General features: G+C 61.7%; 48 protein-coding genes and 2 pseudogenes (2 of these 50 running past the window's edge). 31 read left to right on the top strand and 19 right to left on the bottom strand.

The annotated features are described in order from the left end of the window. Nucleotides 1–3,021: the 3' portion of an efflux RND transporter permease subunit gene (locus J0663_RS06400; protein WP_207243622.1), read on the top strand. The gene continues 126 nt to the left of window position 1, outside the view; only the last 3,021 of its 3,147 coding nucleotides appear in the window; the start codon falls outside the window, past its left edge; the stop codon is at nt 3,019–3,021. Between the two features lie 191 nt (nt 3,022–3,212). Further along, nucleotides 3,213–5,117: a beta-N-acetylhexosaminidase gene (locus J0663_RS06395; RefSeq protein WP_207243621.1), complete on the top strand. Its 1,905-nt coding sequence runs from the start codon at nt 3,213–3,215 to the stop codon at nt 5,115–5,117. Between the two features lie 48 nt (nt 5,118–5,165). Here the strand turns inward: J0663_RS06395 and J0663_RS06390 are convergent, their stop codons facing one another. Continuing rightward, nucleotides 5,166–6,077: an ROK family protein gene (locus J0663_RS06390; protein WP_207243620.1), complete on the bottom strand. Its 912-nt coding sequence runs from the start codon at nt 6,075–6,077 to the stop codon at nt 5,166–5,168. A 200-nt stretch (nt 6,078–6,277) separates the two neighbouring features. Between J0663_RS06390 and J0663_RS06385 the strand changes: the two genes are divergently transcribed. The 9 genes from J0663_RS06385 to J0663_RS06345 all read left to right on the top strand — a co-directional run bounded on the left by J0663_RS06385 (nt 6,278) and on the right by J0663_RS06345 (nt 16,320). After that, a complete protein-coding gene (locus J0663_RS06385; RefSeq protein ID WP_207243619.1) occupies nt 6,278–6,937 on the top strand; it encodes an exopolysaccharide biosynthesis protein in 660 nt (219 codons plus the stop codon). Nucleotides 6,938–7,124: 187 nt separating this feature from the next. Continuing rightward, complete coding sequence (locus J0663_RS06380) at nt 7,125–8,078, top strand: sugar-binding transcriptional regulator (protein WP_207243618.1); 954 nt, start codon at nt 7,125–7,127, stop codon at nt 8,076–8,078. 146 nt (nt 8,079–8,224) lie between these two features. Continuing rightward, nucleotides 8,225–9,535 carry an ABC transporter substrate-binding protein gene (locus J0663_RS06375; protein ID WP_207243617.1) on the top strand — a complete coding sequence of 437 codons (1,311 nt, stop codon included), beginning with the start codon at nt 8,225–8,227 and terminating at the stop codon, nt 9,533–9,535. A 138-nt stretch (nt 9,536–9,673) separates the two neighbouring features. Then, nucleotides 9,674–10,546: a carbohydrate ABC transporter permease gene (locus J0663_RS06370; protein ID WP_207243616.1), complete on the top strand. Its 873-nt coding sequence runs from the start codon at nt 9,674–9,676 to the stop codon at nt 10,544–10,546. 1 nt (nt 10,547) lies between these two features. Further along, nucleotides 10,548–11,378, top strand: coding sequence for a carbohydrate ABC transporter permease (locus J0663_RS06365; protein WP_207243615.1), 831 nt, complete (start codon nt 10,548–10,550; stop codon nt 11,376–11,378). 17 nt (nt 11,379–11,395) lie between these two features. After that, nucleotides 11,396–12,394 (top strand): ABC transporter ATP-binding protein, encoded by a 999-nt coding sequence (locus tag J0663_RS06360; protein WP_207243614.1) that lies wholly within the window; start codon nt 11,396–11,398, stop codon nt 12,392–12,394. Nucleotides 12,395–12,478: 84 nt separating this feature from the next. Beyond that, nucleotides 12,479–13,960, top strand: a complete 1,482-nt coding sequence (locus J0663_RS06355) for a mannitol dehydrogenase family protein (RefSeq protein WP_207243613.1) — start codon at nt 12,479–12,481, stop codon at nt 13,958–13,960. Between the two features lie 87 nt (nt 13,961–14,047). After that, the gene (locus tag J0663_RS06350; RefSeq protein ID WP_207243612.1) at nt 14,048–14,737 is read left to right on the top strand and encodes an HAD family hydrolase; all 690 of its coding nucleotides are present in this window, start codon (nt 14,048–14,050) and stop codon (nt 14,735–14,737) included. Further along, nucleotides 14,737–16,320 carry an FGGY-family carbohydrate kinase gene (locus J0663_RS06345; RefSeq protein WP_207243611.1) on the top strand — a complete coding sequence of 528 codons (1,584 nt, stop codon included), beginning with the start codon at nt 14,737–14,739 and terminating at the stop codon, nt 16,318–16,320. Before J0663_RS06350 ends, J0663_RS06345 begins: the two co-directional genes overlap by 1 nt. Before the next feature lie 81 nt (nt 16,321–16,401). Here the strand turns inward: J0663_RS06345 and J0663_RS06340 are convergent, their stop codons facing one another. Continuing rightward, the gene (locus J0663_RS06340; RefSeq protein ID WP_207243610.1) at nt 16,402–17,256 is read right to left on the bottom strand and encodes a MurR/RpiR family transcriptional regulator; all 855 of its coding nucleotides are present in this window, start codon (nt 17,254–17,256) and stop codon (nt 16,402–16,404) included. Between the two features lie 230 nt (nt 17,257–17,486). Here J0663_RS06340 and J0663_RS06335 point away from each other — a divergent pair, with 230 nt between their 5' ends. Then, nucleotides 17,487–18,200, top strand: coding sequence for a sulfate transporter family protein (locus tag J0663_RS06335; RefSeq protein WP_207243609.1), 714 nt, complete (start codon nt 17,487–17,489; stop codon nt 18,198–18,200). A gap of 3 nt (nt 18,201–18,203) precedes the next feature. On the opposite strand, the gene J0663_RS06330 is transcribed toward J0663_RS06335, so the two are convergent. Further along, the gene (locus J0663_RS06330) at nt 18,204–18,629 is read right to left on the bottom strand and encodes a VOC family protein (RefSeq protein WP_207243608.1); all 426 of its coding nucleotides are present in this window, start codon (nt 18,627–18,629) and stop codon (nt 18,204–18,206) included. A 79-nt stretch (nt 18,630–18,708) separates the two neighbouring features. On the opposite strand from J0663_RS06330, the gene J0663_RS06325 reads away from it, so the two are divergent. Beyond that, nucleotides 18,709–19,287 (top strand): TetR family transcriptional regulator, encoded by a 579-nt coding sequence (locus J0663_RS06325; RefSeq protein WP_207243607.1) that lies wholly within the window; start codon nt 18,709–18,711, stop codon nt 19,285–19,287. Here the strand turns inward: J0663_RS06325 and nth are convergent. After that, the gene (gene nth / locus J0663_RS06320; RefSeq protein WP_207243606.1) at nt 19,252–20,058 is read right to left on the bottom strand and encodes an endonuclease III; all 807 of its coding nucleotides are present in this window, start codon (nt 20,056–20,058) and stop codon (nt 19,252–19,254) included. The two genes, J0663_RS06325 and nth, sit on opposite strands and share 36 nt — an antisense overlap. Between nth and J0663_RS06315 the strand changes: the two genes are divergently transcribed. After that, nucleotides 20,057–20,554 carry a DUF2244 domain-containing protein gene (locus tag J0663_RS06315; protein ID WP_207244449.1) on the top strand — a complete coding sequence of 166 codons (498 nt, stop codon included), beginning with the start codon at nt 20,057–20,059 and terminating at the stop codon, nt 20,552–20,554. The two genes, nth and J0663_RS06315, sit on opposite strands and share 2 nt — an antisense overlap. A 78-nt stretch (nt 20,555–20,632) precedes the next feature. Then, nucleotides 20,633–21,505, top strand: coding sequence for a methylated-DNA--[protein]-cysteine S-methyltransferase (locus J0663_RS06310; RefSeq protein ID WP_207243605.1), 873 nt, complete (start codon nt 20,633–20,635; stop codon nt 21,503–21,505). 14 nt (nt 21,506–21,519) lie between these two features. Here J0663_RS06310 and J0663_RS06305 read toward each other — a convergent pair whose 3' ends face one another. Beyond that, nucleotides 21,520–22,515 (bottom strand): sugar-binding transcriptional regulator, encoded by a 996-nt coding sequence (locus J0663_RS06305; RefSeq protein WP_207243604.1) that lies wholly within the window; start codon nt 22,513–22,515, stop codon nt 21,520–21,522. Nucleotides 22,516–22,938: 423 nt separating this feature from the next. On the opposite strand from J0663_RS06305, the gene tal reads away from it, so the two are divergent. The 3 genes from tal to J0663_RS06290 all read left to right on the top strand — a co-directional run bounded on the left by tal (nt 22,939) and on the right by J0663_RS06290 (nt 25,175). Next, the gene (gene tal, locus J0663_RS06300) at nt 22,939–23,904 is read left to right on the top strand and encodes a transaldolase (RefSeq protein ID WP_207243603.1); all 966 of its coding nucleotides are present in this window, start codon (nt 22,939–22,941) and stop codon (nt 23,902–23,904) included. Nucleotides 23,905–23,996: 92 nt separating this feature from the next. Further along, complete coding sequence (locus tag J0663_RS06295) at nt 23,997–24,665, top strand: DUF1345 domain-containing protein (RefSeq protein WP_207243602.1); 669 nt, start codon at nt 23,997–23,999, stop codon at nt 24,663–24,665. A gap of 63 nt (nt 24,666–24,728) precedes the next feature. After that, nucleotides 24,729–25,175: a DoxX family protein gene (locus tag J0663_RS06290; protein ID WP_207243601.1), complete on the top strand. Its 447-nt coding sequence runs from the start codon at nt 24,729–24,731 to the stop codon at nt 25,173–25,175. 93 nt (nt 25,176–25,268) lie between these two features. On the opposite strand, the gene J0663_RS06285 is transcribed toward J0663_RS06290, so the two are convergent. The 7 genes from J0663_RS06285 to J0663_RS06255 form a co-directional block, all read right to left on the bottom strand. Then, nucleotides 25,269–25,442: a DUF1328 domain-containing protein gene (locus J0663_RS06285; RefSeq protein ID WP_020922323.1), complete on the bottom strand. Its 174-nt coding sequence runs from the start codon at nt 25,440–25,442 to the stop codon at nt 25,269–25,271. 122 nt (nt 25,443–25,564) lie between these two features. Then, on the bottom strand, nt 25,565–26,992 hold the full coding sequence (locus J0663_RS06280; protein WP_207243600.1) for a gamma-aminobutyraldehyde dehydrogenase: 1,428 nt from the start codon (nt 26,990–26,992) through the stop codon (nt 25,565–25,567). Nucleotides 26,993–27,005: 13 nt separating this feature from the next. Then, the gene (locus J0663_RS06275) at nt 27,006–27,818 is read right to left on the bottom strand and encodes an ABC transporter permease (RefSeq protein ID WP_207243599.1); all 813 of its coding nucleotides are present in this window, start codon (nt 27,816–27,818) and stop codon (nt 27,006–27,008) included. Next, the gene (locus J0663_RS06270) at nt 27,808–28,770 is read right to left on the bottom strand and encodes an ABC transporter permease (protein WP_207243598.1); all 963 of its coding nucleotides are present in this window, start codon (nt 28,768–28,770) and stop codon (nt 27,808–27,810) included. Before J0663_RS06270 ends, J0663_RS06275 begins: the two co-directional genes overlap by 11 nt. After that, complete coding sequence (locus tag J0663_RS06265; RefSeq protein WP_207243597.1) at nt 28,767–29,753, bottom strand: ABC transporter ATP-binding protein; 987 nt, start codon at nt 29,751–29,753, stop codon at nt 28,767–28,769. Before J0663_RS06265 ends, J0663_RS06270 begins: the two co-directional genes overlap by 4 nt. A gap of 187 nt (nt 29,754–29,940) precedes the next feature. Beyond that, on the bottom strand, nt 29,941–31,101 hold the full coding sequence (locus J0663_RS06260; RefSeq protein ID WP_207243596.1) for an ABC transporter substrate-binding protein: 1,161 nt from the start codon (nt 31,099–31,101) through the stop codon (nt 29,941–29,943). Between the two features lie 119 nt (nt 31,102–31,220). Beyond that, nucleotides 31,221–32,129: a LysR family transcriptional regulator gene (locus J0663_RS06255; protein WP_207243595.1), complete on the bottom strand. Its 909-nt coding sequence runs from the start codon at nt 32,127–32,129 to the stop codon at nt 31,221–31,223. Nucleotides 32,130–32,310: 181 nt separating this feature from the next. On the opposite strand from J0663_RS06255, the gene J0663_RS06250 reads away from it, so the two are divergent. Continuing rightward, the gene (locus J0663_RS06250; protein ID WP_207243594.1) at nt 32,311–33,054 is read left to right on the top strand and encodes a hypothetical protein; all 744 of its coding nucleotides are present in this window, start codon (nt 32,311–32,313) and stop codon (nt 33,052–33,054) included. A gap of 63 nt (nt 33,055–33,117) precedes the next feature. Here the strand turns inward: J0663_RS06250 and lysS are convergent, their stop codons facing one another. The 5 genes from lysS to J0663_RS06225 form a co-directional block, all read right to left on the bottom strand. After that, nucleotides 33,118–34,614, bottom strand: coding sequence for a lysine--tRNA ligase (lysS, locus tag J0663_RS06245; protein ID WP_207243593.1), 1,497 nt, complete (start codon nt 34,612–34,614; stop codon nt 33,118–33,120). Nucleotides 34,615–34,636: 22 nt separating this feature from the next. Beyond that, nucleotides 34,637–36,103: a glutamate--tRNA ligase gene (gene gltX / locus J0663_RS06240; RefSeq protein ID WP_207243592.1), complete on the bottom strand. Its 1,467-nt coding sequence runs from the start codon at nt 36,101–36,103 to the stop codon at nt 34,637–34,639. Nucleotides 36,104–36,345: 242 nt separating this feature from the next. Further along, nucleotides 36,346–37,095 carry a TerC family protein gene (locus J0663_RS06235; protein ID WP_207243591.1) on the bottom strand — a complete coding sequence of 250 codons (750 nt, stop codon included), beginning with the start codon at nt 37,093–37,095 and terminating at the stop codon, nt 36,346–36,348. Nucleotides 37,096–37,200: 105 nt separating this feature from the next. After that, nucleotides 37,201–38,040 (bottom strand): AraC family transcriptional regulator, encoded by an 840-nt coding sequence (locus J0663_RS06230; RefSeq protein WP_207243590.1) that lies wholly within the window; start codon nt 38,038–38,040, stop codon nt 37,201–37,203. A 106-nt stretch (nt 38,041–38,146) separates the two neighbouring features. Next, the gene (locus tag J0663_RS06225; protein WP_207243589.1) at nt 38,147–38,827 is read right to left on the bottom strand and encodes a TetR/AcrR family transcriptional regulator; all 681 of its coding nucleotides are present in this window, start codon (nt 38,825–38,827) and stop codon (nt 38,147–38,149) included. Between the two features lie 151 nt (nt 38,828–38,978). On the opposite strand from J0663_RS06225, the gene J0663_RS06220 reads away from it, so the two are divergent. The 5 genes from J0663_RS06220 (at nt 38,979) to xylA (ending at nt 46,011) form a co-directional block, all read left to right on the top strand. Then, nucleotides 38,979–40,187 carry an HlyD family secretion protein gene (locus tag J0663_RS06220; RefSeq protein ID WP_207243588.1) on the top strand — a complete coding sequence of 403 codons (1,209 nt, stop codon included), beginning with the start codon at nt 38,979–38,981 and terminating at the stop codon, nt 40,185–40,187. 26 nt (nt 40,188–40,213) lie between these two features. Continuing rightward, the gene (locus tag J0663_RS06215) at nt 40,214–41,815 is read left to right on the top strand and encodes a DHA2 family efflux MFS transporter permease subunit (RefSeq protein WP_207243587.1); all 1,602 of its coding nucleotides are present in this window, start codon (nt 40,214–40,216) and stop codon (nt 41,813–41,815) included. Nucleotides 41,816–42,022: 207 nt separating this feature from the next. Then, entirely contained in the window at nt 42,023–43,048 is a 1,026-nt protein-coding gene (locus J0663_RS06210; RefSeq protein WP_207243586.1) for a LacI family DNA-binding transcriptional regulator, read from the top strand. Nucleotides 43,049–43,066: 18 nt separating this feature from the next. After that, complete coding sequence (xylB, locus tag J0663_RS06205; RefSeq protein ID WP_207243585.1) at nt 43,067–44,521, top strand: xylulokinase; 1,455 nt, start codon at nt 43,067–43,069, stop codon at nt 44,519–44,521. A gap of 179 nt (nt 44,522–44,700) precedes the next feature. Beyond that, nucleotides 44,701–46,011, top strand: coding sequence for a xylose isomerase (xylA, locus tag J0663_RS06200; protein WP_207243584.1), 1,311 nt, complete (start codon nt 44,701–44,703; stop codon nt 46,009–46,011). Nucleotides 46,012–46,068: 57 nt separating this feature from the next. On the opposite strand, the gene J0663_RS06195 is transcribed toward xylA, so the two are convergent. Then, on the bottom strand, nt 46,069–47,100 hold the full coding sequence (locus tag J0663_RS06195) for a LacI family DNA-binding transcriptional regulator (RefSeq protein ID WP_207243583.1): 1,032 nt from the start codon (nt 47,098–47,100) through the stop codon (nt 46,069–46,071). 268 nt (nt 47,101–47,368) lie between these two features. Here J0663_RS06195 and J0663_RS06190 point away from each other — a divergent pair, with 268 nt between their 5' ends. The 5 genes from J0663_RS06190 to J0663_RS06170 all read left to right on the top strand — a co-directional run bounded on the left by J0663_RS06190 (nt 47,369) and on the right by J0663_RS06170 (nt 53,705). Beyond that, nucleotides 47,369–48,895: a sugar ABC transporter ATP-binding protein gene (locus J0663_RS06190; protein ID WP_207243582.1), complete on the top strand. Its 1,527-nt coding sequence runs from the start codon at nt 47,369–47,371 to the stop codon at nt 48,893–48,895. 77 nt (nt 48,896–48,972) lie between these two features. Then, nucleotides 48,973–49,977: an ABC transporter permease gene (locus J0663_RS06185; protein ID WP_207243581.1), complete on the top strand. Its 1,005-nt coding sequence runs from the start codon at nt 48,973–48,975 to the stop codon at nt 49,975–49,977. A gap of 85 nt (nt 49,978–50,062) precedes the next feature. Next, nucleotides 50,063–51,010, top strand: coding sequence for a substrate-binding domain-containing protein (locus tag J0663_RS06180; RefSeq protein WP_207243580.1), 948 nt, complete (start codon nt 50,063–50,065; stop codon nt 51,008–51,010). 248 nt (nt 51,011–51,258) lie between these two features. Then, nucleotides 51,259–52,314, top strand: a complete 1,056-nt coding sequence (locus J0663_RS06175; RefSeq protein WP_207243579.1) for a sugar phosphate isomerase/epimerase family protein — start codon at nt 51,259–51,261, stop codon at nt 52,312–52,314. A gap of 203 nt (nt 52,315–52,517) precedes the next feature. Continuing rightward, the gene (locus tag J0663_RS06170; protein ID WP_207243578.1) at nt 52,518–53,705 is read left to right on the top strand and encodes a Gfo/Idh/MocA family protein; all 1,188 of its coding nucleotides are present in this window, start codon (nt 52,518–52,520) and stop codon (nt 53,703–53,705) included. Nucleotides 53,706–53,790: 85 nt separating this feature from the next. Here J0663_RS06170 and J0663_RS06165 read toward each other — a convergent pair. Then, nucleotides 53,791–54,191, bottom strand: a pseudogene (locus J0663_RS06165) (DoxX family protein). A gap of 259 nt (nt 54,192–54,450) precedes the next feature. On the opposite strand from J0663_RS06165, the pseudogene J0663_RS06160 reads away from it, so the two are divergent. Together J0663_RS06160 and J0663_RS06155 are read left to right on the top strand one after the other, a co-directional pair. Further along, nucleotides 54,451–55,835: pseudogene (locus J0663_RS06160) on the top strand (GH1 family beta-glucosidase). 137 nt (nt 55,836–55,972) lie between these two features. Then, nucleotides 55,973–57,671 carry the 5' portion of a bifunctional diguanylate cyclase/phosphodiesterase gene (locus tag J0663_RS06155; protein WP_207243577.1) on the top strand. It continues 515 nt past the right edge of the window, so only the first 1,699 of its 2,214 coding nucleotides appear in the window; the start codon lies at nt 55,973–55,975; its stop codon lies beyond the right edge, outside the window.

The following is a 57,671-nucleotide window of genomic DNA, read 5'->3' as shown; positions in this document are numbered from 1 at the left end:
GGTCAGCGCGAGGATCCCGAATTCACCTTCCGCGTCATGGTCGTGCAGGCGATCTGGCCGGGCGCTTCCATCCAGGAAATGGAAGATCAGGTCGTCAACAAGATCGAACGCAAGCTGCAGGAAACGCCGCATATCGACTGGGTCAAGTCCTATACGCGGGCGGGCAGCGCGATCATCACCCTGCAGGTCAAGGGCGACACGAATTCGAAGGATGTGGCGGACGCCTTCTACCAGGTGCGCAAGAAGGTCGGCGACATCTCCAGCGAGCTGCCGCAGGGGCTGCTCGGCCCCTATTTCAACGACGAATTCGGCGATACCTTCATCACGCTGCATTCGATCAGCGGCGATGGCTATTCCTATCCGGAACTGAAGAAATTCGCGATCCAGGCGCGCGACATGCTGCTGACGACGGCGGGTGTCGAAAAGGCTGTGATCATCGGCGACCAGCCTGAGAAGATCTATATCGACGTCTCGTCCAAGGCGCTCGCCGAGCGCGGCCTGACAATCCTCGACCTGCAGAACGCCGTCAGGGGCCAGAACAATGTCGATCCGGCGGGTTCGGTCGATACGGGCGTGCGCTCGGTGCGCATCTCGGTCGAGGGCGATGTGAAGAAGGCGGCCGATATCCGCGAACTGCGTCTGCGCGCCGGCGGTCAGGTGACGCGCCTCGGCGACATCGCCACCGTCAGTTCCGGTCTCGAAGATCCCTATCAGCGCAAATATCGTTTCAACGGTCACGACAGCGTTCAGGTCGGCGTCGTTATGGCCAAGGGCTTCAACGTCACCGATGTCGGCAAGGATGTGGAGGCGACCTATCAGCGCTTCGAGGAATCGCTGCCTTACGGCGTCGCCGTCGATCAGATCGCCAACCAGCCCGACGTGGTGACGGATGCGATCAGCGAATTCATGCATGCGCTCGGCGAAGCCCTCATCATCGTGCTCGTCGTCTCGTTCCTGTCGATCGGCTGGCGCTCCGGCCTCGTCATCGCCATCGCCATTCCGCTGGTGCTCGCCGCTACCTTCGCGCTGATGTACGAACTCGGCATCGACCTGCAGCGCATCTCGCTCGGCGCGCTCATCATCGCGCTCGGCCTGCTCGTCGACGATGCGATGATCGTCGTCGAGATGATGGAGCGAAAGCTGGAGGAGGGGCTGGTCAAGATCGACGCGGCAAGCTTCGCCTATTCCTCGACCGCCTTCCCGATGCTGACAGGGACGCTCATCACCACGGCCGGCTTCATTCCCGTGGGTTTTGCCGCATCGACGGCGGGCGAATACGTGCGTTCGCTGTTTTATGTCGTCGGCATCGCGCTGGTCACTTCGTGGTTCGTCGCGGTCTATTTCACGCCGTGGCTCGGCTATATGATCCTCAAGCAGCGCCACCACGCCGGCGAGCATCACGATGCCTTCGATACTAGCTTCTATCGCCGGCTACGCGGTACGGTCGCCTGGGCGGTTCGCCATCGGGTCATCGTACTGCTCCTGACGCTCGGCACTTTCGTTACCAGCCTCTGGGCCTTCCAGTTCATTCCGCAGAATTTCTTCCCGCAATCCTCGCGGCCGGAAATCCTCGTCGATCTGTGGCTGCCCGAGGGCACCAGCATCCGGGAAGTCGAGGTGCAGGCAAAGGCGCTCGAAGCCAAGATGATGGCCGATCCCGACAAGCGGTTCATCGCCACCTATATCGGCGAGGGCGCGCCGCGCTTCTTCCTGCCGCTCGATCAGCAGTTGCGCAATCCGAACTTCGCCCAGCTTCTCGTGATGGCCAATGACGAACCGGCGCGCGAACGGCTGATCGTCAAGCTGCGCACCATCCTCGCGGAGGACTTCCCCGAAATCCGTGGCAAGGTCGACCGCCTCTTCCTCGGCCCGCCGACGGGCTGGCCCGTGCAGATGCGGATCATGGGGCCCGACCGTCAGGAAGTGCGTGAAATCGCCGACCAGGTGAAGGCGCGCTTTACGGCCAACCCTATGCTCGGCGCCATCCATGACGATTGGCTGGAGCAGGTGCCGGCGATGAAGCTGGTGATCGACCAGGACCGCGCCCGGGCGCTCGGCGTCACCTCGCAACGTGTGCGCCATATGCTGCAGACCGCCATGTCTGGTGCGCCGCTCGACGATTTTCGCGACGGCGAGGAGACGGTCTCGATCGTTGCCCGCGAACCCGATGCCAGCCGCTCGCTGCTGTCGGCGGTCAACTCGGTCTATGTGCCGACGGATTTCGGCGGCTTCGTGCCGGTCTCGCAGGTCGCCAAGGTCGTGCCCGTCACGGAACAGGGCATCGAGTGGCGGCGCAACCGGCTGCCGACGATCACCGTGCGTGCGACGCTGCCTGATGGTGTACAGCCGAACGACGTTGTCATGAAGATGTATGCCGATATGAAGGACCTGCGCGACAGCCTGCCGGCCGGCTACAATGTCGAGATCCAGGGCGGCGCCGAGGATGCGGCGGAAAGCCAGATGTCGATCGCCGCCAAGGCGCCGATCATGCTCGCCGTCATCGTCGTGCTGCTGATGGTCCAGCTGCAGCATTTCGGCAAGGCGATGCTGGTGCTTGCCACCGGGCCGCTCGGCATCATCGGCGCTGCGGCAGCCTTGCTGATCAGCGGCGCGCCCTTCGGCTTCGTGGCGATCCTCGGCGTCATCGCGCTGCTCGGCATCATCATGCGCAACTCGATCATCCTGGTCGACCAGATCGACCAGGACATCAAGGCGGGCATGCATCGGCAGGAGGCGATCGTCGGGGCGGCCGTACGGCGTTTCCGGCCGATCATGCTGACGGCGCTAACCGCCGTTCTGGCGCTGATCCCGATTTCGCGCGGCGTCTTCTGGGGTCCGCTCGCCTACGCAATGATGGGCGGCATCCTGGTTGCCACAGTGCTCACCATTCTGGTTCTGCCCGCCGGCTACGCGCTTTTCTTCGGCCGGGAGCCGAAGGTGAAGGACGAGCCGGGCCGGGATGCCGACGCCCTCCAGGAAGAGGCGGATGTCAGACATCCGCCGGCGTTGGCAGCCGAGTGAAAACGGCGCGGCGAAAGCCGCGTCGTTTTCCTTAGCCACAGCTTATCACCCAGCCTGTCGCAGCGGATTTCTCGCCGAGGTCTGGTTCCCTCGGTTCGCGGCGATTCCACTGCCGCCTCGAAAAAGCTAAGCTTGTGCGGCCGGTACACTCGCCGCGAACCCGGCTGTTCATTGATGGGAAGGGCGCGACCATGGCCGAGTATCGTCTGGAAACAAGCTGGCGCCCGGTCGAAGGCAGTTTCGGGTGCCTAACCTTCACGCTCTTCAACCTTTCGACCGAGGCGCTGTCCGGCTTCTCGCTCGCCTATACCTCCGAGACACGGATTGCCGAGAAGCATGTCTGCGACGGCGGCAGCCTCAAGCGACAGGTCGCGCATTTCCACGAATTCCTGCCGCCCGAGGGGCTGAGCATTCCCCCCGGCGGGCGCTGGCGGTTCTCGGTGGATGGATTGACCAGAGCGCCAAAACATCTGACAGCGGGCGTCAAATCCGCCTATCTGACACTCGGCGACGGCCGATACGTTCCTGTCGCCTTCGGGCCTCTCCTTCTCGACGGCAGGGATGGCGCTGCACCGCCGCCGCTCCTGTCGCCGGACCGGGTCGAGGAACCTTATTCGCTTCTGCCCTGGCCGATGTCGCTCGGACTAAAGGCGGGAGGGCTGCCTGATATCCTCTATCCGGCCGAGAGGACGCGGCCCGATGCGATCAAAGCCGTGTCGGTGGTTGTCTCGCTTTATCAACGGCTCTATCCGACCGAAAAGGTGCCGTTCTCGCTCTGCGCCGTAAAAAGCGGCCGGGCCGTTCGTTTCATGATCGAATCATCGATCGCCGCCTTCGCCTACGAGCTGCGCTTCTCCGCGCATGAGATCGTGCTTTCCAGCGCGGATGCCGCCGGCCGGCACTACGGGCTGATCAGCCTGGCCCAACTGCTGCACGGCGCCCGCGCGGAACGGGAGATCTTCAAGTTCCCGAATTTCGGCGCGATCGCGGATCAGCCGCGTCATGGCTGGCGCGGCTGCCATCTGGACGTATCCCGGCAGTTCTACCCGGTGTCGGATATCATGCGGCTGATCGATATCCTCGCCTGGAACAAGCTCAACATTTTCCATTGGCACCTGACCGACGACGAAGCCTGGCGGCTGGAGATCAAGGCTTATCCGGCGCTGACGGAAATCGGTGGGCGGCGCGGACCTGACGAAGTACTTGTGCCGCAGCTCGGCGACGGGGCGGAAACGCGCTCGGGCCATTACAGGCAGGAGGAGGTGAGGCAGATCGTTGCGCATGCGGCCGCGTTGCATATCGAGGTCGTGCCGGAAATAGATATTCCCGGACACAGCACCGCGACGCTGCTCTCGCTGCCCGAACTCGTCGACGGGCAGGAGTCACCGGACAGCTACCGCGCGGTGCAGGGTTACTCCAACAATGCCCTCAACCCGGCGGTGGAATTCACCTATGAATTTCTCGGCAAGGTGTTCGATGAGATGGTGACGCTGTTTCCTAGCGAATATATCCACATCGGCGGCGACGAGGTGGCGAAGGGCGCCTGGCTTTCCTCGCCGCTCTGCAAGGCGCTGATGGAGCGGGAGAAGCTTGCCGGCACCGCCGAGCTGCAGTCCTATTTCCTCAAACGCGTCAAGACCATGCTGTCGGAGCGCGGCAGGAAGCTAGCCGGCTGGAACGAGGTCGCGCACGGCGGCGGCGTCGAGCCCGACGGGACGCTGCTGATGGCCTGGGAAAAGCTGACCGTCGGTATCGAGCTGGCGCAGGGAGGCTACGACGTGGTGATGACGCCGGGCCAGGCCTATTATCTCGACATGGCGCAGGCGGAAGCTTGGGACGAGCCCGGCGCGAGTTGGGCAGGTTACGCGCCGCCGGAACACACTTACGCCTACGAGGCGGAGCTTCCGGAGGCCGTGCAGGCGAAGTTGCGGGGCATCCAGGCCTGCATCTGGACCGAGAACTTCGCGTCCCGCGCCTATTTCAACCGGCTGGTCTTCCCGCGGCTGTCGGCCGTGGCTGAAGCCGCGTGGACGCCTTTGGCACGCAAGGATTGGGACCGGTTTGCAGCGATCGTGCGGATGTGGCCGGTGCTCTAAGAAAAGGTCGCGCTTTGGCGGTTTAGTCTAGAGCAATAGCAAGGCCTGTCAGGCCGCTTCGGCCCTCAAGCCCAAAAGCGCCGCGCCGATCAGGCCGGGTTCGATGCGGCATTGGCTGCGCACCACCAGCGGCCGGTCGAACTTGCGCAGGATGCGCGTACGCACGGCTTGGTCGAGCTCGGCGAGGAGCGGTCCGACGTTGGACAGCCCGCCACCGACCGGCACGATGGTGGCGCCGGTGATGTTGATCGTCAGTGCAAGCGGCGAAGCGACGAGATCGACATAGACATCGATCGTCCGTGTCGCCCTTTCCTCGTCCTGCCGCCAGGCATTGATAATCTCTTCGCTGGAGAGGTCGAGATCATGCAGCGTCTTGTGCAGGCGCTCCAGGCCGCGGGCGCCGCCGACAGTGTCGACGCAGCCCTTCTGACCGCAGCCGCAGGCATAGGCGGGAATGGCTGCGGGCGGATTGCCGGCCGAGGATGCGATGATCGGTCCGTGACCCCATTCGCCGGCAAAGCCGCCGGCCTCGTTGACCAGGCGTCCGTCGGCAACCAGCCCGCCGCCGACGCCGGTGCCGAGGATAGCGCCGAAGACAATGCGGTGGCCGCGGCCGGCGCCGAGGCCGGCTTCGGCAATCGCGAAACAATCGGCATCGTTGGCGATCAGCACGGCCAAGCCGAGTTCGGCTTCAAGGTCAGCCGCGAGCGTGCGGCCGTGGATGCAGGGAATGTTGGCGCAGGTCAGCCGCTGCGTATCGGGATCGACGACGCCGGCGATGGATAGCGCAATCCGGCTCGGCTCCTCGCCGGTCTCGGCGATGATGGCGCGCAGGGTATCGACGAAAGCGGCAAAATCATCCTTCGGTGTTGGCCGGCGGCCAAGGGGGACGATGTCAGTTTCGGAGCGGGCGATGCCGCCCTTGATGGCGGAGCCGCCGATGTCGAACGAAATGATCATTGCTCTTTGCCGTTCTCTGGTCTCCAGCGTCTGCTCGCACTGTTGACGGCAAATTACAAGCCTTCAATCTGTCGTTCGCCATGTGCTCGCGCGGTCAAGAAAAAGGATTGCCGCAAAAGCCAACCCTGTCCCGCAAGTCATTCAATTGGCATATTGCGCAGTCAAAGTCCGAGCCCGCACTTCTATCGCCCACTGGTATCATGACTATCGAAAACGCTGAATCCCATAGACGCAGACGACCGCGCCCGCCGCGTCCCAAAGGCCGCCGCCTCTCGTCCATTCTACGGCAACTCGCCGCCGACCGCAGCCGGGAGCGGATTTCGATCGGCGACCTGTTCCAGACGATGGGCGACAGGGCGATCAGCGCGCTGATGCTGATCTTTGCGCTCCCGAACGCCTTCCCCACGCCGCCCGGCACCTCCGCCCTGCTTGGCGCGCCGCTGGTGTTCCTCGCGGCGCAGCTGACCTTCGGGCTGAAGCCCTGGCTGCCGAAGGCGATTGCCGACCGTTCGGTGCGGCGGGAGGATTTCGAGACGATCGTCGTCCGTGTCCATCGCTGGCTCGCCTGGGCCGAGCGGATGCTGAAACCGAGGCTTGCGATCTTCGCGGAGCCGCCGGCGGAGTATTTCGCCGGTCTCGCATGCCTGCTTTTGTCGATCGTGCTGGTGCTGCCGGTTCCGCTCGGCAATATCCTGCCGGCGATCACGATCTCGGTCTTCGCTTTCGGCATTATGGGCCGCGACGGGCTCTTCGCGCTCATCGGTTTCGCAATGACGGCCATATCGCTCGTCGTCGCCGGTGGCGTGATCTACGGTCTGGCGAAGGCTGGGATCTATTTCGTCGTGCAATGGTTTGCCTGAACAGACGAGGTTAGAGTCGTTCCGCGTTAGATTGAAGCATTCTGCCGCTGCCCGGAAAGGCTCTAATTGGGCAGGGCGCTGTCAACAGGCTCGACATTTTCAGGAATTTTGTTTTCATCTGGCGCAGTACAGACTCGAAATCATATTCGGCGGCGGCAGCCGGCTCACTTTGCGCGGTAGGCATTCAATGGCAAAAAGATCCGAGACCCCTGGACGGCTCGATGACGCGGCGCGCGCCGGTTGGCTTTATTACGTCGCCGGACGCACCCAGGACGAAATCGCTACCTCGATGGGTATCTCGCGACAATCGGCGCAGCGGTTGGTGTCGCTCGCGGTCGCCGAGCGTCTCATCAAGGTGCGGCTCGACCATCCGATCGCCGCCTGCCTGGAGCTTGCCAACGAGCTGCGGCGGAAATTCGGGCTGAAACATGTGGAGGTGGTGCCGAGCGATCCGGGTTCGTCGTCGACCACCGTCGGCATTGCCGAGGCGGCGGCGGCGGAGATCGAACGCTGGCTGAAGCGGGCGGAGCCGATCGTGCTTGCGGTCGGCACGGGCCGTACCCTGAAGGCGGCCGTCGACCAGTTGCCGGCGATCGAATGTCCCAACCATCGCATCGTCTCGCTGACCGGCAATATCGCGCCGGACGGCTCGGCCGCCTATTACAACGTCATCTTCAGCATGGCGGATGCAGTAAAGGCGCGGCACTATCCGATGCCGCTTCCGGTGCTCGTCACCTCGGCCGAGGAACGAGAGCTGCTGCATGGCCAGCAGCTGGTGCGCTCGACGCTCGACATGAGCGCACAGGCCGACGTCACCTTCGTCGGCATCGGCGAACTCGGCATCGACGGGCCGCTCTGCGTTGACGGTTTTCTCGAGAAGGACGAGATGATGGAGCTGATGCGCGGCGGCGCGGTCGGCGAGATCTGCGGCTGGATCTTCGACGTCGATGGCAGGCTGCTCGACAACCCGATCAACGAGCGCGTCGCGTCCGCGCCGATCCCTTCCCGGGACGCGTCGATGGTCATCGGACTCGCCAAGGGAAAGCGCAAATTCAAGGCGATCAAGGCTGCCGTTGTCGGCCACCAGATCAACGGATTGATCACCGACGAAGAGACGGCTGAGTTTTTGCTCAAGAGTTGAGCAAAAATTTTATAATTCAAAATCAATAGGATGAATATGTCTTTCGGCATCGCAGCAACGATTGCCGATTGACATTTTTTGTCTCCTGGTGAGTAATTGCTCATGAGCAAAGCGAATGCTCACATCTCGTCTTCTGGGAGGAAGATATGACATTGAGAACTTTTCTGCTGGGCGCCTGCTCAGCACTGGCGTTTGCCGGCATGGCTTCGGCCGAGACGCTGACAATCGCGACCGTGAACAACGGCGACATGATCCGAATGCAGAAGCTGACAGATGACTTCAAGGCGAAGAATCCCGGCATCGACCTTGAATGGGTCACCCTCGAAGAAAACGTCCTGCGCCAGAAGGTGACGACCGACATAGCGACCAAGGGCGGCCAGTACGACGTTTTGACGATCGGCACCTATGAGGTTCCGATCTGGGCCAAGCAGGGCTGGCTGCTGCCGCTCGACAATCTCGGCGACAGCTACGACGTGAACGACCTGCTGCCCGCCATCCGCAGCGGCATCAGTCAGGACGGCAAGCTCTATGCAGCCCCGTTCTACGGTGAAAGCTCGATGGTCATGTACCGCAAGGACCTGTTCGACGCCGCCGGCCTGAAGATGCCCGACGCGCCGACCTGGGATTTCATCGCGGACGCTGCGAAGAAGATCACCAACAAGGACAAGGAAATCTACGGCATCTGCCTGCGCGGCAAGGCCGGCTGGGGCGAGAATATGGCCTTCCTGACGGCTATGGCGAACTCCTTCGGCGCACGCTGGTTCGACGAACAGTGGAAGCCGCAGTTCGACCAGCCTGAGTGGAAGGACACGCTGACCTTCTACGTCAACCTGATGAAGGAAGCCGGCCCTCCCGGTGCTTCTTCCAACGGCTTCAACGAAAACCTGGCGCTCTTCCAGACCGGCAAGTGCGGCATGTGGATCGACGCAACGGTCGCCGCTTCCTTCGTCAGCAACCCGAAGGAATCCACCGTCGCGGACAAGGTCGGCTTTGCGCTGGCTCCGGACAAGGGCCTCGGCAAGCGCGGCAACTGGCTCTGGGCCTGGAACCTCGCCATACCGGCAGGCTCTCAGAAGTCTGAGGCAGCCGAGAAATTCATCGCCTGGGCAACGAGCAAGGAATACACCGCCCTCGTCGCCGAGAAGGAAGGCTGGCTGAACGCACCTCCCGGCACCCGCACCTCGCTTTATGCAAATGCGGACTACCAGAAGGCCGCGCCCTTCGCCAAGATGACGCTCGACTCGATCAACTCGGCCGATCCGACCAAGCCGACCGTCAAGCCGGTCCCCTATGTCGGCGTCCAGTTCGTGGCGATCCCGGAATTCCAGGGCATCGGCACCGCGGTGGGCCAGCAGTTCTCGGCAGCTCTTGCCGGCCAGATTTCGGTCGATCAGGCGTTGCAGAGCGCACAGCAGCTGGCAACCCGTGAAATGACCAAAGCCGGCTACATCAAGTAAAACCTCCTGAGCAAGAGGCGGATACTTGACAATCCGCCCCTCTGGGCCGCCGACTGCCCGAATTGCATCGGCGGCCTCTTTTTTCAATAAAAACCGTCCCGCGACCGGCCCCTGCTTCAGACCAGATCGGTGATTGCCATGGCAACGTTACACACTCGCTCCGCAGCGCGCATGATGATAGCGCCTTCCGTGCTGCTCCTTTTTGCGTGGATGATCGTCCCGCTCGCGATGACGATCTACTTCTCGACGCTGAACTACAATCTGCTTAGCCCCGGCATGGAGAGCTTCGTCGGCCTGCTGAACTACGAATATTTCCTTTCCGACCCGGCCTTCATCGCGGCGCTGATCAATACGTTGCTGCTCGTTGCCGGCGTGCTCGTGATCACCGTTGTCGGCGGCATCGCCTTCGCGCTCCTGCTCGATCAGCCGATGTACGGCCAGGGTATCGTGCGCATCCTGGTGATTGCGCCGTTCTTTATCATGCCGACGGTGGCAGCGCTCGTCTGGAAGAACATGTTCATGAACCCGGTCAATGGCCTCTTTGCGCATCTGGCGAAGGCGTTCGGCCTGCAGCCGATCGACTGGCTGGCAAATGCGCCGCTGTTCTCCGTCATTCTCATCGTCGCCTGGCAGTGGTTACCCTTCGCTACCCTCATCCTGTTGACCGCGCTGCAGTCGCTCGACGAGGAGCAGAAGGAGGCGGCCGAGATGGACGGCGCCGGGGCGATCTCGAAATTCATCTATATCATCCTGCCGCATATGGCCCGCGCCATCACCGTGGTGATCCTGATCCAGACGATCTTCCTGCTTTCGGTCTTTGCCGAAATCCTCGTCACCACCAATGGCGGACCGGGCACCGACAGCACCAATCTCACCTATCTCGTCTATGCGCAGGCGTTGCTGCAGTTCGATATCGGCGGCGCTTCGGCGGGCGGCATCGTAGCGGTCGTGCTTGCCAATATCGTCGCGATCTTCCTCGTCCGCCTCGTCGGCAAGAATCTGGAGGCTTGAGATGGCCAGAAAAGTCACAACCCGGCACAAGGTCATCGTCACAGCGATCGCCTGGGCGCTCGGCATCCTGATCTTCTTCCCGATTCTCTGGACCTTCCTGACGAGCTTCAAGTCGGAAGCCGACGCCATCTCCTCGCCGCCGCAGTTCCTGTTCTTCGATTGGACGACGGAGAACTACGCGGAGGTTCAGAGCCGGTCGAACTATCTCAGCCACTTCATGAACTCGGTGATCATTTCCTTCGGCTCGACTCTGATCGGCCTGATCATCGCCATTCCGGCCGCCTGGGCGATGGCGTTTTCGCCGACCAAGCGGACCAAGGACGTGCTGATGTGGATGCTCTCGACCAAGATGATGCCGCCTGTGGGCGCGCTGATCCCGATCTATCTGCTGTTCCGCAATTCCGCCCTGCTCGACACGCGCACCGGCCTGGTGATCGTGCTGACGTTGATCAATCTGCCGATCATCGTCTGGATGCTCTACACCTACTTCAAGGAAATTCCCGGCGAAATCCTCGAGGCGGCGCGCATGGATGGGGCATCGCTGATGAAGGAGATCGTCTACGTGCTGACGCCGATGGCGGTGCCGGGCATCGCCTCGACGCTGCTTTTGAACATCATCCTCGCCTGGAACGAGGCTTTCTGGACGCTCAACCTTACCGCCTCGAAGGCGGCGCCGCTGACGGCTTTCATCGCCTCCTATTCCAGCCCCGAGGGCCTGTTCTACGCCAAGCTCTCGGCGGCTTCGACCATGGCGATCGCGCCGATCCTGATCCTCGGCTGGTTCAGCCAGAAACAACTCGTCCGCGGCCTGACCTTCGGCGCTGTGAAATAAGATAAAGGGAGAGAAACATGGGCAGCATTACCCTTCAGAAGGTTTCCAAGGTCTTCGGCGAAGCCAAGGTCATCCCTTCGATCGACCTCGACATCAGGGACGGCGAGTTCGTGGTCTTCGTCGGCCCGTCGGGCTGCGGCAAGTCCACGCTGCTCAGGCTGATCGCCGGTCTTGAGGACGTTTCCGGCGGCAAGATCGTCATCGACGGCAAGGACGCCACCGAAAAGGCGCCCTCAGAGCGTGGCCTTGCCATGGTGTTCCAGTCCTATGCGCTCTACCCGCATATGAGCGTCCGCAACAACATCGCTTTCCCGCTGAAGATGGCGGGAGTCGACAAGACCGAGATCGACCGCAAGGTGACGGATGCGGCCCGGGTGCTCAATCTCACCGACTATCTCGAACGCAAGCCGCGCCAACTTTCCGGCGGTCAGCGCCAGCGCGTCGCGATCGGCCGCGCCATCGTGCGCCAGCCTTCGGCCTTCCTCTTCGACGAACCGCTGTCGAACCTCGATGCGGCGCTGCGCGTCAACATGCGTCTTGAAATCAGCGAATTGCACCAGCAGCTGAAGACGACGATGGTCTACGTCACCCACGACCAGGTCGAGGCCATGACCATGGCCGACAAGATCGTCGTGTTGAACAGGGGCAATATCGAGCAGGTCGGCTCGCCGCTCGAACTCTATAGCCGCCCGCGCAATCTGTTCGTCGCCGGTTTCATCGGCTCGCCGAAGATGAATTTTATCAAGGGCCAGAACGCGGCCGCGCTCGGGGCGCATACGATCGGCATCCGGCCCGAGCATATATTGCTGTCGATGGAGAGCGGTGACTGGAAGGGGAGGGTGGTGGTCGCCGAGCATCTCGGTTCCGACACCTTCCTGCATATCGACGTCGACGGCATCGGCATGGTGACGGCGCGCGGCAGCGGCGATTTTGCCGCCAAGGCGGGTGATACGGTATATCTGACGCCGGACCGTGCGCGGATTCACAAATTCAACGAGGGCGGCCTTGCCCTCTGAGGCGGGAGGCCGGGCTGGGGGCAGGCATGCGAGCCGGGCGGTGGCGCCCGGCCGTTTCGGCAAGACCTTCAAGAGGACTGGAATATGACGTGCAAACTCTCGCTGGCAACGCTTCCGGACGCGGCGCGCACTGCCGCCATCCCCGGATATGACAGGGCGTCGCTGAAAGCCGGCATCGTGCACTTCGGCGTCGGCAATTTCCACCGCGCCCATCAGGCGGTCTATCTCGACGATCTCTTCAACCAGGGCGTCGATCACGACTGGGCGATCGTCGGCGCCGGCGTTCTGCCGTCTGATGCCGCCATGCGCGAAAAGCTCGCGGCCCAGGATTTCCTGACGACGGTGGTCGAACAGGACAACAACAAGACCGCGGCGCGCGTCACGGCGCCGATGATCGACATCCTTCCGGTCGGTGATCCGGTCGCGACCGTCGCCAAGCTTGCCGATCCCGACATCCGCATCGTCTCGCTGACGATCACCGAAGGCGGCTATTTCATTGATGCGACGGGCACCTTCAATCCGGCTCATCCGGCGATTGCTGCCGACGGGAAAAATCCCAATGCGCCGAAGACGGTCTTCGGCCTGATCGTTGCCGGCTTGAAAGCGCGTAAGGACAAAGGCATCGGTCCCTTCACCGTGATGTCCTGCGACAACATTCCCCATAACGGCGTCGTCACCGCCAATGCCGTGGTCGGCACGGCCGCACTTTCCGACCCTGCCCTTGCCGACTGGATTCGGGCCAATGTCGCCTTCCCGAACGCCATGGTCGACCGCATCACGCCGGCGACCGGCCAGCGGGAGATCGATTTCCTCAAGGACAATTTCGAGATCGAGGACAATTGGCCGGTCTATTGCGAGGAATTCAAGCAATGGGTGCTCGAGGACAAGTTCACCGCCGGCCGGCCGGCGCTGGAAAAGGTCGGCGTCACCTTCGTTCCCGATGTGACGCCCTACGAGCATATGAAGATCCGCATCCTGAACGGCGGGCATGCGGCGATCGCCTATCCGGCGGCGTTGATGGATATTCACTTCGTGCATGATTCCATGGAGGATCCGCTGATCCGCGCCTTCCTGGCCAAGCTCGAAAAAGACGAGATCATCCCGATCGTGCCGCCCGTGCCGAACACATCGCTGACGGACTATTTTGCGCTGATCGAACGTCGCCTCCTCAATCCGAAGATTGCCGACACCATTCCGCGCCTGGCGCAGGACGGTTCGAACCGCCAGCCGAAGTTCATCCTGCCGTCGACGCTCGACAATCTCCGTCAGGGCAGGGATGTCGTCGGCCTGTCGCTGGTTTCGGCGCTCTGGTGCCGCTATTTCGCCGGCAAGACCGACAGCGGCAAGGATATCGTTTTCAACGACATCAGCGCCGAGCGCCTGCATTCGGCGGCGCTGAAGGCAAAGGACGATCCGTCGGCCTTCCTCGCCTTCGACGATATTTTCGGCGAAGTGGCGAAATCGGATCTTTTCCGCAAGCGTTTCGCCCATGCCCTTAAAACCTTATGGGAAAAGGGCACGCGGGAAACGCTGCAGCTCTATCTCGACGGCAAGCTCGCAGTGTAAGGAAATGCGGATGGCGGCATCGACGGGCGCCTTCCATCCCGCCTTGGGACGGTCACCCGTCCGAGTTGAATTCAGATTGGGTCTTTCATGGCTGATGCTGAACCACGGCTGGTCATTTTCGATTGCGACGGCGTGCTCGTCGACAGCGAACCGATCTCGATCAGCGTACTCGTCCGGGCGATGAGCGATCTCGGCGTGTCGATCACCGAGGACCAGGCTTATGAGCGTTTCCTCGGCCGCAGCCTGTCGACCCTTATCGATACGCTCGAAACCGAATTCAACATTCACGCGAGCGAAGAATTCCTCGAGCGCATCCGCACCGATCTCTACGCGCGGTTCCGCACTGATTTGAAGCCGATCGAAGGTGTTGCAGCGACGATCGACGGGCTCGGCATTCCCTGCTGCGTCGCCTCTTCCAGCCAGTTGGAGCGCATCCGGCTGTCGCTTTCCCTCACCGGGCTTCTCGATAAGCTGCCCGACATCTTCAGCGCGACAATGGTCAAGCGCGGCAAGCCGGCGCCCGATCTCTTCCTGCATGCGGCCCGCCAGATGCATGTCGAGCCCGGAGCCTGCCTCGTCGTCGAGGACAGTCCGGCCGGCATTGCCGCCGCCAAGGCGGCCGGCATGACGGTCTTTGCCTTCACCGGCGGATCGCATGCGAATTTTGCCGGTTACCGGGCCGAACTCGACCGACTTTCGCCGGAAGTCGTGTTTGACGCCATGCCGGATTTGATACACCTTGTCCGCAACCATAAGCTGGACGGGACTGCGATTTGATGCGTGATCATGTGGTTGCGGTGGATGTCGGCACCGGCAGCGCGCGCGCCGGCGTCTTCGATGCCAGCGGCCGTCTGCTGGCCAAGGCCGAACATCCGATCGCAATGAACCGGCCGCGCGAAAATCACGCCGAGCACGATTCCGAAGATATTTGGGCGGCCGCCTGTACCGCTGTGCGCGGGGCGATGCAGCTATCCGGCGTCGCCGCCGCCTCGGTCGGGGCAATCGGCTTCGACGCCACCTGTTCGCTCGTCGTCCGTGACGTCGAAGGCCGGCAGATCAGTGTGTCGACAGGCGGCGAGCGGCGTTTCGACACGATCGTCTGGCTCGATCACCGGGCGCTGAAGGAAGCCGATTTCTGTACCGCGACGGAGCATAAGGTGCTCGAACATTCCGGCGATGTGATGTCGCCCGAGATGGAGATGCCGAAGCTGATGTGGCTGAAGAGGAAGCTGCCCGCCACATGGCAAAAGGCCGGCTATTTCTTCGACCTCGCCGATTTCATGACCTGGAAATCGACTGGATCGCTTTCTCGATCGCGCTGCACGCTGACGGCGAAATGGAACTATCTCGCCCATCTCGAAAAGGGCTGGCAGCAGGATTTCCTGGAGCGGATCGGCCTCGAAGACCTCCAGGCGCGCGGCCGGTTGCCGGACGAGACGGCGCCGGTCGGGGGCAGCGTTGGCCGGCTGACGCCGGAGGCCGCGGAAGCGCTCGGCCTGACCACGGAATGCCATGTCTCTGCCGGGATGATCGACGCCTATGCCGGGGCGCTCGGGGCGCTCGGCGGTTATGCCGCCGACCCTGCAACACGCGAGCGCCAGCTGGCACTGATCGCCGGCACGTCGAGCTGCATCGTCGCCTTCTCACAGGAGCGCAGACCGAGCCACGGCATGTGGGGTCCCTACTACGAAGTGGTCTTCCCGCAGTCCTGGCTGGTCGAGGCCGGCCAGTCGGCGACTGGTGCGCTGCTCGACCACATCGTGCGCATGCATGCGGCCGGTGGCGAGCCGACGGCGGCGCTGCATCAGAAAATCGTTGCGCGCATCGCCGAATTACGGGCCGAGGAGGGTGATGCATTTGGCGAGCGGATATTCGTGCTGCCGGATTTTCACGGCAACCGCTCGCCGCTCGCCGATCCGCATGCCGTCGGCGTGATCAGCGGCCTGACGCTCGACACCTCCTTCGACGGGCTCTGCGCGCTCTATTGGCGGTCTGCCGTCGCGATCGCGCTCGGCATCCGCCATATCCTCGTGAAGATGAAGGACCACGGCTACGTGCCCGATACGCTGCACATTGCCGGCGGGCATGTGAAAAACCCGGTGCTGATGGAACTCTATAGCGATGCCACCGGCTGCAAGGTCGTGGTGCCGAAGATGAACGAGGCGATGCTGCTCGGCACGGCGATCGCGGCATCCGTCGCCTGTGGCCTGCACGAGGATCTGGCGGCAGCCGGCAAGGCAATGTATCCCGGCGGCGACGAACGCCTTCCCGACACGGCGAAACAGGCGCTTTACGACCGCGACTACCGCCGTCTTCTGGCCATGCACCGGCATCGTGCCGAGCTCGAGACGATGCTGTAGCAGGTTGAAGCGCGTCTCGATCTTTCAGATTCGCCGCTGCGGCTTGGCGCAAGGCCGCGCATATAATTCGGACAGCCTGTATCAGTGGTTCGCGGTCTCGCCGAGAACGGTCGCGAATTCCAGCATCCGGCGGCGGCGAAGGGCTGCCTCCTCTCCGACTTCGAGAATGACCGACTCCGACAGGCAATCGAGCAGCGCGACCAGCGGCGGAAGGTTGTCGAGATCGGGGGCGCGTGGCGGCGGCAAGGGCAGCATGACGTTTGATTGATCCGCCATCCAGTCTGCTTGCTGAGGTGAAATCAGCACGACCTTGTAGCCGTAGCGCCGCGCGGTTCTGGCCAGCAGCCGTGCCTTGGCAAAACGGCGACAGTCGATGATGACGAGCAAGGCGTCGTCGACGGCCGGACGGGCGAAGAGTTCGGCAAAACGGTTGTCTGTGCCATCGAGCGTGCGTACGCCGTCGCGGGCTTGCGTCAACCGCTGGCAGAAATGATTGGCAAGACTGGCGAGCCGCGCATGCGTGGCGATCGATACTTCGCGGGCCGTGCTGATCAAGCGAACGGCTTCGGCCCAATGCGGCTGTGCCGTGAGATGGTAGATGTGATGCAGGGCCTGGATCTGTTCGGCAACCAGCACGGCAAGCGGTTTGCCCTCCGCGGCGTCCGCATGAAGCTCGCTCATGGCGCTCTGCAACTGCGCCGGCGATGTCGTCACGGTCTCGCGAATCTCGACCTTGACGCTGTCCAAACCCTGATAGCCGAGCGCCCGCAGGAAGCGCCCGACGGTCATCGGCGACAGATCCAGCCTGTCGGCAACAGACGCGGCCGTCTCGAATGGCAGGTCGTTCAGGTGCTCGGTGAAATATTTCGCGATACGACGCTCCGCCGGAGTGCCGCTTTTTACGTATTGCCGGAGTTTGTGCACAAAGTCTTCCACATCAGCCTCCCCCTATTCCCTCAGAGGCGTTCCGTGGATGCGCTAACGCGCCCCTTTGTCTTTGCAACTATTTTCGGAAGCTGCTTCTCAGGCTCGTATTTCTGCGTCTGATAATATTATATTCGTTCTAATATTGCGACAAGTTTCTATTACAGCATGCAATTTTATTCTCTCTTGTCGGTGGCATTCGCCTTTCCTACATCTTCTGCGCAACCGGAGACGCCGAAGAAATGATTCTCGATGCCGCACGACTTTCGCTCGCCAATCTGTTCGCGCCGGAAACGCGTTCGGTTTTCTGGAAGGTGCTCGGCCTGACGCTTCTCGTGCTCGTCGGCCTCTGGTTGGCGCTGCGCGGCGCCTTCATGGCCTTCCTCTTTCCCTGGCTGACCAGCTTTTTTCCCGATCTGCCGGATTGGGCGGGATGGCTCGCTTTCGTCTTCGCGATCCTTGCCGGCATCGGCCTTGCACTCCTGCTGGCGCTGCTGCTGTCTCCGGTGACGGCGCTGATCGCGGGCCTGTTTCTCGACGACGTCGCCGATGTCATCGAAAAGCGTGACTATCCGATGGATGCGCCCGGCGCCGCCATGCCGCTCGGCCCGGCGATGGCAAGCTCGATCAAATTCCTCGGCGTGGTGATCCTCGGCAATATCGTAGCCTTGCTGCTGCTGTTCATCCCCGGCGTCAATCTGGTCGCCTTCTTTCTGGTGAACGGCTACCTGCTCGGGCGGGAATTCTTCGAATTCGCTGCCATGCGCTTCCGTCCGCCTCAGGAGGCGCGGCTATTTCGCGCCAAACATGCGCCGACGGTCTTTTTAGGCGGGCTGGTGATCGCTCTGTTTCTGGCGATCCCCGTCGTCAATCTTCTGACGCCGCTCTTTGCCGCCGGCATGATGGTGCATCTGCACAAGCTGATTTCCGCTAGGGATCCCGGTTTTCGCGCTTGAGGCTCAACCGGGTAAGGCTGATGTCTCGTACATTGCCGCGAATTCGGCGCTTGGCGGGATCGGTTTGATGATGTCGATCAATACCCCGTTCGGGTCGGCGGTGATGAAATGCCGCTGGCCGAAGTCCTCGTCGCGGATCTCCTGGAGAATTGGCAACTCTGCGCGTCGGCAGGCCGCGTAGAGCGCGTCGACATCGACAACTTCGAAATTGAGAAGCAGCCCGGAAACCCTGCCGCGAGCAATGGCCGGGATGGTCTCATGGCTGCCGTCGAGGATGGCAAGAGCGACATGCTCCTCCTCGGCCGATTGCAGATGAACGTACCAGTCGCTTTCGAAGAGCGGCCTGAATCCGAAATGGGTGCAGTAGAAGCGGGCAGTGCCGGCGACGTCCTCTGTCATGATGACAGGATAATAGCCCGTCGATTTCATTCCTTCCTCCTGTTGTTTACATACAGACTGTATGTTTTTTGCTCTTAACATACATTCTGTTTGTATGTAAATAGCATGAATGAGCCGCAGCAATCGCCAAAGAACGGAACAGACGAGACAGGCGCTGATGGATGCCGGCCGGCGCCTCTTCGTCGAGAAGGGTTATGCCGAAACAGCGACGCCGGAGATCGCGGCGGCGGCGGGCATGACGCGCGGGGCGCTCTATCATCATTTCGAAGACAAGAAGGCGCTTTTTCGGGCGGTTGTCGAACGCGAAGCGCGTGCCGTTGCCGAAACAATCGAGGCACGTTCGACGCCCGATTGCCCGCCGCGCGCCGCGTTGCTCGCCGGCGCCTCAGCTTACTTCGATGCAATGATGACAGAGGGTCGCACGCAGCTGCTGCTCGTCGAGGCGCCTGCCGTTCTCGGCCTGGCGGCGGTCCAGGCGATCGATGCAGAGAATGCAGAAGCGGCTCTGCGAACAGGACTCACGGCGATGTTTCCGGCAGCCGGTGCCGCCCTAGAGCCGCTGACGCTGCTGCTCTCGGCCGGCTTCGACCGCGCGGCGATCGCGATCGACGCGGGTGCCGAAAGGCAGAGTTACGAGCAGGCGATCGCTGTTCTACTCGATGGCCTCGCCGATCACCTGCGGCGGTAGTTCGACGAGCGGGGCCGGCACATCGGAACTCTTCTCGGGCGATTTGCAAATGTCGGCGATGACGCAACGCTCGCATTCGGGACGCCGCGCCTTGCAGGTGTAGCGCCCATGCAGGATCAGCCAGTGATGGGCGTGATAGAGGTAGTGTTTCGGGATCACCTTCATCAGCCGATCTTCCACCTCGTCGGGCGTCTTGCCCGGCGCGAGCTTGATGCGGTTGGCGATACGGAAGATGTGGGTGTCGACAGCCATAGTCGCCTGGCCGAAAGCCATGGACAGTACGACATTGGCCGTCTTGCGGCCGACGCCCGGCAGGCGAACCAGTTCCTCGCGCGTTTCCGGCACTTCTCCCGCGAATTCCTCGACCAGCATCTGCGAAAGCGCAATGACGTTCTTTGCCTTGTTGCGGTAGAGGCCGATCGTCTTGATATAATCGCGGACCTTTTCCTCGCCGAGATCGAGCATTTTCTGCGGGGTATCGGCCACCTTGAAGAGCGCTCGGGTCGCCTTGTTGACGCCGGCATCGGTGGCCTGCGCGGAGAGAGCGACCGCCACGACCAGGGTAAAGGGATTGGTGTGCTCGAGCTCGCCCCTCGGCTCCGGCCGCTGGACGGAGAAGCGGCGGAAAATCTCCTCGCGCTCGGCCGGGGAATAAGCGGTTTTTGCCGGCGCCGCCGGCTTGCGGCGAGCGATCACATTCGAGTTTTGCAACGCTTTGCCGAGTGATTTGAGTTTCGGATTCGCCATGGAGAACCTATACTCAACGGCCATGATGGAAAGCAACGCCGACAGCTTCAACGAGCAGCCTGTTTTCGCCGCCGAACTCTTCCCCTACCGTTCGCTCGGGCGCAGGGGCTTCAAGGTGCTGCTCATTTTGTCGGGCGTGGTCTGCTTCCTCTACGGGATGTTCTTCATCGTCTCCGGCGCCTGGCCGATCGGCTTCTTCTTCGGGCTGGACTTCATGCTGCTTTACGGCGCTTTCTGGCTCAGCTACCGCTCCGGAAGGGCGCGCGAGGAGGTCACGGTGTCGCGCACCGATGTCTCGGTGCGCAAGTTCGCACCGTCGGGCCAGATGGTGGAGCATCATTTCAATCCGTTCTGGGCGCGTTTCCACGTTCGCAGGCATCAGGAGATCGGCATCCTCTCGATGCATATTTTCGGCGAGGGCCGGCGCACCGACGTCGGTTCCTTTCTCAATCCGGATGATCGCGAAAGTTTCGCAAAGGCCTTCAAGGGGGCGCTCGCCACAGTCAAGCAGCGTATTTGAAACACACGTGCCGGGGCGCAAGAATCGGGTGGTTTGGCCGCCCGCTCTTGATTATCTCCTGTCTAAAGGAGAAAAACGATGAATATGATCGCGAAGCTCGACACCGATATCACTCCTGACGGCCCGGACTACGATACCGTGCGCCAGGTTATCGAACTGATCAGCGAAGAATATCGCGACCAGCCCTCGCTGGAGGCGATTGCGACGCGGCTGAACCAGTCGCCGACGCAGCTTCAGAAGACTTTTACCCGCTGGGCCGGCCTTTCCCCGAAGGCGTTCCTGCAGGCCGTCACGCTCGATCATGCAAAGCGGCTGCTTCGCCGGGAAGAGATGCCGCTGCTCGAAACCTCGATCGAAGTCGGTCTCTCCGGTCCGAGCCGCCTGCATGACCTGTTCGTCACGCATGAAGCCATGTCTCCGGGCGAATGGAAGGCGAAGGGCGGCGGTCTGACGATCCGCTATGGGTTCCACACCTGCCCCTTCGGTACGGCGCTCGTCATGGCGACGGACCGCGGCCTTGCCGGGCTAGCCTTCAGCGATGCCGGCGACGAGAAGGCTTGTTTCGAGGATATGACCTGTCGTTGGCCGAATGCCGAATACATGGAAGACCGGCAAGCGACGGCCTGGTATGCGGAACGCATCTTCCAGCCGGGGCGCTGGACCTCGGACCAGCCGTTGCGGGTCGTCCTGATCGGAACGGATTTCCAGGTCAGCGTCTGGCAGAGTCTGTTGAAGATCCCGTTCGGCAAGGCGGTGACCTATAGCGATATCGCCAGGGATATCGGCCGGCCGACCGCGATGCGCGCTGTGGGCGCGGCCGTCGGCGCCAACCCGATTTCCTTCGTCGTGCCCTGCCATCGCGCGCTCGGCAAGAATGGAGCATTGACGGGATATCATTGGGGCCTGACCCGCAAGCGGGCCATGCTGGGCTGGGAGTCGGCGCACGCCTGAGCGGCGTCTCCTTGTCAGCGAGATGAATCAGTCTGCTCGGCCAGCTCCAACAAGGCGCGTGCTGCACTTTCATCCGTAATCAGCGTGTTGCAGCCGATGCGCTTGATCGTGGCGCGGATGGCGACGGCGCGGTGAGCGCCGCCGGAAGAGAGCACGATGTGCCTCGCCTCCTTCAACGTATCGAGATCGACGGACATGACGCGCCGGTTGATCGAATGGTCAACCGAGTTGCCGTCCTTGTCGAGGAAGTTGAACATGGTGTCGCAGACGCAGCCGGCTTCGATCAGTTCCTGCAGCTCGGCCTTTGATATCCAGCCTTCCGACAACGAGGTCGAGTGCGGGCCGATATCGCCGCAGCTGACGATGGCGAGATCGAGGTTTTCGGCGAGACTGTAAATCGTATCCAGCCCGCATTTTTCGATGAGATTGCGCTTGGTCTCGACGGAATCGACGAGAAGCGGCGCCAGGAACATATAGCATTCTGCGCCGAGCTGGTTTGCCAGGCGCCATGTGTAATCGATCGGATTCGTCTGGTGTACGGCGACGATGCCGCCGAGCAGCGAAACGACTTTGCAATTGTCGCGGCGCGGCGGCCGGAAGCTTGCCAGCGATGCCGTCATGGTGCGGCCCCAGCCGACTCCGATGGTATAATCGTCCGGGATGGCTTCGGAGAGAAACTGTCCAAGCGCCAGCCCGACATTTTTCGCCAGTGCGTTGACGTCTGAATTGACCGGCTTTGGCACCACGATCGCCTCGTCGAGGCCGTAAGCACGCTCCAGCTTCACCGAAAGCTCGACGCAGTCGCCGATCGAATCGTTGATCCAGATCTGGACTTCGCTGCGTTTCATCGCTTCGTCGAGCAGGCGGATGACGGTGGTGCGGCTGATGCCCAGCTGCTCGGCGACGTCCTTCTGGGTCAGGCCCTCATTGTAATAGAGCCATGCGGCCCTCAGCCGCAGCGAGGAAGCTTCGGAATAGGCCGTGTGCGTGCCGCGTTTGAGTTTGACCACATCTCCTCCCGCGCGATTCCTGTCCTAAGTTCTTTTGAGGATAGAGGCTTTGACGATGCGCTTGCTGCCGGGATAATGACGGGTGTGACACTTATGTCAATTGAAATGCACAAATGTCCTTGACTTTTCCTTGGCCGAGCGTTGATAGTCCTGACGACATCAAGTCGTTCCTGTCTGTCCGAGGAGGACATAGTGCGGGCATGCCGAAAGTCACGACCGGCCTTTGAGCCGCAGGCGGCGTCGCTTGCGTTCGAGTGGTCGTTCGCAGGCAGCCGGAACACGTCGACTGTCCCTCACGTTTATGAATCATCCGTGACGGATGCGCGTATTTTCGCCTGCAGCATGCAAACCATCTGTCCCACCCTCTTTGCCGGGCGGAACTCGCGCCGGTCCGCAGCCCAAATTCAACAAGGATTACCGACCATGACATCCAAGCTTGACCAACTCCGCGAGATTACCACCGTCGTTGCCGATACCGGCGATATTCAGGCTGTTGCCCGCCTGAAGCCGGTCGACTGCACGACCAACCCGTCCATCGTTCTCAAGGCGCTCGGCACCGAAATGTTTGCCGACGACATGAAGGAAGCGATCGCCTGGGGCAAGAAGCTCGGCGGGGATGCGAATGTTGCCGCTGCAGCCGTTGCCGACCGCCTCGCCATCTCAGTGGGCGCCGCCCTGGTGAAGCTCGTTCCCGGCCGCGTTTCGACGGAAGTCGATGCCGACCTGTCCTTCGATACCGAAGCGTCGCTGAACAAGGCACGCAGCATCATTGCCGCCTACAAGGAGCGCGGCATCGAGAAGGACCGCATCCTCATCAAGCTCGCTTCCACCTGGGAAGGAATCCGCGCAGCGGAAATCCTGCAGAAGGAAGGCATTGACTGCAATCTGACGCTGCTCTTTTCCAAGGCACAGGCGATTGCCTGCGCCGATGCCAAGGTTTTCCTGATTTCGCCCTTCGTCGGCCGCATCCTCGACTGGTACAAGAAATCGACGGGCAAGGATTTCACTGCCGAAGAAGATCCGGGCGTCCTCTCCGTTCGCGACATCTACAACTACTACAAGGCCAATGACATCAAGACGGTCGTCATGGGCGCATCCTTCCGCAATACCGGCGAAATCGAAGCGCTGGCCGGTTGCGATCGCCTGACCATCGCTCCGAACCTGCTCGACGAGCTTTCGAATGACCAGGGCAAGCTCGAGCGCAAGCTGTCGCCTGAAACGATCAAGACGGCCGCGAAGATCACTGTCGACGAGAAGACCTTCCGCTGGATGATGAACGAAGACGCGATGGCGACCGAAAAGCTGGCTGAAGGCATCCGCGCTTTCGCCAAGGACCTGGGGACCCTGCGCACCATGGTGCAAAAGGAACTGCAGCTCGCCGCCGCCTGATCGGGCACGACATGCAATCGAAGGCGCGGGGGCCAGTCGGCACCTGCGCCTTTTTCATGATCTTATCAAGGGCAATGTTGTCGGAGACCGATATGACGGATGAGGAACCGGCAAATTCGCTTGTGGGGCTTGCCCACAAGCATGCAAGCTTCATCGTCGCCGTTCTTGCCGGATTGGTGGTCTTCCTGGCTGTAACCTCGCGTGAAGTCAGCGCCGGCAATGTCCTGTTCGGCTGGAATGTCAGCGCCGGTGTCTTTGTCGCGCTCAGCTGGCGCAAGATGCTGCGGGCGACGGTTGAGAGCATCCGCAAGCGTTCCGAAGATCTTGATTTCTCCGACACCGTCCTCCTGGCTCTTTCGATCGGTGCAGCACTTGCCAGCATCGCCGGCATCGGCATCGAGCTTCATTCAATCAAGGAGGCGGCGCCGGATGCCGCGCTGGCGCGGGCAGGTGCGGCGATTTTGACGATCCTGATCTCCTGGGTCTTCCTGCATACGCTCTTCACCATCCACTATGCCCATTATTTCTATGGCGCAGCGGAGGAGGAAGGCGGCCTCAAATTTCCCGACGGAATCGAAGAGCCCGGCTACTGGGATTTCCTCTATTTCTCTTTCACCATCGGCGTTGCCGCGCAGACGGCGGATGTCGCGGTCGGTTCGACCAGCATGCGCAAGCTGACGCTGCTGCATGCCGTGCTGTCGTTCCTGTTCAACACGACGATCCTGGCGCTGGCGATCAATGTCGGGGCGAGCCTGCTATAATGCGCCGTGCCGCAGCGACCGGGAGGATCTGAGCGCGCGGGCGGCACCAGCAATTCGGAGGGTATGATGGAAAGCGCCTCACGCCGGCTCCGACCGGCCGATCTTATTCTGCTCCTGGGCAGGCTTCTGCTGTCGCTGATCTTCCTGCATGAGGGCTGGACGCTCGCGACAAACCTCGCGGGGACCATCGACACGTTCGCAAAATTGGGGCTGTCGGCACCGATTGCCCTCGCCACCATCGCGCTTCAAATCGGCGCCGGCCTTTCGGTTGCGGCGGGTTTGCTTAGCCGCCTCGGCGCAACGGCGCTGGCACTCTTCTGCCTGGCGACCGCCTTGCTCTTCCATACGAATTTCACAAGCCAGAACGAGCTGCTGCATTTCGAGAAGGACCTGGCGATTGCAGGGGGCATGTTCGTCCTGGCAGCGTCGGGCGCGGGATCGATATCGATCGACACATTGCTGAGATGGCGGGAACAAGCCATCCATCCCTGGCTGAGGGCGATGATGTAGCGAATTCGCCGCGCCGTTCTGCGCGACATGCCGGAGTGCATGCCGCGGCTTCGCCGAGTTATGGAATCGCTCCCACTGACACGCCCGTAACCGCTACAAGACCGCCTGGCCGGCCATCAGCGCCAGAACCAGGAAGATCAGGAAGATCACCAGCGCAATACCGAAGAGAACGCGGGCGATGGTCGCGGTGGCGGCGGAGACACCGGAGAAGCCGAAGAAGCCGGCGACGATCGAAATGACGAAAAATATCAAAGCCCATTTCAGCATGACATTATCCTCTGCGTTTGCCTGAGAAGACGCGGAAAGCGGGAAATTGTTCCAATTCGCGCGAAATCGGTGCGCTTTCCTTCCTATCGGCGGACCTCCGACATTCCTGCCATGTTCGCCGGTCAGCCGTGATTGATCATCACGTGGCGCACGGCGGTGTAGTCCTCCAATGCGTAGGTCGACAAGTCCTTCCCGTAGCCGGACTGTTTGAGACCGCCATGCGGCATCTCATTGACCAGCATGAAGTGGGTGTTGATCCAGGTGCAGCCATATTGCAGGCGGGCGGCCGTCTTCATGCCGCGGCCGATATCCCGGGTCCAGACCGAGGAGGCGAGGCCGTAATCACTGTCGTTTGCCCAGGCGATGGCGTGATCGGCATCGGAGAAGCGGGTGACCGAAACGACCGGGCCGAAGACCTCGCGGCGGACGATCTCGTCGTCCTGCAGGGCGCCCGCTATGACGGTCGGGGTGAAGAAAAAGCCCCTGTCACCGGCGACCTGGCCGCCAGCGGTGATTTCCATGTGCTTGTGTTCGGAGGCGCGGGCGACAAAGCTTTCGACGCGGTCGCGCTGGCGCCTGGAGATCAGCGGCCCGATCTCGTTTTCGGTATCGTCGGCCTGGTTGAAGCGGATGCTGGCGACGGCCGAGGAGAGATCGGCGACGAAATTGTCGTAGACCTTCGCATCGGCATAGATACGGCAGGCGGCGGTGCAGTCCTGGCCGGCATTGTAATAACCGAAAGTGCGGATGCCCGACACGACGGCGTCGATATCGGCATCGTCGAAGACGATGACCGGTGCCTTGCCGCCGAGTTCGAGATGGGTGCGCTTGACGGTCTTGGCGGCCGCCTGCAGCACCTTCTTGCCGGTCGCGATATCGCCGGTGATCGAGATCATGTTGACCTTGGCATTGTTGATCAGCGCATTGCCGACGCTTTCGCCGCGACCGAGGATGACGTTGACGACGCCTTCGGGCAGTATCTCCGACAGTAATTTCGCCATCTTCAGCGCCGTCAACGGCGTCTGCTCCGAGGGCTTGAAGACGACGGTGTTGCCGCCGGCGATCGCCGGCGCCAGCTTCCAGGCCATCATCATCAGCGGGTAGTTCCACGGCGCGATCGAGCCGACGATGCCGATCGGATCGCGGCGGATCATCGAGGTGTGGCCGGGCAGGTATTCGCCGGCGGCCGGTCCGTGCAGATTGCGCACGGCGCCGGCGAAGAAACGATAACAATCGACGATCGCCGGGATTTCGTCGTTCAGCACCGAATTGATCGGCTTGCCGCAGTTCAGGGCCTCCAGCGCGGCGAAAGCCGCGGCATCCTTTTCGATGGCGTCGGCGATCTTCAGCAGGTAGCCGGAGCGCTCGGAAGGCGTCGTCTGCGACCAACTCGCGAAGGCCTTTTCGGCGGCGTCGACGGCGGCATCGACCTGGGAAAGCGAGGCTTCGGCAAGATCCAGCACCGTCTCGCCCGTTTTCGGGTTCAGGATGTGCTCTTCCGTCTCCGTGCCCTTCACGAAACGGGAACCGATCAGCATTTGAGTGTCCATGATGTTCTCCCTGTTATTTGCCGGCACCGGCGAGCTGGTCGCCGTCGCGGGTGAGGTAATAGGCTGCCAGGATCGGCAGGAAGGTGACGAGCACCACTGCCATGGCGACCACATTGGTCACGGGGCGCTGGCGCGGGCGGATGAGTTCTTCGAGCATCCAGATCGGCAGCGTCGATTGCTGGCCGCCGGTAAAGGTGGTGACGATGACCTCGTCGAAGGAAAGCGCGAAAGCCAACATGCCCCCGGCCAGCAGGGCAGTGCCGATATTCGGCAGGATGACGTGGCGGAAAGTCTGGAAGCCGTCGGCGCCGAGATCCATCGAGGCTTCGATCAGCGAGCCGGAAGTGCGGCGGAAGCGGGCGACGGCATTGTTGTAGACGACGACCACGCAGAAGGTGGCGTGGCCGAGCACGATGGTCCAGACCGAAAATGGGATATCGAAAAGGCTGAAAGCCGAGCGCAGGGCAATGCCGGTGATGATGCCGGGAAGGGCGATCGGCAGGATGACCAGCAGCGAGATCGCCTCACGGCCGAAGAACCTCGTCTGGCTGACGGCCGCCGCGCAGAGCGTGCCGAGCACGAGCGCGATCGCCGTGGCGATGACGGCAACCTGCAGGGAAAGGCTCAGCGCCGACCAGACGTCAGGCCGGTTCCAGGCGACAGCGAACCATTGCAGCGTCAGCCCCGGCGGTGGCCACTGATAGCTCTTCTCCTCCGTCGTGAAGGCATAGACGAAAATCAACAGAATCGGCAGATGCAGGAACAGTAGCCCGATCCCAGCGGCGACTTTCAAGGCGAGTGGCGATGCCTTGTGGTCAGAGCGCATCGAAAGCCCCCATGCGTTTGGCGAGCGAGAGATAAAGCGCCATGATGACGATCGGGACGATGGAGAAGGCGGCGGCGAGCGGCACATTGCCGGCCGTTCCCTGCTGGGCGTAGACGGCCTGGCCGATGAAGAGCCTGGACGAGCCGACGATCTGCGGGATGATGTAATCGCCCAAGGTCAGCGAGAAGGTGAAAATCGACCCGGCGACGATGCCGGGCAGCGCCAAGGGCAGAAGCACGGCACGGAAAGTCTGGCGCGGCGTGGCGCCGAGGTCTGCCGAGGCTTCGATCAGGTTACCGGGCACACGTTCGAGAGCCGCCTGCGTTGGCAGGATCATATAGGGCAGCCAGATATAGACGAAGACGATGAAGGTGCCGAGGTAGCTCACCGAGAGCGAATTGCCGCCGACGACTGGCAGGTTCAGGATTCCGTCGAGCAGCCAGGAGAGATGGAGCTTTTCGAAGATCCAGGTGAGAATGCCCTCCTTGGCGAGGATCAGCTTCCACGCATAGATCTTGACAAGATAGCTCGACCAGAGCGGCAGCATGACGCCGAGATAGAAGAACGCCTTCCATTTGCCCTGCGCATAACGCGCCGCATAATAGGCGATCGGGAAGGCGATCAGCGCGGCAGCGACGGTGACGAGAGCGGCCATGACGACGGTGCGCATGATGATGTCGAAATTCGTCGGGCTCAGAAGCTGGGCATAGGTCGAGAGGGTGAATTCGTAATTCACCAGCCCGGAAAAATCGTCGATCGAGAAGAAACTCTGCAAAAGCAGGGCGATCAGCGAGCCGATATAGATGATGCCGAGCCAGAGCAGCGGCGGCGTCAGCATCAGGAAGAGCAAGAGCTTCGGGTGCCGCCAGAAGGTATCCGACATCAGGCCGAAGAACCCGCCGCGTCGCGGAAGGATTGATGTCTTGCCCCCTGACATGGTGAGCGTCGTCATGCCGCATCGTCCATGTAGTGGATATCGGCAGGCTGCCAGGCGAGCCGGATATCGGTGCCGATATCCGGTACGGGGGCGCCCGCCGGCAGCATGACATGCAACCGGCTGCCCTTGAGAGCGACGCTGAGACGAGTGACCGCGCCGAGGAAACTTGTATGTTCGACACTCGCCTCGACGCCGTCGCTTGCCAGCCGGATCGCTTCGGGGCGCAAGCTTGCCCAACGCTTCTCGCCGCCGAGAGAGGCCATTAGATCCGGCGCAATCACGTTGGATGAGCCGACAAAGTCGGCGACGAAGCGGGTTTTCGGGCAGCGATAAATATCCCGCGGCGTACCGTGCTGGACGATGTTTCCGTTGTTGAAGACGGCAACGCGATCGGCCATAGACAGCGCCTCGCCCTGATCATGAGTGACGAAGACGAAGGTGATGCCGAGCGCGCGCTGTAGGCTCTTCAATTCCTCCTGCATCTGCTCGCGCAGCTTCAGGTCGAGTGCGCCGAGCGGCTCATCGAGCAACAGCACCTTCGGCTTGTTGACGAGCGCGCGGGCAAGCGCCACACGCTGCCGCTGACCGCCGGACAATTGACCGGGACGGCGGGCGCCGTAACCCGGCAGCTTGACGAGTTCGAGGGCATCGTTGGCGGCCTTCATCCGCTCCGCCTTCCCCACGCCCTTGACCATCAACCCGTAGGCGACATTGTCGAGGATGTTGAGGTGCGGGAAGAGCGCGTAGTCCTGGAACACGGTGTTGACGTTGCGCCGATAGGGCGGAACCCCATCAGCCGTCTCGCCGAAGATCTGAATGTGGCCCGCGGTCGGCTGTTCGAAGCCGGCGATCAGTCTGAGGCAGGTTGTCTTGCCAGATCCGGACGGACCGAGCATGGCGAAGAATTCGCCCGGCGCGATTTCGAGATCGACGCCGTCGACGGCGCGAACCTGGCCGAAATGGCGCGATACCTGTTGGAAACGGACGGCTGACGTCATTGTTGGGGCTCCGGGATAACTATGTTCTGCCGCGTCAGCCCTCATCCGCCCTGCCGGCACCGACCGGGGCCGAGCCATGGGTCTCGACCCGTCCTTCGCGGCGCTGCTCGGCTCACCAACTCGTCGCGGGGCACGTCCCCTCTCCCCGCGAGCGGGGAGAGGGTTAGGGTGAGGGGCTGTGACGCAATTATCGCCCGCCAATCACGCCGATATAATCCGACACCCAGCGATGGTACGGCACGCATTCACTCTGCGTCGTGCATTTGGCCACCGGGGTCTTCCAGAACTTGATCTTGTCGAAGTGACCGAAGCCATTGGTGGCGCAGCCGGTATCACCCATCAGCTCGTTGCCCTTGCAGGCGGCGGGAACGGAGGGCACGGCGCCGAACCAGGCGGCGGCATCGCCCTGGACCTTGGCTTTCAGCGAGTGTTCCATCCACATATAGGCGCAGTTGGGATGTTCGCTGTCTGTGTGCAGCATGGTGGTGTCGGCCCAGCCGGTGACGCCTTCATCCGGGAAGGTGGAGGCGATCTTCTGCTTGTCGGCCTGCAGCAGGTTCACCTGGAACGGCCAGGAGCCGGAGGCGACGACGCCTTCGTTCTTGAAATCGTCGATCTGGATCATCGCGTCGTGCCAATAGCGGGAGATGAGCTTGCGCTGGCCGCGCAACAGGTCGAGGGCTGCCTTGTACTGGTCTTCGGTCAGTTCGTAAGGGTCCTTGATTCCGAGATCGGGCTTATGGGCCATCAGATACAGGGCCGCGTCGGCGATATAAATCGCGCCGTCATAGGCTTGCACACGGCCCTTGTTCGACTTGCCGTCCGGTAGCGTCTGCTCCTCGAACACGACGCCCCAGCTGGTCGGCGGCTTATCCTTGAAGGCATCGGTATTGTACATCAGGACGTTTGGCCCCCAGAGATAGGGCACGCCGTAGTGGACGCCGCCGACCGTGTACCACGGGCCGTTCTGCAGGCGCTCGTCGACATTCTTGAAGCCCGGAATCAAATCGGTGTTGATCGGCTGGACGCGTTTGCCGGCGATGAGGCGCAGCGACGCGTCACCGGATGCGGTGACGAGATCGAAACCGCCCTCGTTCATCAGCGAGACCATTTCATCCGAGGTGGCGGCGGTCTTGACGGAGACCTTGCAGCCGGTCTCCTTTTCGAAATCGGTGACCCAGTCGTAATTCTTGTCGGTTTCGCCGCGTTCGATGTAGCCGGCCCAGGCGACGATGCTGACCGCACCCTCGCCCTTGCCGAGCGCCTTTAGCGGTTCGGCGGCGATCCCCTGCGTCGCGAAACTCAAGCAGGCGAGCGCTGCCGTGCAGGATTTCAAGAGATTCGTCATCATCCGTCTCCCGGTTATGGGGCCACTTCTGTGGCGTTTGTTCCCTATGAAGAAGGTGACGCGAAAGAGCCGCTTTCGCAAATTCATTTATCAGAAAGGCGATATCGGAAATTCCGATATCAGCGGATGCGGCCGGACCGCAGGGTCTCGGCGATACCGACGAAATCACGCGCCGCCTGCGGCAGGCTGGAGCCCTTGCGCCAGACCATGCCGACCTGGACGACCGGCAGCGAGCCGGAGACGTCGCGGCTCTCGATGCGGTCGCCTTCGAGCGACCATGGCCGGTAGACGAGATCGGGAAGCAGCGCCACACCGGCTCCTGTCGCAACCAGGCTGCGCACTGCTTCCACCGAGCGGGTGCGGAAGGCGACATGCGGGCGGGCGCCGAGGGCCGAGAGCAGCTTGCCGGTATTCTCCTCGATTTCGTCGACCGTCAGCATGATCAGTGGTTCACGGGCGATGTCGGCGACCGAGATGATATCGGCCGAGACCAGCGGATGGCCCATCGGCAGCCATAGGCGATAGGGCGATGTTTCGAGGATTTCCGCTTGCAGCGCCATGCGGTCCCGAAGATTCGAGATCACCATGACGGCGACATCGAGCTCGCCGCCGACCAGGAGGTGTTCCAGGTAGCCGCCATTGTCCTCGATGGCGCTGACCTCGATGCCCGGACAGGCGCGCCGGTATCGCGCGAGCAGATCGGAGAGCACGTAGCCGGCCACGAGCGAGGTGACGCCGATATTCAGAGTGCCGGAAAGCGCGCTTTGCTGGCCGGAAAAGCTGGTGCGCGCATCGGAAACGGAGGCGAGGATCTTCGTCGCGTGACGCAGGAACTGGTGTCCGTTGTGGGTGATCGTCAGGCCACGCGGATGACGCTCGAAGAGCACCACGCCAAGATCGGTTTCGAGTTCCTTCAACGCCTCGGTTACCGAGGATTGCGAGATCGAAAGGTTCTGTGCCGCCCGCGTCACAGAACCCTGTTCGGCGACGGCGACGAAATACTGGATCTGGCGAAGCGTGAAGGCCATGGGCATTTAGAGCATGGCGAAATGTGCGGTGGCAAGCGGCCGAAAAAAGCCCGGACCTTTTTCGGTATTTTCCTAAAATGGAGCGGGCTTTGCATGCCCACTTAAACTTTCAGAAACGTCATTTCCCTAGTGTTCTCAGCACCTGTCCTGCGTTGGAGTTTCAGATGGCGGAGCAGTTGGCGTGAAGGCCTTACTGCGCATATTCCGGCCTTCCCGGAAATTGACGATCATCATCGGCGGAGTCGCTCTTCTCGCGGGCGTTTCCGGCGGCGCGGCAGTCTATGTCGGCAAGGACAGGCTGATCGGCTCCTCCAACCGGGTCTACGGGCTCGAATGCAGCGACGTCAACCTGGTGACGATCAAGAAGCAGGATCATGTCTGGGTCCGCAAATATATCAAGACCGAACCGACCGACGGAATGACGCGGGTCCGGACCGCGCTTCGCGTCGCCCAGGCCATCTATGCCGCGCAGAAGCCTGACCTGGTGCAGGTGGTGGTGCTCGATGAGAACGGCCCGACGCTGCGCGCCGATATTCGCGGCCGGGCGATCGGGGCCGACGTCGTCTATATCCCGCATCCCGACAAGACCGTTCCGGGCCTCGACGACAAGCCCTATACCGCGCGCTACTATGACGGCACCGCCAGTGAAAACGGGCTGTTCTTCGGCGAGCGCATCGAGCTGCCGGCCGACGAGATCGCCGCGATCAGCGCCGGCTTCAAGGACCCGGAGGATTGTGTCGATCCGGTCGCCGTCGCCTCGACCAAAAACGAGGAAAAGAGCAAGAAGGCCGAAAGCGGCGGGCATGGCACAGCGCCGGCGGCCGAAAGCGAAGCGGCACCTGCCGCCGAGGGCGGCCACGGCGCCGATGTCGTGGCCGAGGCACCGGCCGAAGAGCCGCCTGCGGAAGCTCCCAAGGCCCACTGAAAAAGCGGCATGAAAAAAGCGGAGCGCCGGCGGCACTCCGCTTTGTTTTTTGGTTTCCGCCGGTCAGTCGGCCTTGTTGCGGCGGGCCGGGAAGAGGATGACGTCGCGGATCGACGGCGCATTGGTCAAAAGCATGATCAGGCGGTCGACGCCGATGCCGAGACCGCCGGCGGGCGGCATGCCCTGGTCGATCGCGTCGAGGAATTCCTCGTCCAGCTGCTTTTCCTTTTCGCCGCGGGCATGCGCCTGTTCGAGCTGCTCGACCATGCGGCGGCGCTGCTCTTCGGGATCGTTGAGCTCGGAGAACGCGTTGCCGAGTTCCCAGGCGTTGCAATAGGTCTCGAAGCGCTCGACCAGGCGCGGCTCGCCCGGCACTTCCTTGGCGAAGGGCGAAATATCCTTCGGGAAATGGGTCACATGCGACGGCTGGATCAGGGTGGGTTCGACCTTTTCCTCAAAGATGAAGGCGAGGCATTCGCCCCAGGTCCAATCCTTCTCGACCGCGAAGCCTGCAGCCTTGGCGGCGGCGCGGGCTTCCTCATCGGTCTTGATGGCGAGGAAATCGATGCCGGTCGCTTCCTTGACGGCATCGGGCATCGGCACGCGCTTGAACGGGCCCTTGAAGGACAACCGCTTGTCGCCGAAGTCGAATTCCGTCGTGCCGTGAATTGAGAGCGCCAGGGTCTCGAACAGCCGCTCGACGAGGTCCATCATGTCCTCGTAATCGGCATAGGCCCAGTAACACTCCATCATCGTGAATTCTGGATTGTGCCGGGTGGAGACGCCTTCGTTGCGGAAGTTGCGGTTGATCTCGAAGACCTTGTCGGTGAGGCCCGAAACCAGCGTGCGCTTCAGGAACAGTTCCGGCGCGATGCGCAGGTACATGTCGAGCTTCAGTGTATTGTGATGCGTCTTGAACGGCTCGGCAGTGGCGCCGCCATAGATCGATTGCAGCATCGGCGTCTCGACTTCCATGAAGCCGTCATTCTCCATGAAGCGGCGGATGCCGGAGACGATCTTCGAGCGCTGCTGGAAGCGCAGCTTCGAATCCTCGTTGGTCATGATGTCGAGATGGCGCTTGCGATAGCGCAGCTCGATGTCGGAGAGACCGTGCCACTTCTCGGGCATCGGCAGCAGCGACTTCGTCAGCATCTCGATCTTTTGCGCGTTGATCGTCAGCTCGCCGCGCTTGGTGCGGCGGACGATGCCGGTGACGCCGATGATGTCGCCGATATCGATCATCGGCAGCAGGGCGCGGGCTTCCTCGCCGGTGACGTCCTTGTGCGAAAAGATCTGGATCTTGCCGGAGGCGTCATGGATATCCATGAACATGCCGGAGTTGCGCGAGGAATAGACGCGGCCGGCGACCGTGACGATATCCTGCGTCTCCACGTCGGGTTCGAGAGATTCATACTTGGCGCTCAGTTCGGCGTTGGTCAGCGTCCGGTGGAAATGTGCCGGATAGACATCGCCGATCTGCTCGCGCAGCAGCTTCAGCTTCTGGGCGCGCACCTCCGTCGCGTCGGAGGAGAGGGTGTTTTCGGTCTTGTTGTCAGCCACTGTCGAAATCCTCTGACTGTTCTTACTTCGAGCCGACGAGGGCGGCGACTGCCTGGGCGGCGAGCTTCAGGCGCTGGCGCACAACCGAGCGGCCGAGGATCGCCATGGAGTCGAAGAGCGGCAGCGAGCGCGACGAACCGGAGACGGCGACGAAGAGCGGCGAGACCACAACCTTCAGCTTCTTGCCCATCCGGTCGGCGATGGCACGCAGTTCGGCTTCGATCGTCTCGACGTTCCATTCCAGGATCTTTTCGAGATCCGGCTGGACGGTGTTGAGGATTTCCAGGATCTCTTCCGGCGGCGACTTGATCTTGGCGAAATCGGAAGGCTGCAGGCCGAGATCGGATTTCAGCAGGAAGCCTGCGAGATCGGGCAGTTCGCCGAGCTTGGAAATACGCGTCTGCGACAGCCGCAGGCCGGCCTTCAAACGGTCGTTTTCCATCGCCCAGGTGAGCACGCGCGCCTGGAATTCCTCTTCGCTGAGCTTCTCGCGGATCCAGCGGCCGTTCAGCCAGTCGAGCTTCTGGATGTCGAAGATCGCGCCGGCTTTGGAGAGATTGTCCGGATCGAACTTTTCCGACAGCTCTTCCATCGTCAGAAGCTCTTCGCCTTCAGCGATCTGCATGAAGAAGAGACCGAGGAAGTTCATCAGCGCTTCCGGGATATAGCCGAGCGCCGAATAATAGGAGATTGAGGTCGGGTTCTTACGCTTCGACAGCTTGGACTTGTCGGCATTGCGCATCAGCGACAGATGCATGAAGACCGGCTGCTCCCAGCCGAAATAGCGATAGAGCAGGATGTGCTTCGGCACGGAAGCCAGCCATTCCTCGCCGCGGGCCACATGAGTGATCTTCATCAGATGGTCGTCGATGACATTGGCCATATGATAGGTCGGCATGCCGTCGGCCTTGATCAGGACCTGCATGTCGACGGAATCCCACGGAATGCTGACATCGCCGTAGACGCCGTCCGTGAAGTCGCAGGAGCCTTCGGCCGGGATCTTCATGCGGATGACTGTGGTCTCGCCCGCCGCCATGCGCGAGGTGACTTCCTCAGCGGTGAGGTTCAGGCAGAGACCGTCATATTTCGGCGGCTTGCCGGCAGCGCGCTGTGCCTCGCGCATCTGCTCCAGCCGCTCGGGCGTGCAGAAACAGCGGAAGGCATGGCCCTTGTCCAGCAGCTCCTCAGCGTAGGGCTGGTACATCGGCTTGCGGTCGGACTGGCGGTATGGGCCGTAGGGGCCGCCGATATCCGGGCCTTCCTTCCATTCCAGCCCGCACCATTTGAGCGCGTCCAGCACCTTCGTCTCGAATTCCGGGGTCGAGCGCGTCGCATCGGTGTCTTCGATGCGCAGGATGAACTCGCCGCCGTGCTTCTTGGCGAAGAGGTAGTTGAAAAGAGCGATATAAGCGGTGCCAACATGCGGCTCGCCGGTCGGCGAGGGAGCGATGCGGACGCGGACGCCGGAAGCTGTCCCGGAAACTGTCATTGTGTGTGCCCGTCAATGAATGCCGGACGGCTTTCACCGGAAAGCGACGTTCGGCCGGAAGGATGCAGATATCTTCGGCAAACCGGCCGGAAAAGGGCATTCGCCCGCACCATCCGCCGATCGTCCGTTCGGCTGGCCTTAGGCCATATTCAACCGGGCGCGTCAAGAAAAACCGCGCCTCCAAGGGCTTGGTGTCGCTGTGCGAGGGCGCGCCGGTTCCGCCGCGCCCTCACGCCGAAGTCTCAATGGGCGCCTTCGCGTTTCCGTTTGCGAGCATTGCGCGCGAACATGTTCAGCACCTCGACCAGTGCCGAGAAGGCCATGGCGGCGTATACGTAGCCCTTCGGCACATGGAAGCCCATGCCGTCGGCGATCAGCGTCGTGCCGATCATCAGCAGGAAGGCGAGGGCAAGCATGACGATCGTCGGGTTGCGCTCGATGAAGTTGGCGAGCGGGGTGGCGGCAACAAGCATGACGGTGACGGCGGCGATGACGGCGATCACCATGATCGGCAGATGCGGCGTCATACCGACGGCGGTGATAATGCTGTCGACGGAGAAGACCAGGTCGAGCAGCAGGATCTGGCCGATGGCCGATGCAAAGCCTGTCGTTGCCGACGTGGCAATGAAATCTTCCTGATGGTCGACGGGATCGACGCTGTGGTGAATTTCCTTGGTCGCCTTCCAGACGAGGAACAAGCCGCCGGCGATCAGGATCAGGTCCTTCCAGGAGAAGCCGTGGCCGAAGGCCTCGAACAGCGGCTCGGTCAGCTGCACGATCCAGGCGACGGTGCCGAGCAGCGCCAGGCGCATGATCAGGGCCAGGCCGATGCCGACCTTGCGGGCTTTCTCGCGGTGCTCGTGCGGCAGTTTGTTGGTGAGAATGGAAATGAAGATCAGGTTGTCGATCCCGAGAACGACTTCCATCACCACCAGCGTGATGAGCGCCACCCAGGCGGCCGGATCCTGAATGAGCGTCATAATTTCCTGCATCAGCGTAAATCCCCTTTGCGTCACATGAGCGATGACGCCCGCAATGTAGTGTCCGCGGCCTGCCACACAAGCGCCGCAAGGGGGTATACGGAATCGATATGACTTTTATTCCCTGATCGGCAACCAGATTTCCGTGACGCCCATGCCGGTATGGGGGTCGAAACGTTCGTCATAGCGTTCGAACATGTCAGGTGTCTCGCCGTGTTCCAGACCCGATGTCGGCCACCAGGTGCCGAAAATCCGGTTCATGGTCGCCGGAATGCCGGAGACATGGCCGCGATGGGTGAAGACGACGTAACGCTGGCCGGGAAGCTTGAGCGTGGCGAAATCGGCAGGCAGGTCGCCGGCATCGGCGATTTCGACTGCGGCCATGTAGCGGAATTTCTCCGCCTCGCCGTCGATATGGGTGCAGACGCCGTAGGCTACGTTGCCTTTCTGGCCGGAGATATGGCCGAAATGAGCATTGAACTTCTGCCACAGCGAGGGGATGGCGGCGTTGCCGCCATAGGGGTAGATCTCCTGCAGACCGGCAAGCAGCATCGGTTGAAGGGTTTCGAAGCGGGGTGGTTCGAGGTCGTTGAGGTGGGCGGGGTCCATTCTGATCGGCTCCAGCAGGACGAGGTTACGGGCGTGCCCCTGTCTGCGCACCGCATCCGGCGTCATGCCGAACTGGTCGCGGAAGGCACGGGTGAAGGCTTCGTGCGAGCCGTAGCCGGCGCAAAGCGCAACCTCGAGAATGGTGGATGAACCGCCGACGAGCGCGGGCACCGCGCGGCTGAGGCGCCGTCCTCTTATATAGCCGCTGATCGAGTGACCGGTAACGAGACCGAAGACGCGCGACAGATGGTAGCGCGACAATCCGGCTGCTTCCGATATCTCTTCCAGCGATATATCGCTTTCGAAATGGCTCTCGATGAACCAGATCGCCCGTGCAATGGCGCTCATCTTCACTCCCGTGGTTGCGGCTTCCTCCTTAGAGAAAAACCGGCAGCCGGGTTTGATCGATCTTGCGGAGTTTTGGCCGATGGAAGGGAGCAGTCAAGAAAACGCGTCAGGCGGTCTCGTGCCCAGGCGCGCCGTAGGCGGCCATGAAAACCCGGATCGCGCCGCGGATGACGCGCTCGATTTCGTCGCGCGACGGCGGCTCTTCCATGCTGCCGAACAGGCGCAGCTTGAAGAAGCTGCCACTGGCGAGATCGAGAAACTGGCCGGCGGCCAGATCGATATCGTCGATGACGAGTGTACCTTCTGCGACGTGCCGTTCCAGGAAATCGCGCATGATGGTGCGCAGATTGACCGGCCCCTTGAAGAAGCGCTGACAGAGCACCGGCATACGATCGCGAACGCCGAGGACGGTGCGCATTGCGGTGATGACCTTTTCGTCGGTCATATGGGTGACGAAGTTTATCCCGAATTCGTACAAACCGGCTTCCGGTTCGTCATGCTCGGCAAGCGCGGTGCGCACGGCGGCCACGAAGGCGGCGCGCTCGGCCTCGATCATTGCCGAAAACAGCTCTTCCTTGTTGGTGAAGTAGACGTAGAGCGTTCCCTTGGAGACGCCGGCCTCACGCGTCACGTCGTTCATGCTGGCGGCGTCGAAACCCATTTTCATGAAGACGCGCTTGGCGCCGGCGAGGATCTGCTGTCGCTTGACCGGATCTTCACCCGCGGCAAATCGGCCTCCTGCAGAGGGAGGGCTGAAGACGGCGGCATTGTCGGGTTTCAGCGTCATGTCTCCTTAACCGTGTTCACGATTTCGCTTTTTGTTTCAAGAAATCGAACCGATTGGTTCTATACACCTTGATATGACGGTAAAACGGGTTTAAGTCAACTGAACCGAACCGTTCAGTTCGATTGTTTACTCCAAGCTCGGTAAAGTAGCCATGTCAAGCAACCAGAAAAGCAATGTCGCGCGGATCGTCAGCGAAAACGCCGAAGCCGAAGAGGCAAAGGTCGCGGCCGTTGCGGAGGCTCCGACGGCGGAAGCTCGCGAAGCGCCGGCCGCCCCCGCGCAGTCGACGCCGGCTCCGGTTGCCACACCCGCGGCCGTGAAGAAGCGCCGCAGCCCGATACTGCCGATCGTCGTGCTTGCCCTTCTCGCAGGCGGCGCCTGGTATGGTTACGAATGGTGGACGAACGGCCGCTTCATGGTGTCGACCGACGACGCCTATATCGAGGGCGATATCGCAACGATCTCGCCGAAGGTCACGGGCTACGTCGCGAAGGTGAACGTCGTCGCCAACCAGGAAGTCAAAGCGGGCGACGTGCTTGCCACGCTTGATAACGGCGACTATCAGAACGCCCTCGATCAGGCGCAGGCCCAGATCGCCACCGAAAAGCTTTCGCTGCAGCGCATCGACGCGCAGATCGAAGGCGCCAATGCGAGCCTCGCGCAGGCGCAGGCGCAGAAGGTGGCACTCGAAGCGGCCGTTCGCGGCGCCGAGATCACCCAGAAGCGCCAGAGCGAACTTCAGGCGAAGTCGGTCGGCACCGCCGCCGATCTGGATAACGCCAATATCGCGCTCGACCAGGCCAAGGCCAATCTTGCCGGCGGCGACGCCAACATTACCGCCGCGAAGGCCAACATCACCATTCTTCAGGCGCAGCGCAGGGAAGCCGAAGGCTCGGTGAGGTCACTGGAAATCTCGCGCGATAAAGCTGTCCGGGATCTCTCCTTCACCGTGCTCAAGGCGCCTTATGACGGCATCGTCGGCAACCGCTCCGTCCAGGAAGGCGATCTCGTGTCGCCCGGCCAGCGCCTGATGGCGCTCGTTCCCGTGCGCCAGCTCTATATCGACGCCAATTTCAAGGAAACGCAGATCCAGCATCTCGTTCCGGGCTCGAAGGTCAACGTCCATGTCGACGCCTATAGCGACCACGCGATCGTCGGCACGGTCGAATCGATCTCGCCTGCATCCGGTTCGGTCTTTTCGCTGCTGCCGCCGGAAAATGCGACGGGCAATTTCACCAAGGTGATCCAGCGTGTGCCGGTGCGCATCGCGCTGCCGCAGGATGCACTCGACAGCGGGCGCCTGCGCGCGGGCCTGAGCGTCGTCGTCGACGTCGATACCCGTACGGCGCCGAGCAAGTAAGCCTTTAGAAAGGGCGAGGTGGTCCGATGGCCGGAAGCGCGACAGCAACGGCGGGAACGATTCCGGCAGCGCCTGCTCATGCCGAGGATCGGATGGATCCGAGGAAGCTTATCGCCTTCCTCGCGATGGTGCTCGGCATGTTCATGTCGATCCTCGACATCCAGATCGTCTCGGCCTCTCTTGCCGAAATCCAGGCGGGGCTTTCAGCCGGCTCCGACGAGATCGGCTGGGTGCAGACGGCTTATCTGATCGCCGAAGTGATCATGATCCCGCTGTCGGGCACATTGGCGCGCATCATTTCGACGCGTTATCTCTTCGCGATCTCGGCCGCAGGCTTCACCATGGCGAGCGCACTTGCGGCGACGGCGACGAATATCGATCAGATGATCGTCTATCGCGCTATTCAGGGCTTCATCGGCGGCGGCATGATCCCGTCGGTCTTCGCAGCCGCCTTCACCATCTTCCCGCCGTCGAAGCGCAGCATCGTTTCGCCGATCATCGGCCTGATCGCGACGCTGGCGCCAACCATCGGTCCGACCGTCGGCGGCTATCTCAGCCACGCCTTCTCCTGGCACTGGCTGTTCCTCGTCAATATCGTTCCCGGCATCATCGTCACGATCGTCACCTGGAACTTCATCGATTTCGACAAGCCCGAACTGTCGCTCTTCAAGAAGTTCGACTGGTGGGGGCTGATCTCGATGGGCATTTTCCTCGGCGCGCTGGAATATGTTCTCGAAGAGGGAAATTCGAACGACTGGTTCAACGACAGTTCGATCGCCGCCGCCGCCGTCGCCTCCGGCGTCGCAGCGATCGTCTTCTTCTATCGCGCCTTCACCGTGGAATTCCCCGTCGTCGACCTCAAGGCCTTTGCGAACCGGAATTTCTCCTTCGGCTCGGTCTTTTCCTTCGTCATGGGCATCGGCCTTTATGGCCTGACCTATATTTACCCGGTCTATCTCGGCCGTATCCGCGGCTATGATTCGCTGATGATCGGCGAGACGATGTTCGTCTCCGGGCTTGCGATGTTCTTCACCGCGCCGATCGCCGGCAGGCTGTCGACCAAGATGGACCTACGCCTGATGATGGTAATCGGTTTCGTCAGCTTTGCCGCCGGCACCTACATCATGATCCACCTGACGGCGGATTGGGATTTCTACGAACTCTTCATTCCGCAGATCCTGCGCGGCTTCGGGCTGATGATGTGCATGGTGCCGATCAACAACATCGCGCTCGGCACGATGCCGCCCTCGCGCATTCGCGGTGCCTCCGGTCTGTTCAACCTGACCAGAAACCTCGGCGGCGCCGTCGGTCTTGCCGTCATCAATACCGTGCTTACCAACCGGCAGGACGTGCATTACGAGCGGTTGCGGGAAAACATGGACTGGGGCAATCCTGCGGCGATCGACCAGATGAACAACATGGCCGCCAATTTCAACAGCTACGGCATGGACGGCGCCTCGGTCGCGATAAAGCAGATGGTCGGCCTTGCCACCAAACAGGCGGTCATCCTCTCTTTCAGCGACGTGTTCCTGATCCTGACCGCGCTTTTCGTCGCAATGATTCTCGGTGTCGCGATGATTCAGAAACCCGCGCCGCAAGGCGGGGGAGGAGGTGGCGGCGGCCACTGACCTCCGGCCGACTGCCCCTTGAAAAGGCCCTCTTCGGGGGGCCTTTTTATTGCGGTTTTTCAACCGTTGTGCCATCAGCATGTAATCCTCGGCCAGGTCGGTCCGAAACGGACCGTCCGCTCGGAAAAACGGCGCACGAATCGGCCTTCTGGATTTTTTGATTTACGTACATCAAGAATGGCGCTAATGGTCTCGTCAGGAGGAATGATGAGGCCAACAGTTCACGATATCGCCGCTGCGGCAGGCGTCAGTCTCGCGACTGTCGACCGGGTTCTCAACCAGCGTCCCGGTGTGCGCCACGTCACGCGGGAGAAGGTCGAGACCGCAATTCGCGAGCTCGGTTATATCAGGGACGTTGCCGCCGCCAATCTGGCCAAGGGGCGAACCTATCCACTGGTTTTCATACTGCCGGCCAGCGACAATTCCTTCATGCATGGGCTGAATGCCGAGATTCGGCAGGCAATCCTCCGCTCGTCTGCCGAGCGCACCGATATTCGCACCATCGAGGTGTCGGCTTTCGATCCGGCTGCCCTCGTCTCCGTGCTCGAAGGACTTGCCCGGGAAAGACCCTGCGGCATCGCCATGGTCGCGACCGATGCGCCTGAAGTGCGGGCCATCGTCGACAGGTTGGTGCGCGCCGGTTTTCCCATCGTCACCCTGGTTTCCGATCTCACCGGGTCGCTGCGCCATCACTATGCCGGCGTCGACAATATTGCAGCAGGGCGGACAGCTGCCCGTCTGCTCGGCCGGTTCCTCGGGGCCCGAAAAGGCGAAATCGCCGTGCTTGCCGGCTCCATGCTGGTGCGCGACCATCGCGAGCGGCTCGAGGGCTTTACCTCGGTCATGGCCGAGGAATTTCCCGGCCTTGCGATCCTGCCGGTTCTCGAAGGCCGCGACGATCCCGAGATTGCGCACATGCTCGTTGCCGATGCACTGTCCAGGAATGCCGGTATCGTCGGCGTCTACAGCCTCGGCGCCGGTAACCGCGGCCTGATCCGGGCGCTGAAGGAAAAGGCCGTTGACCGGACGCTGACCGTCATTGCCCACGAGCTGACCGTGCATACGCGCGCCGCACTCATCGACCGTACGATCGATGCGATCCTCAACCAGGATGCGGGCCATGAGGTGCGCAGCGCGATCCGCGTATTGAAAGCCAAGGCGGACGGGCTTGCCGTCATCGAAGCGCAGGAGCGCATCCGTCTCGACATCTTCCTGAAAGACAATCTGCCGTAACGGCAAAGGAGAATACCCATGTATCTCGGTCTCGATCTCGGAACCTCCGGCGTCAAGGCGATGCTGATCGACGGTGATCAGACGATTATCGGCTCGGCCAATGGTGCGCTCGACGTGTCGCGCCCACATTCCGGCTGGTCGGAGCAGGAGCCGTCGCACTGGGTGCGCGCCACGGAGGAAGCCGTTGCCGGCCTGAAGGCGAAACATCCGAAAGAGCTTGCGGCGGTCAAGGGCATCGGCCTTTCCGGCCAGATGCACGGGGCGACACTCATCGACGCGAGCGACAAGGTGCTGCGGCCCTGCATTCTCTGGAACGACACGCGCAGTCATGTCGAGGCAGCAGCGCTTGACGCCGATCCACGCTTCCGCGCGCTCACCGGCAATATCGTCTTCCCCGGCTTCACGGCGCCGAAGCTCGCCTGGGTTCAGAAGCACGAGCCGGAAAACTTCGCCAAGGTGGCCAAGGTGCTGCTCCCGAAGGATTATCTCCGCCTCTGGCTGACCGGCGAATATATTTCCGAAATGTCGGATTCGGCCGGAACCTCCTGGCTCGACACCGGCAAGCGCGCCTGGTCGTCCGAGCTGCTCGCCGCCACCAATCTTTCCAGGGAGCAGATGCCGGCGCTCGTCGAAGGCACCGAGCAGGCCGGCAAACTGCGGCCCGAACTGGCGGCGCAATGGGGTATTCCGGGCTCGGTTGTGGTTGCCGGCGGCGCGGGCGACAACGCGGCGTCGGCCTGCGGCATGGGCACTGTCAGCGATGGCGCCGCCTTTGTCTCGCTCGGCACGTCGGGCGTGCTCTTTGCCGCCAACGGTTCATACCTGCCGAAGCCGGAAAGCGCCGTGCATGCTTTCTGCCACGCGTTGCCGCACACTTGGCACCAGATGGGCGTCATCCTGTCGGCCACCGATGCGCTCAACTGGCATTCCGGCGTCACCGGCAAATCGGCCGCCGACCTGACGGGCGAAGTCGGGGAGACGCTGAAGGCGCCGACCGGAGTCACTTTCCTGCCCTATCTCTCCGGCGAGCGCACGCCGCACAATGATGCCGTCATCCGCGGCGCTTTCATCGGCCTCGGGCATGAAAGCAGCCGCGCCGTGCTCACCCAGGCCGTTCTTGAAGGTGTGACCTTCGCCATCCGCGACAATCTCGAAGCGCTGCGTTCGGCCGGCACCGGCATATCCCGGGTGACGGCGATCGGCGGCGGCTCGCGCTCGCGGTATTGGTTGGCATCGATCGCTACCGCGCTCGGCGTTCCGGTCGACCTGCCGGCCGACGGAGATTTCGGTGCGGCCTTCGGCGCGGCCCGCCTCGGCCTGATCGCGGCGACGGGAGCCGATCCGATTGCCGTCTGCACGCCGCCGGTGACGGCAGGCACGATCGAGCCGGTTTCGGCGCTCAGCGGCGCCTATGAGGAGGCCTACAAGCGCTACCGGGCACTCTATCCGGCGATCAAATCGCTGGCGCATTGAGAACTGGAGGCAGCGGCCCACTCATCCGCCTGCTGGCACCGACCGGGGTCGAGCCACGCGTCTCGACCCGTCCTTCGGATCCCTCGGGGAGAGGTGGACCGAAAGGTCGGGTGAGGGGCCGCTGGCGCAGACCAACAATTCAGAACTGCCAAGAGATACGAACCCAAGGAGACCCCAACATGAGCACCGGATTTTTCGGCGATATCCAGAAGATCAAATATGAAGGCCCGGACAGCACCAATCCGCTGGCTTTCCGTTATTACCAGCCGGACGAGATCGTCCTCGGCAAGCGCATGGAGGACCATTTGCGCTTTGCGGTGGCCTATTGGCACACCTTCACCTGGCCGGGCGGCGATCCCTTCGGTGGCCAGACCTTCCTGCGCCCCTGGTTTGAAGACACGATGAAGGCCGCAAAGCTGAAGGCCGACGTCGCTTTCGAATTCTTCTCGCTGCTCGGCGCGCCCTATTATTGCTTCCATGACGCCGACGTGCGCCCGGAAGGCAAGAATTTTGCCGAGAACACCAAGAACCTGAACGAGATCGTCGATTATTTTACCGAGAAGCAGGCTGCCACCGGCACCAAGCTGCTCTGGGGCACTGCGAACCTCTTCTCCAATCGCCGCTACATGTCGGGTGCGGCGACCAACCCGGATCCCGATGTCTTCGCTTTCGCTGCTGCAACGGTGAAGACCTGCATCGACGCCACGCAGAAGCTCGGCGGCGAGAACTATGTGCTCTGGGGCGGTCGCGAAGGTTACGAGACGCTGCTCAACACAGATCTCAAGCGCGAGCTCGACCAGCTCGGCCGCTTCCTCAATCTCGTCGTCGAGTACAAGCACAAGATCGGCTTCAAAGGCACGATCCTGATCGAGCCGAAGCCGCAGGAGCCGACCAAGCACCAGTATGATTACGACGTCGCGACCGTCTATGGCTTCCTCAAGAAGCACGGTCTTGAAAACGAGGTGAAGGTCAATATCGAGCAGGGCCACGCGATCCTCGCGGGCCACTCCTTCGAGCACGAGCTGGCGCTTGCCAATGCACTCGGCATCTTCGGCTCGATCGACATGAACCGCAACGACTACCAGTCCGGCTGGGATACCGACCAGTTCCCGAACAATGTTCCCGAAATGGCGCTTGCCTATTATCACGTTCTGGCAGGCGGCGGCTTCAAGACAGGCGGCACCAATTTCGATGCGAAGCTGCGCCGCCAGTCGCTCGATCCGGCAGACCTGCTGATCGGACATATCGGCGGCATGGATTGCTGCGCCCGCGGCTTGAAGGCGGCCGCCAAGATGATCGAGGACAAGGCTCTGTCGCAGCCGCTCGCCGATCGTTATGCCGGTTGGGATTCGGCCGAGGCGCAGAAGCTCTTCCGCGGCGAGTATTCGCTGGATGAGATCACGAACTGGGTCGAGACCAAGGACGTCAATCCGCAGCCGAGATCCGGAAAGCAGGAACTGCTCGAAAACGTCGTCAACCGTTACGTTTAACAACAGGCGCCGGCGGCCATCGGTCGCCGGGCTCCCACTCCGGTCAGCTATGTCGCGTCAGCGCTTCGACCAGTTGCGCGACGGCGCCGAGACGGAGTTTCGAACCACCAGATCCGGCCTCAGCAGAATTTCAGTCTCGGCCGGACGCCCATCGGACAGAAGCTCTAGCAGCAGCGCCATCGCCTGTTTACCGATCGCCGTTCGCGGCTGGCGGATCGTTGTCAGGGATGGGGATATGAAGACGGCCTGCGGCACGTCGTCGAAACCGGTCACCGAGAAATCGCGCGGAATATCGTAACCGCGTGCCTCGAGCCCGATCATGACGCCGATTGCCGTTTGATCGTTCACGCACATGAAGGCGGTCGGGAGCGTATCGCGCATGAAAAGCTGCTCGACCGCATGCCGCCCGCTTTCGATGGTGCCGTCGCCTTCGAGCACGATCCTCAGATCGGGCGGAACGCCGGCGGCGTCGAGTCCGGCGTCATAGCCCATGCGACGCCTGGTATAGGCGAGCCGCGTGCGGGAATCACCGATGAAGGCGATCTTGCGATGGCCTTCCGCCAGCAACAGGTCGACTGCCTTCCTGGCGCCTTCGGTATCATCGACGCCGACATAGGGAATGCCGCCGTTGAACACAGGTTCGAAAACGCCGACACTCGGCGGCAGCCGTGCCGTCATGGTCTGGTGACCGAAGGGCAGGATGCCGGTGAAGAGGATCAGCCCGGCCGCCTGGTTGGAGTTGAAGAATTTCAGATATTCGAGGCCACGCTGGGCGTCGTTCTGCGTATGGCCGATCAGGACGCCGTAGCCGTGGGCGCGCGCCTCGTTCTCCAGGCCGACGAGAATGTTGGAGAAATTGGGATCGCCGATGTCGGGCGCCACGACGAGGATCATGTTGGAGCGGCCGAGCCTCAGACTGCGCGCCATGGCATTGGTCGTATAACCGGTGATGGCAATCGCCTGGTTGACCTTGAGCCGCGTGGAGTTGGCGACCTTCTCCGGTGTGTGGATCGCCCGGGAAACCGTCGCGATGGAGACCTCGGCGATGCGGGCGACGTCTTCGATGGTTGCGGGCGTGGAATTCGACACTGGCTCTGCCTTAAGGCTGACTTCGCCGCGACACTACACAGACTTGTCGAGAGGTCAAAGGTAAGCTTCAACTCATCTGTGCTAATCCACGATGTAAACCTTTACATGCCCGATGTAAAGGTTTACATAGGGCTCGAAGCGGTACGGGAGCCGCGTGCGCAAGCCTTTTGAAGGCCAAGCCGTTTCAGGAGGAAATGCGCGCCAGTTCAAGTGAAGGAGCGTTGCCGGTGCAAGACGCCGGGCGCGCAGGCTCTAGGGGGAGGGCATGATGACCGTGGAGATCGCCGACACCGCACCCGTGGTGCTGTCCGCCAGGCGCATATGCAAGTCCTTCAGCGGTGTGCAGGTTCTCTTCAGCGTCAACTTCGATCTCCGCGCCGGTGAAATCCACGCGCTCATGGGCGAAAACGGCGCCGGCAAATCCACGCTTGTCAAGGTGCTGTCGGGCTTCGAGCAGCCGAGCTCGGGCGAAATTCTGCTGGATGGCAAGCCTGTCGTCCTGCCGCCGAATGGTGCTGCGGAAGCGCTCGGCATCGTCATTATTCACCAGGAATTCAATCTGGCCGAACATCTGACCGTGACGGAAAGCCTTTTCCTGGGGCGCGAGGTGACGCGTTTCGGTGTGCTTGACCGCAAATACATGCGCGCGCAAACGCGCAAGGTCCTTGATGTGCTCGGTTCGCATGTCGATGAGAACGCGCTGGTCAGCACGCTTTCCATTGCCGACAAGCAGATGGTCGAGATCGCCAAGGCGATCAGCCGCGAGGCGCGCGTCGTTTTCATGGACGAGCCGACCGCCGTTTTGTCGCGGGAAGAGACCAACATGCTGTTCAAGCAGGTTCGCAAGCTCCGCGATCAGGGCACTAGCTTCGTCTTCGTATCGCATAAGCTTGACGAGGTGATGGAGCTGACCGACCGCGTGACGGTGCTGCGTGACGGCCAGTGGATCAAGACTTCGCCGACCTCCATTCTGGACGGGGAATCGATCGCCCAGCTGATGGTCGGCCGCGAACTTTCCCGCCTCTATCCCGCCAAAGTCGAGCCTGATGTCGACGAGAAGATCGTCCTCAGCGTCGCCTCGGTGTCGACCGGCTATATCAAGGATGCGAGCTTCGAGGTGCGCAAAGGCGAGATCCTCGGCTTTTCCGGGCTGATCGGCTCCGGCCGCACCGAGCTGATGGAGGCGATCGCCGGCTTGCGGCACCGTCTCGAGGGTGAGGTGGTCATCAAGGGGCAAAAGGTCCCCTCCGGCGACGTGCATGCGGCCAACCGTTGCGGGCTTGCCTATATGACCAAGGACCGCAAGTCGAAGGGGCTGCTGCTGCGTTCCGGCATGGCGACCAATCTGACGCTGCAATCGCTGGGCCGGCATTCGCGCCACGGCTATCTCAGTCCAGGGAGCGAGGCGGCTGCACTGGCGAAAGCCAAACGCCGCTTCGACATCCGGGTCCGCGACGCCAACATCGTCGCCGGCCGCATGTCGGGCGGAAACCAGCAGAAGCTGCTGCTCGCTAAGGTCATGGAGACGGAGCCTGACATCATCATCATCGACGAGCCGACGCGCGGCATCGATGTCGGCACCAAGCAGCAGATCTATCATTTCATATCGGCGCTCGCCCGCGACGGCCGGTCGATCATCGTCGTTTCCTCGGAAATGCCTGAAGTGATCGGGCTCTGCACACGCGTGGTGGTAATGCGCGAGGGACACATCGTCGGCGTGCTCGAGGGCGACGAGATTTCCGAGCAGGAGATCATGCGTTACGCCGCCGGGCTCAAGAAGAAGGTGGCCGCGTGACGGCGGTGCGGGACATCACCGACGCGGGCAATAGGTAAGATGCCCAGACGGTCTGGGACGGGAGGTTGGTTTTGGAGATGAGCATTAACGAGGAGACCAGGGAAATCCGGCGCAGGTCCTGGCGTGACGTTGACCTGCGGGCGGTTGCGCCGTTCGCTGCTTTGGCCTTGCTTCTGATCGTCGGCGCCTTGGTCAATCCGAATTTCATCGGCATCACCAATCTTACCAACGTCGCGACACGCTGCGCATTCATCGCCATCATCGCAGTCGGCGCGACTTTCGTGATCTCTGCCGGAGACCTTGACCTTTCCGTCGGCTCGATGGTCGCCTTCGTCGCCAGTCTGATGATCCTGCTGATCAATTCGGGTGCCATTGCCGATCCGGTGCTGATGCTGACGGCTGCGGTGGCCTTCGCCGTCGCTGCCGGGGCTCTTTGCGGCCTCGCAAATGGCCTCATCACCACCGTCGGCAAAATCGAACCTTTCATCGCCACGCTCGGCACCATGGGCATTTATCGCGGCTTGACTACCTGGCTGTCGCAGGGCGGCGCGATCACGTTGCGCTCGAGCGAAATCCAGACGCTCTACCGTCCGGCCTATTTCGGCAATATCCTTGGCATTCCCGTCCCCATCGTGGTGATCCTCGTCGTCACTGCGATTGCCGCCTTCATCCTTTATCGCACACGTTACGGCCGCCATGTGGTGGCTGTCGGTTCGAACAGTGATGTCGCGCGCTATTCGGGCATTGCGGTCAATCGCGTGCGCACGATTGCCTTTGTCATCCAGGGTCTCTGTGTGGCGATTGCCGTGTTGCTCTATGTGCCGCGCCTCGGTTCGACCTCGGCAACGACCGGCATCCTATGGGAATTGCAGGCTATCACCGCCGTCGTCGTCGGTGGCACGGCTCTCAAGGGAGGCGCCGGCCGGGTCTGGGGGACGATCTGCGGCGCCTTCATTCTAGAACTCGTCGGCAACATCATGCTGCTTTCGAACTTCATCAGCGAATATCTCATCGGCGCGATCCAGGGTGCGATCATCATCATCGCCATGCTGGTGCAGCGGTCGCTGGTTCGCAAATCCTAGGAAACTGCTTCTCGAATTGGTCGGGCTTCACAGGGCACCCGGCTCGGATTGGACAAGTCCCTGATATTTTTTGGGAGGAAATTGAATGCGCAAGCTCATGTTGGGTCTGGCGGTTGCGGGGGTGGCTTTTGCCGGTGCAGCCTACGCCCAGGACAAGAACTATACGATCGGTGTGTCCATTCCGGCCGCCGATCACGGCTGGACTTCTGGCGTCGTGTTCCATGCCGAGCGCATTGCCAAGAAGCTGATGGCCGAGCATCCGGGCCTCAACGTCATCGTCAAGACCTCGCCGGATGCTGCCACGCAGGCAAACGCCGTGCAGGACCTCGATACGCAGGGCATCGATGCGCTCGTCATCCTGCCATCGGATCCGGATCCGCTCGTCAACGCCATCAAGGAAGTCAAGGACAAGGGCAAGTTCGTTGCGCTTGTCGACCGCGCGCCGTCTAATAACGACAACTCCGTGCGCGATCTTTATGTCGCCGGCAACAATCCGGCGCTGGGCGAAGTCGCCGGCAAATATATCGCCGAAAAGACGCCGGAAGCCGAGGTCGTCGTTATCCGCGGTCTGCCGATCCCGATCGACCAGCAGCGCCAGGACGGTTTCGACAAGGGTATCGCCGGCTCGAAGGTCAAAGTTCTTGACCGGCAGTATGGCAACTGGAACCGCGACGACGCCTTCAAGGTGATGCAGGACTATCTGACGAAGTATCCGAAAATCGACGTCGTATGGTGCCAGGATGACGATATGGCCGTCGGCGTTCTTCAGGCGATCGAGCAGGCCAAGCGCACCGACATCCAGTATGTCGTCGCCGGCGCCGGCTCCAAGGACATGATCAAGAAGGTCATGGATGGCGACAAACTCATCCCGGTCGACGTTCTCTATCCGCCGGCAATGGTCGGCACGGCGATGGAACTGACGGCGGCGGCGCTCTACGACCAGGTCCCGGTTCACGGGAATTACATTCTCGACGCGACGCTCGTCACCAAGGAGAATGCCAAGAACTTCTACTTCCCGGATTCTCCGTTCTGATCACTTGATCGGGCAAGTGCGCCCATTCGCAGGGATGGGCGCATCTTATTGCTCTCGCGTGGCGGACAGCGAAAATGCTGCACGTACCTCTTGCCCACTGCAGCCCATCATGATTAGCTCGCAACCATATCGCATCTGGCCTCACGCCAAATCGGCGGCAAGTGCGAGGAGGCACCTTGCTCCCGCCGAAATGCGTGCTACAAGTTCTTCAGAAACGTTTACGGTCGATATTCAGGGAGGAATCTGACATGAAAACGATCAAGGGTCCTGGCCTTTTCCTTGGCCAGTTCGCGAGCGATGCCGCGCCTTTCAATTCCTGGGACGCGATCACCAAATGGGCGGCCGACATCGGATACAAGGGCGTTCAGGTTCCGACCTGGGCAAGCCAGCTGATCGATCTGAAGAAGGCTGCCACATCCAAGGACTATTGCGACGAATTTGCCGGCAAGGCCCGCGAAAATGGCATCGAGATCACTGAACTTTCCACCCATCTGCAGGGCCAGCTCGTCGCGGTTCACCCGGCTTATGACGAAGCCTTCGACGGTTTCGCGGCGCCCGAGGTACGCGGCAATTCGAAAGCCCGTCAGGAATGGGCGGTCGAGCAGGTCAAGATGGCGCTGACGGCATCGAAAAACCTTGGGCTCAAGGCGCATGCCACCTTCTCGGGCGCGCTTGCCTGGCCCTTCATCTATCCCTGGCCGCAACGTCCGGCCGGGCTGGTCGAGACCGCTTTCGACGAGCTCGCCCGCCGCTGGACGCCCATCCTCAACCATGCGGATGAGAACGGCATCGACGTCTGCTACGAGATCCATCCGGGTGAAGACCTGCATGACGGCATCACCTTCGAGATGTTCCTGGAGCGGGTGAAGAACCATCCGCGCGCCAACATGCTCTACGATCCCTCGCACTACGTCCTGCAGTGCCTGGATTATCTCGAGAACATCGACATCTACAAGGACCGCATCAAGATGTTCCACGTCAAGGATGCGGAGTTCAATCCGACCGGGCGCCAGGGCGTCTATGGCGGCTATCAGGGCTGGGTCGAACGCGCCGGCCGCTTCCGCTCGCTCGGCGACGGCCAGGTCGATTTCGGCGCGGTGTTTTCGAAGATGACGGCCAATAATTTCGACGGCTGGGCCGTAGTCGAATGGGAATGCGCACTGAAACATCCAGAGGACGGCGCCCGCGAGGGTGCGGAATTCGTAGCCGCCCATATCATCCGCGTCACGGAGAAAGCCTTCGACGATTTTGCCGCTGGCGGCACGGATCAGACGGCAAACCGGCGGATGCTGGGGCTTTCCTAAATCAATGGGCACCGGTTGGTGGCTAGCTTGCCCCACACCCTAACCCTCTCCCCGTTCCGACGGGGAGAGGGGACGTGCCTTGCGAGAGCTAGCGGGGAAACGGAGAGGGCGCGGCATAGGCCTTCTCCCCGCGTGCGGGGAGAAGGTGGCGGCTGGCGGATGAGGGGCGCGTCCGCACCAGGTTAAATTTCAGGAGGACCAGAATGGCAATTGAAGCATCATCCGAACAGAGCCGTGAGCCGCGCATTCGGCTCGGCATGGTGGGCGGCGGCGCCGGCGCGTTCATCGGTGCGGTGCACCGCATTGCGGCGCGCATCGACGATCAATACGATCTGATCGCCGGCGCGCTGTCGTCGACGCCTGACAAGGCCGTCCAGTCTGGCCGCGACCTCGGCCTTGACCCGTCGCGGACCTATTCCAGCTACCGCGAGATGGCGATCCGCGAGGCGAAGCTGAAAAACGGCATCGAGGCGGTGGCGATCGTCACGCCGAACCATGTGCATTACGACGCGGCCAAGGAATTCCTAAAGCGCGGCATCCACGTCATCTGCGACAAGCCGCTGACATCGAACCTTGCGGATGCGAAGAAGCTAAAGAAGATCGCCGATGAGAGTGGCGCGCTCTTCGTGCTGACGCATAATTACACCGGCTATCCGATGGTCCGCCAGGCGCGCGAGATGATTGCAAACGGCGAACTCGGCGACATCCGTGTCGTCCAGGCCGAATATCCGCAGGACTGGCTGACGGAAGCCGTCGAGCAGACCGGCCAGAAACAGGCCGCCTGGCGCACCGATCCTGCGCAGTCCGGTGTCGGCGGGTCCACCGGCGATATCGGCACGCATGCCTATAATCTCGCCTCGTTCATATCAGGACTGGAACTCGACAGCCTGGCTGCCGATCTCGACAGCTTCGTTCCCGGCCGCCGGCTCGATGACAATGCCCATGTCATGCTGCGCTTCAAGGCAAAGGGCTCGGAAAAGCCGGCCAAGGGCATGCTCTGGTGCAGCCAGGTGGCACCGGGCCATGAAAATGGCCTGATGGTGCGCGTCTACGGCACCAAGGGTGGGCTGGAATGGACCCAGAAGGATCCCAACTACCTCTGGTATACGCCCTTCGGCGAGCCCAAGCGGCTGATCACCCGTGGCGGTGCCGGTGCTGGTGCCGCCGCCGGCCGCGTTTCGCGCGTACCGTCCGGACATCCGGAAGGGTATCTCGAGGCGTTCGCGACGATCTATACGGAAGCCGCGCATGCGATCAACGCCCGCAAGAAGGGTAAGGAGGTCGACAAGGCGGTGGTCTATCCCACAGTTGATGACGGCGTGAAGGGTGTGGCCTTCGTCGAGGCCTGCGTTGCCTCGTCCAAGAAAAACGGCGCCTGGGTCAAGCTCTGAGCCTTGGCGATCCGCGCCTCGGATGGCCCGGAGCCGCGAGGAACGCCGAGGCGGTCTTGGACCGCCTCGGATTGTCCCTGATTTCTCAGGCGGCAGCGCGGTTGCGCTTCATGAGGCCGTCGACGCTGAGCGGTCCAGCGCCTGCCGCCACCAGATAAAGAAACACGAAGCAGAACAGGATCGCGGCGACGCCGCCGTTCTGGGCGGGATAAAAGCTCTTCCCCGCATGGCCGATGAAATAGGCGAAAGCCATCAAGCCGGAGAGCACGAAGGCTGCGATGCGGGTCTGGAAACCCACCAGGACAAGGAAGCCGAGGATAGTTCGATCAGTCCGGCAATCCAGGGGAGCGAGCCCATGGGCGGCACGCTTGCCGCGACGGGAAAATGCAGAATTTTCTGCGTTCCGTAGCTGAAAAGCACGAGCGACGCGACGATTCGCAGCAGACTCAGCAGATGGGGCTGCAGCAGATGGATCGAAGACAGCATTGGGTTCCTTTCCTGTTTGCGATGTCTTCGCTGTGTAGTGATCATGCGCCCGGCAGCAAGTCACGACTGCTGACATTCGCGTTATGCGAGCGGCGGAGGCTGAAAGCATGGCAATCGGGACCGACGAAACGATGCCGTCAGGGCCGCTCTGTCGTCCCTACTGTAACGTTGCAGTTTTTCTCCCTGAAGACCTGTACTTTGCTTTCCGGCTTGGCTAAATCCCGCCCACGGTCAGTCCACATGCTAAGAGGAATTAGAGATGATCGATGCGAAGACGCTTGCAAGCCGCTTTCCCGGTGATTTCACCTTCGGCGTTGCCACCGCCGCCTTCCAGATCGAGGGCGCCAGCAAGGCCGATGGCCGCAAGCCATCCATCTGGGACGCTTTCTGCAACATGCCTGGCCGCGTCTACAATCGCGATAATGGCGACATTGCCTGCGACCACTATAACCGCCTTGAGCAGGACCTCGATCTCATCAAGGAGATGGCGTCGAAGCCTACCGCTTCTCAATTGCCTGGCCGCGGATCATCCCCGACGGCACCGGCCCGGTGAACGAGACCGGCCTCGACTTCTACGACCGCCTGGTCGATGGCTGCAAGGCGCGTGGGATCAAGACTTTCGCGACGCTCTACCATTGGGACCTGCCCCTGCTGCTCGCCGGCGATGGCGGCTGGACGGCGCGCTCGACCGCCTATGCCTTTCAGCGTTATGCCAAGACGGTGATGAGCCGCCTTGGCGATCGCCTCGACGCTGTCGCGACTTTCAATGAGCCCTGGTGCATCGTCTGGCTGAGCCACCTCTACGGCATTCATGCCCCCGGCGAGCGCAACATGCAGGCCGCGCTTCACGCCATGCATTACATGAACCTTGCCCACGGCCTCGGTGTCGAGGCGATCCGCGCCGAAGCTCCCAACGTGCCTGTCGGTCTCGTGCTCAATGCCGCTTCGGTTATTCCCGGCTCCGACAGCCCGACCGATCTGGCAGCCGCCGAACGTGCGCATCAGTTCCACAATGGGGCCTTTTTCGATCCGGTCTTCAAAGGCGAATATCCGAAGGAATTCGTGGAGGCGCTGGGTGACCGCATGCCGGTCATCGAGGACGGCGACCTGAAGCTCATCAGCCAGAAACTCGACTGGTGGGGTCTGAATTACTACACGCCCGAGCGTGTCACCGACGATGCCGAACGAAAAGGCGATTTCCCCTGGACGGTAAAAGCGCCGCCGGCAAGCGACGTCAAGACCGACATCGGCTGGGAAATCTATGCGCCGGGATTGAAGCTGCTGGTCGAGGATCTCTATCGTCGCTACGAATTGCCGGAATGCTACATCACCGAGAACGGCGCCTGCGACAATACCGGTGTCGTCGCAGGCGAGGTCGACGATACGATGCGTCTCGATTATATCGGTGATCACATTGACGTCGTGGCCGCGCTCATCAAGGACGGCTACCCCATGCGCGGCTACTTCGCCTGGAGCCTGATGGACAATTTCGAATGGGCGGAAGGCTACCGCATGCGGTTCGGCCTCGTCCATGTCGATTATGAGACACAGACGCGCACCGTGAAGAGAAGCGGCAAATGGTATCGCGAACTGGCGGCGCAGTTTCCGAAGGGCAACCATAAGCCGGATCAGCAGCTCACCTAAGCTTGAGGCCGACGGCGCCCGCTGCCTACCTTTAATTTTCGCGGAAGGAAAAAATCGGCCACAGAAATCTGCAACAGGCGGTTGCTTAAACGTTTCTGAACCCTTGACTGGCAAAGTCCAATGGTCAGGGAGCGGTAATGCAGATATTCGGTAAATTGCAGAACAAGGGATCAGGAATAGGCCGTCACATTACCGTCACGGGCGTGCTGTTCTCCTTTGCGGTCATCGTCGCGGTCGCCACCATCATGGTGTTGACGGCACTCGAACGTTTGGCTGAAAATGCCAACGTCCTGGATGACGAGCGCTCGCGCGAAACGACGATCGGCGCGTTGAAGACCTTCGAGGACCAGCTCGGCGCGACGCTGGACGATTATGCCGCCTGGGACGATGCCGCCGCCAACGTCTATGCGCCCGACGGCATGGGGTGGACCATCAGCAACTACGGCGAGATGTCGGTCAACAGTGCGCTTTTCGACATGGCGATTGTGATCGATGACACGAAGAAGCCGATGATAGCCTATCGCGACGGCAAGCCGATGGAGGAGCCGCTCGCGGATTTCTTCGCACCTTCGCTCTGGAAGCTGCTCGACACGGTGAAGGCGGCCGGCCCGGCCGATACGCCCCAGGCGGTCGGTTTCGTTACCACCAAACGTGGCATTGCCGCTGTCGGCGTGGCTCTGGTGCGGAAGAAATCCGGTGCGCTTGACATGCCTGCCAGCCAGCACCGGTATCTCGTTTTCGCCCGCCATCTCGATGATGACAGGGTGGTCGCGCTCGGCCGGACCTATGTGATCGGCGGACTGCGGCTGGTGCCGCCGACGTTCCATGCCGAGTACCTCGTACCGATCGTCGACGCGGCGGGGGCACCGATCGGCAAGCTCGTCTGGAACTCGCGCTCACCCGGCAATATCGCCTATGCACAGGTACGCCCCATGGTCATCGAGGCGCTCGGTCTCGTCGGGCTTTTCTTCGTGGTGCTGCTCGCCATCGGCTGGCTTGCCGGCCGACGCCTGAAGGCGGAGGAAAACAGCGCGCGCGAGGAAGCGCTGCGCGACAGGCTGAGCGGGCTTTCCAATCGCGACGGTCTCGGGCTCGCCGTTGATCGCTTTGTCCTCGAAGCGCGTCAGAGCAAGCGCAACGTGCTGCTCCTCTATCTCGACCTCGACGGGTTCAAGGAAGTCAATGACAGCTATGGACACGGCACCGGCGACCAGTTGATCCGCGCGGTTGCGGCCGGACTCGAGGTGTTGATCCCGCAAGGCGCTGTTCTCGCCCGCATCGGCGGGGATGAATTTGCGATCGCCTTTCTCTCCGATGGCGAGAACGCCGCCGCCCTGCAGCTTTCCGAGCAGATCCTCGATTTTCTGGTCGAGCCACTGGAGATCGGTCGCCGTGTCGTCGTCGTCGGCGCCAGCATCGGCATCGCCATGTCGCCTGCCGGCACAGTCGACCGCGAGGAACTGGTGCGCCGTTCCGACCTTGCCATGTACAAGGCGAAGGAGGCCGGTCGCGCGCGTATGACGCTCTACGATCCGTCGATGGATGCGGACCGCGAGCAGCGCAATGCGCTGGAGCTCGATCTTAGAATCGCCATTGAAAGCGGCGACCTGACGCTTGCCTATCAGCCACTGGTCGACGCGACCACCCATGCGCTGACCGGCGTCGAGGCGCTGGTGCGCTGGAACCGGCCGGGCCACGGCCCGGTTTCGCCCGAGGTGTTCATTCCGATCGCCGAGACCAGCGGCCTCATTGAATCGCTCGGCCTGTTCGTGCTGCGCAAAGCCTGCGAGACTGCCAAGCAGTGGCCGGAACTGACGGTTTCGGTCAACGTGTCGC

The sequence above is a fragment of the Rhizobium lentis genome (assembly GCF_017352135.1).
Classification (GTDB): Bacteria; Pseudomonadota; Alphaproteobacteria; order Rhizobiales; family Rhizobiaceae; genus Rhizobium; species Rhizobium lentis.
Note: the sequence above shows the minus strand (reverse complement) of the source record. Positions and strands in the feature narration are given on the sequence as shown.

Bases quoted from the DNA above. Each gene is read 5' to 3' on its own strand.
- J0663_RS06285 (WP_020922323.1), bottom strand. From the start codon at position 25,442: ATGCTGAAATGGGCTTTGATATTTTTCGTCATTTCGATCGTCGCCGGC.
- J0663_RS06265 (WP_207243597.1), bottom strand. From the start codon at position 29,753: ATGACGTCAGCCGTCCGTTTCCAACAGGTATCGCGCCATTTCGGCCAG.
- J0663_RS06190 (WP_207243582.1), top strand. From the start codon at position 47,369: ATGACCGTGGAGATCGCCGACACCGCACCCGTGGTGCTGTCCGCCAGG.
- J0663_RS06310 (WP_207243605.1), top strand. From the start codon at position 20,633: ATGAATATGATCGCGAAGCTCGACACCGATATCACTCCTGACGGCCCG.
- J0663_RS06230 (WP_207243590.1), bottom strand. From the start codon at position 38,040: ATGAGCGCCATTGCACGGGCGATCTGGTTCATCGAGAGCCATTTCGAA.
- J0663_RS06365 (WP_207243615.1), top strand. From the start codon at position 10,548: ATGGCCAGAAAAGTCACAACCCGGCACAAGGTCATCGTCACAGCGATC.
- J0663_RS06360 (WP_207243614.1), top strand. From the start codon at position 11,396: ATGGGCAGCATTACCCTTCAGAAGGTTTCCAAGGTCTTCGGCGAAGCC.
- J0663_RS06260 (WP_207243596.1), bottom strand. From the start codon at position 31,101: ATGACGAATCTCTTGAAATCCTGCACGGCAGCGCTCGCCTGCTTGAGT.
- xylB (WP_207243585.1), top strand. From the start codon at position 43,067: ATGTATCTCGGTCTCGATCTCGGAACCTCCGGCGTCAAGGCGATGCTG.
- J0663_RS06385 (WP_207243619.1), top strand. From the start codon at position 6,278: ATGACTATCGAAAACGCTGAATCCCATAGACGCAGACGACCGCGCCCG.
- J0663_RS06220 (WP_207243588.1), top strand. From the start codon at position 38,979: ATGTCAAGCAACCAGAAAAGCAATGTCGCGCGGATCGTCAGCGAAAAC.
- J0663_RS06325 (WP_207243607.1), top strand. From the start codon at position 18,709: ATGAGCCGCAGCAATCGCCAAAGAACGGAACAGACGAGACAGGCGCTG.
- J0663_RS06280 (WP_207243600.1), bottom strand. From the start codon at position 26,992: ATGGACACTCAAATGCTGATCGGTTCCCGTTTCGTGAAGGGCACGGAG.
- J0663_RS06370 (WP_207243616.1), top strand. From the start codon at position 9,674: ATGGCAACGTTACACACTCGCTCCGCAGCGCGCATGATGATAGCGCCT.
- J0663_RS06330 (WP_207243608.1), bottom strand. From the start codon at position 18,629: ATGAAATCGACGGGCTATTATCCTGTCATCATGACAGAGGACGTCGCC.
- J0663_RS06225 (WP_207243589.1), bottom strand. From the start codon at position 38,827: ATGACGCTGAAACCCGACAATGCCGCCGTCTTCAGCCCTCCCTCTGCA.
- J0663_RS06180 (WP_207243580.1), top strand. From the start codon at position 50,063: ATGCGCAAGCTCATGTTGGGTCTGGCGGTTGCGGGGGTGGCTTTTGCC.
- J0663_RS06185 (WP_207243581.1), top strand. From the start codon at position 48,973: ATGAGCATTAACGAGGAGACCAGGGAAATCCGGCGCAGGTCCTGGCGT.
- J0663_RS06345 (WP_207243611.1), top strand. From the start codon at position 14,737: ATGCGTGATCATGTGGTTGCGGTGGATGTCGGCACCGGCAGCGCGCGC.
- J0663_RS06175 (WP_207243579.1), top strand. From the start codon at position 51,259: ATGAAAACGATCAAGGGTCCTGGCCTTTTCCTTGGCCAGTTCGCGAGC.
- J0663_RS06215 (WP_207243587.1), top strand. From the start codon at position 40,214: ATGGCCGGAAGCGCGACAGCAACGGCGGGAACGATTCCGGCAGCGCCT.
- J0663_RS06395 (WP_207243621.1), top strand. From the start codon at position 3,213: ATGGCCGAGTATCGTCTGGAAACAAGCTGGCGCCCGGTCGAAGGCAGT.
- nth (WP_207243606.1), bottom strand. From the start codon at position 20,058: ATGGCCGTTGAGTATAGGTTCTCCATGGCGAATCCGAAACTCAAATCA.
- J0663_RS06375 (WP_207243617.1), top strand. From the start codon at position 8,225: ATGACATTGAGAACTTTTCTGCTGGGCGCCTGCTCAGCACTGGCGTTT.
- J0663_RS06335 (WP_207243609.1), top strand. From the start codon at position 17,487: ATGATTCTCGATGCCGCACGACTTTCGCTCGCCAATCTGTTCGCGCCG.
- J0663_RS06235 (WP_207243591.1), bottom strand. From the start codon at position 37,095: ATGCAGGAAATTATGACGCTCATTCAGGATCCGGCCGCCTGGGTGGCG.
- J0663_RS06390 (WP_207243620.1), bottom strand. From the start codon at position 6,077: ATGATCATTTCGTTCGACATCGGCGGCTCCGCCATCAAGGGCGGCATC.
- J0663_RS06255 (WP_207243595.1), bottom strand. From the start codon at position 32,129: ATGGCCTTCACGCTTCGCCAGATCCAGTATTTCGTCGCCGTCGCCGAA.
- J0663_RS06295 (WP_207243602.1), top strand. From the start codon at position 23,997: ATGACGGATGAGGAACCGGCAAATTCGCTTGTGGGGCTTGCCCACAAG.
- J0663_RS06270 (WP_207243598.1), bottom strand. From the start codon at position 28,770: ATGACGACGCTCACCATGTCAGGGGGCAAGACATCAATCCTTCCGCGA.
- gltX (WP_207243592.1), bottom strand. From the start codon at position 36,103: ATGACAGTTTCCGGGACAGCTTCCGGCGTCCGCGTCCGCATCGCTCCC.
- J0663_RS06210 (WP_207243586.1), top strand. From the start codon at position 42,023: ATGAGGCCAACAGTTCACGATATCGCCGCTGCGGCAGGCGTCAGTCTC.
- J0663_RS06380 (WP_207243618.1), top strand. From the start codon at position 7,125: ATGGCAAAAAGATCCGAGACCCCTGGACGGCTCGATGACGCGGCGCGC.
- J0663_RS06290 (WP_207243601.1), top strand. From the start codon at position 24,729: ATGATGGAAAGCGCCTCACGCCGGCTCCGACCGGCCGATCTTATTCTG.
- J0663_RS06170 (WP_207243578.1), top strand. From the start codon at position 52,518: ATGGCAATTGAAGCATCATCCGAACAGAGCCGTGAGCCGCGCATTCGG.
- xylA (WP_207243584.1), top strand. From the start codon at position 44,701: ATGAGCACCGGATTTTTCGGCGATATCCAGAAGATCAAATATGAAGGC.
- tal (WP_207243603.1), top strand. From the start codon at position 22,939: ATGACATCCAAGCTTGACCAACTCCGCGAGATTACCACCGTCGTTGCC.
- J0663_RS06275 (WP_207243599.1), bottom strand. From the start codon at position 27,818: ATGCGCTCTGACCACAAGGCATCGCCACTCGCCTTGAAAGTCGCCGCT.
- J0663_RS06350 (WP_207243612.1), top strand. From the start codon at position 14,048: ATGGCTGATGCTGAACCACGGCTGGTCATTTTCGATTGCGACGGCGTG.
- J0663_RS06355 (WP_207243613.1), top strand. From the start codon at position 12,479: ATGACGTGCAAACTCTCGCTGGCAACGCTTCCGGACGCGGCGCGCACT.
- J0663_RS06315 (WP_207244449.1), top strand. From the start codon at position 20,057: ATGATGGAAAGCAACGCCGACAGCTTCAACGAGCAGCCTGTTTTCGCC.